General features: G+C 57.4%; 38 protein-coding genes (1 of these 38 cut by a window edge). 15 read left to right on the top strand and 23 right to left on the bottom strand.

Annotated features, from left to right (window positions below; genetic code table 11):
- Window position 1: 1 nt before the first annotated feature.
- From ABLX76_RS15260 to speD, 3 genes are all read left to right on the top strand, one after another.
- Window positions 2-1192: an FKBP-type peptidyl-prolyl cis-trans isomerase N-terminal domain-containing protein gene (locus ABLX76_RS15260; protein ID WP_243806043.1), complete on the top strand. Its 1191-nt coding sequence runs from the start codon at window positions 2-4 to the stop codon at window positions 1190-1192.
- Between the two features lie 147 nt (window positions 1193-1339).
- Entirely contained in the window at window positions 1340-2200 is an 861-nt protein-coding gene (gene speE / locus ABLX76_RS15255) for a polyamine aminopropyltransferase (RefSeq protein WP_004204376.1), read from the top strand.
- Between the two features lie 24 nt (window positions 2201-2224).
- A complete protein-coding gene (gene speD, locus ABLX76_RS15250; protein ID WP_004204375.1) occupies window positions 2225-3019 on the top strand; it encodes an adenosylmethionine decarboxylase in 795 nt (264 codons plus the stop codon).
- A 155-nt stretch (window positions 3020-3174) separates the two neighbouring features.
- On the opposite strand, the gene yacL is transcribed toward speD, so the two are convergent.
- Together yacL and acnB are read right to left on the bottom strand one after the other, a co-directional pair.
- Complete coding sequence (gene yacL, locus ABLX76_RS15245) at window positions 3175-3537, bottom strand: protein YacL (RefSeq protein WP_004204373.1); 363 nt, start codon at window positions 3535-3537, stop codon at window positions 3175-3177.
- A gap of 187 nt (window positions 3538-3724) precedes the next feature.
- On the bottom strand, window positions 3725-6322 hold the full coding sequence (gene acnB / locus ABLX76_RS15240; RefSeq protein WP_004204372.1) for a bifunctional aconitate hydratase 2/2-methylisocitrate dehydratase: 2598 nt from the start codon (window positions 6320-6322) through the stop codon (window positions 3725-3727).
- 431 nt (window positions 6323-6753) lie between these two features.
- On the opposite strand from acnB, the gene ABLX76_RS15235 reads away from it, so the two are divergent.
- Both ABLX76_RS15235 and ABLX76_RS15230 read left to right on the top strand, forming a co-directional pair.
- A complete protein-coding gene (locus tag ABLX76_RS15235; RefSeq protein ID WP_348874772.1) occupies window positions 6754-8388 on the top strand; it encodes a DUF3300 domain-containing protein in 1635 nt (544 codons plus the stop codon).
- An 11-nt stretch (window positions 8389-8399) separates the two neighbouring features.
- Window positions 8400-9206 (top strand): DUF2950 domain-containing protein, encoded by an 807-nt coding sequence (locus tag ABLX76_RS15230; protein ID WP_262962715.1) that lies wholly within the window; start codon window positions 8400-8402, stop codon window positions 9204-9206.
- A 44-nt stretch (window positions 9207-9250) separates the two neighbouring features.
- On the opposite strand, the gene ABLX76_RS15225 is transcribed toward ABLX76_RS15230, so the two are convergent.
- The 5 genes from ABLX76_RS15225 to pdhR all read right to left on the bottom strand — a co-directional run bounded on the left by ABLX76_RS15225 (window position 9251) and on the right by pdhR (window position 16824).
- Window positions 9251-9535, bottom strand: coding sequence for a hypothetical protein (locus tag ABLX76_RS15225; protein WP_044521032.1), 285 nt, complete (start codon window positions 9533-9535; stop codon window positions 9251-9253).
- Between the two features lie 164 nt (window positions 9536-9699).
- Window positions 9700-11124, bottom strand: coding sequence for a dihydrolipoyl dehydrogenase (lpdA, locus tag ABLX76_RS15220; protein ID WP_002888731.1), 1425 nt, complete (start codon window positions 11122-11124; stop codon window positions 9700-9702).
- Window positions 11125-11330: 206 nt separating this feature from the next.
- Window positions 11331-13229, bottom strand: a complete 1899-nt coding sequence (gene aceF / locus ABLX76_RS15215) for a pyruvate dehydrogenase complex dihydrolipoyllysine-residue acetyltransferase (protein WP_023291997.1) — start codon at window positions 13227-13229, stop codon at window positions 11331-11333.
- A 14-nt stretch (window positions 13230-13243) separates the two neighbouring features.
- Complete coding sequence (gene aceE, locus ABLX76_RS15210; RefSeq protein ID WP_023291996.1) at window positions 13244-15907, bottom strand: pyruvate dehydrogenase (acetyl-transferring), homodimeric type; 2664 nt, start codon at window positions 15905-15907, stop codon at window positions 13244-13246.
- A 137-nt stretch (window positions 15908-16044) separates the two neighbouring features.
- Entirely contained in the window at window positions 16045-16824 is a 780-nt protein-coding gene (gene pdhR / locus ABLX76_RS15205) for a pyruvate dehydrogenase complex transcriptional repressor PdhR (protein WP_002888699.1), read from the bottom strand.
- Window positions 16825-17468: 644 nt separating this feature from the next.
- Between pdhR and aroP the strand changes: the two genes are divergently transcribed.
- From aroP to ABLX76_RS15190, 3 genes are all read left to right on the top strand, one after another.
- Window positions 17469-18839, top strand: coding sequence for an aromatic amino acid transporter AroP (gene aroP, locus ABLX76_RS15200; RefSeq protein ID WP_023291995.1), 1371 nt, complete (start codon window positions 17469-17471; stop codon window positions 18837-18839).
- A gap of 183 nt (window positions 18840-19022) precedes the next feature.
- Complete coding sequence (locus tag ABLX76_RS15195) at window positions 19023-20429, top strand: MFS transporter (protein WP_017901173.1); 1407 nt, start codon at window positions 19023-19025, stop codon at window positions 20427-20429.
- The gene (locus ABLX76_RS15190; protein ID WP_087849886.1) at window positions 20429-21379 is read left to right on the top strand and encodes a family 43 glycosylhydrolase; all 951 of its coding nucleotides are present in this window, start codon (window positions 20429-20431) and stop codon (window positions 21377-21379) included. The genes ABLX76_RS15195 and ABLX76_RS15190 overlap by 1 nt, the downstream gene beginning before the upstream one ends.
- A gap of 221 nt (window positions 21380-21600) precedes the next feature.
- On the opposite strand, the gene ampE is transcribed toward ABLX76_RS15190, so the two are convergent.
- Both ampE and ampD read right to left on the bottom strand, forming a co-directional pair.
- Entirely contained in the window at window positions 21601-22455 is an 855-nt protein-coding gene (gene ampE, locus ABLX76_RS15185) for a beta-lactamase regulator AmpE (RefSeq protein ID WP_032453846.1), read from the bottom strand.
- Window positions 22452-23015, bottom strand: a complete 564-nt coding sequence (ampD, locus tag ABLX76_RS15180) for a 1,6-anhydro-N-acetylmuramyl-L-alanine amidase AmpD (RefSeq protein WP_023291992.1) — start codon at window positions 23013-23015, stop codon at window positions 22452-22454. Before ampD ends, ampE begins: the two co-directional genes overlap by 4 nt.
- Before the next feature lie 133 nt (window positions 23016-23148).
- Between ampD and nadC the strand changes: the two genes are divergently transcribed.
- The 4 genes from nadC to hofC all read left to right on the top strand — a co-directional run bounded on the left by nadC (window position 23149) and on the right by hofC (window position 27246).
- Window positions 23149-24042: a carboxylating nicotinate-nucleotide diphosphorylase gene (gene nadC, locus ABLX76_RS15175; RefSeq protein ID WP_023291991.1), complete on the top strand. Its 894-nt coding sequence runs from the start codon at window positions 23149-23151 to the stop codon at window positions 24040-24042.
- 181 nt (window positions 24043-24223) lie between these two features.
- Window positions 24224-24655, top strand: a complete 432-nt coding sequence (gene ppdD, locus ABLX76_RS15170) for a prepilin peptidase-dependent pilin (RefSeq protein ID WP_004204358.1) — start codon at window positions 24224-24226, stop codon at window positions 24653-24655.
- A gap of 10 nt (window positions 24656-24665) precedes the next feature.
- Entirely contained in the window at window positions 24666-26051 is a 1386-nt protein-coding gene (gene gspE / locus ABLX76_RS15165; protein ID WP_064158203.1) for a type II secretion system protein GspE, read from the top strand.
- Complete coding sequence (gene hofC / locus ABLX76_RS15160) at window positions 26041-27246, top strand: protein transport protein HofC (protein ID WP_087849885.1); 1206 nt, start codon at window positions 26041-26043, stop codon at window positions 27244-27246. Before gspE ends, hofC begins: the two co-directional genes overlap by 11 nt.
- A 36-nt stretch (window positions 27247-27282) precedes the next feature.
- On the opposite strand, the gene ABLX76_RS15155 is transcribed toward hofC, so the two are convergent.
- Window positions 27283-28326, bottom strand: coding sequence for a GMP reductase (locus ABLX76_RS15155; RefSeq protein ID WP_348874770.1), 1044 nt, complete (start codon window positions 28324-28326; stop codon window positions 27283-27285).
- A gap of 344 nt (window positions 28327-28670) precedes the next feature.
- Here ABLX76_RS15155 and coaE point away from each other — a divergent pair, with 344 nt between their 5' ends.
- Genes coaE through yacG form a run of 3 tightly spaced genes read left to right on the top strand, consistent with a single transcriptional unit; the run spans window position 28671 to window position 30238 of the window.
- Complete coding sequence (gene coaE, locus ABLX76_RS15150) at window positions 28671-29291, top strand: dephospho-CoA kinase (RefSeq protein ID WP_086075031.1); 621 nt, start codon at window positions 28671-28673, stop codon at window positions 29289-29291.
- The gene (gene zapD, locus ABLX76_RS15145; protein WP_017901182.1) at window positions 29291-30034 is read left to right on the top strand and encodes a cell division protein ZapD; all 744 of its coding nucleotides are present in this window, start codon (window positions 29291-29293) and stop codon (window positions 30032-30034) included. Before coaE ends, zapD begins: the two co-directional genes overlap by 1 nt.
- A gap of 9 nt (window positions 30035-30043) precedes the next feature.
- A complete protein-coding gene (gene yacG, locus ABLX76_RS15140) occupies window positions 30044-30238 on the top strand; it encodes a DNA gyrase inhibitor YacG (protein ID WP_004204348.1) in 195 nt (64 codons plus the stop codon).
- Window positions 30239-30290: 52 nt separating this feature from the next.
- Here the strand turns inward: yacG and mutT are convergent, their stop codons facing one another.
- The 13 genes from mutT to mraY form a co-directional block, all read right to left on the bottom strand.
- A complete protein-coding gene (mutT, locus tag ABLX76_RS15135; protein WP_004204347.1) occupies window positions 30291-30683 on the bottom strand; it encodes an 8-oxo-dGTP diphosphatase MutT in 393 nt (130 codons plus the stop codon).
- Window positions 30684-30740: 57 nt separating this feature from the next.
- The gene (gene secA / locus ABLX76_RS15130; RefSeq protein ID WP_023291985.1) at window positions 30741-33446 is read right to left on the bottom strand and encodes a preprotein translocase subunit SecA; all 2706 of its coding nucleotides are present in this window, start codon (window positions 33444-33446) and stop codon (window positions 30741-30743) included.
- 62 nt (window positions 33447-33508) lie between these two features.
- On the bottom strand, window positions 33509-34006 hold the full coding sequence (gene secM, locus ABLX76_RS15125; protein WP_196531386.1) for a secA translation cis-regulator SecM: 498 nt from the start codon (window positions 34004-34006) through the stop codon (window positions 33509-33511).
- Window positions 34007-34329: 323 nt separating this feature from the next.
- Window positions 34330-35247: a UDP-3-O-acyl-N-acetylglucosamine deacetylase gene (lpxC, locus tag ABLX76_RS15120; RefSeq protein WP_002888632.1), complete on the bottom strand. Its 918-nt coding sequence runs from the start codon at window positions 35245-35247 to the stop codon at window positions 34330-34332.
- Window positions 35248-35347: 100 nt separating this feature from the next.
- Window positions 35348-36499, bottom strand: a complete 1152-nt coding sequence (gene ftsZ / locus ABLX76_RS15115) for a cell division protein FtsZ (protein WP_002888628.1) — start codon at window positions 36497-36499, stop codon at window positions 35348-35350.
- A 62-nt stretch (window positions 36500-36561) separates the two neighbouring features.
- Window positions 36562-37824, bottom strand: coding sequence for a cell division protein FtsA (gene ftsA, locus ABLX76_RS15110; protein ID WP_004204343.1), 1263 nt, complete (start codon window positions 37822-37824; stop codon window positions 36562-36564).
- Entirely contained in the window at window positions 37821-38651 is an 831-nt protein-coding gene (ftsQ, locus tag ABLX76_RS15105; RefSeq protein WP_004204342.1) for a cell division protein FtsQ, read from the bottom strand. The genes ftsA and ftsQ overlap by 4 nt, the downstream gene beginning before the upstream one ends.
- A 1-nt stretch (window position 38652) precedes the next feature.
- Window positions 38653-39573: a D-alanine--D-alanine ligase gene (locus tag ABLX76_RS15100; RefSeq protein ID WP_065882757.1), complete on the bottom strand. Its 921-nt coding sequence runs from the start codon at window positions 39571-39573 to the stop codon at window positions 38653-38655.
- Window positions 39566-41041, bottom strand: a complete 1476-nt coding sequence (murC, locus tag ABLX76_RS15095; RefSeq protein WP_023291982.1) for a UDP-N-acetylmuramate--L-alanine ligase — start codon at window positions 41039-41041, stop codon at window positions 39566-39568. The genes ABLX76_RS15100 and murC overlap by 8 nt, the downstream gene beginning before the upstream one ends.
- A gap of 47 nt (window positions 41042-41088) precedes the next feature.
- The gene (murG, locus tag ABLX76_RS15090; RefSeq protein WP_032429099.1) at window positions 41089-42159 is read right to left on the bottom strand and encodes an undecaprenyldiphospho-muramoylpentapeptide beta-N-acetylglucosaminyltransferase; all 1071 of its coding nucleotides are present in this window, start codon (window positions 42157-42159) and stop codon (window positions 41089-41091) included.
- Window positions 42156-43430, bottom strand: coding sequence for a cell division protein FtsW (gene ftsW, locus ABLX76_RS15085; protein ID WP_004204337.1), 1275 nt, complete (start codon window positions 43428-43430; stop codon window positions 42156-42158). The genes murG and ftsW overlap by 4 nt, the downstream gene beginning before the upstream one ends.
- Window positions 43430-44746 carry a UDP-N-acetylmuramoyl-L-alanine--D-glutamate ligase gene (murD, locus tag ABLX76_RS15080; RefSeq protein WP_348874767.1) on the bottom strand — a complete coding sequence of 439 codons (1317 nt, stop codon included), beginning with the start codon at window positions 44744-44746 and terminating at the stop codon, window positions 43430-43432. The genes ftsW and murD overlap by 1 nt, the downstream gene beginning before the upstream one ends.
- A 2-nt stretch (window positions 44747-44748) precedes the next feature.
- Window positions 44749-45246: the 3' portion of a phospho-N-acetylmuramoyl-pentapeptide-transferase gene (gene mraY, locus ABLX76_RS15075; RefSeq protein WP_004204335.1), read on the bottom strand. The gene runs 585 nt beyond the window's last position; only the last 498 of its 1083 coding nucleotides appear in the window; its start codon lies beyond the right edge, outside the window — the gene reads right to left on this strand; it ends in the stop codon at window positions 44749-44751.

Raw genomic sequence — 45246 nt, 5'->3', positions numbered from 1 at the left:
GTTGGTCAACCGGCTGGCGGCGGCGGAAAAAGAGAAGCAGACCGCCCTCGACCAGGTCAAAACCCTTAACGCCGATAAGCAGTCTCTGGCTAACCGGCTGGCGGCGGCGGAAAAAGAGAAGCAGGCTGCTCTCGACCAGGTCAAAACCCTTAACGCTGATAAACAGCCGCTGGTCAACCGGCTGACGGCGGCCGAAAAAGAGAAACAGGCCGCCCTCGACCAGGTCAAAGCCCTTAACGCCGACAAACAGCCGTTGGTCAACCGGCTGGCGGCGGCGGAAAAAGAGAAGCAGACCGCCCTCGACCAGATCAAAGCCCTTAACGCCGATAAGCAGTCGCTGGCTAACCGGCTCGCCGCGGCGGAGAAAGCGCCATCGAGCCGCGCCGATGCCGCCGTGGCGGCAAAAGATGAGCCCCCCGAGATGGCGGCCATAGTGGCGGCCTATCGCCTGCAGGCGGACAAAGATAACGCCCAGCTGCGGATGAAAGAGGATGAAATCCAGCTGCTGCGGACGCAGCTGACGGTCCCGCCGAGAAATACCACCGGCAAAACCGCCGCCAAACTCAGCGCGCCAGGTGAACAGCAGGCTTACGCCATCGGCGCCTCGATGGGTACAGAGGCGCTTAACGTCCTCACGACTCGTCGCACTCAGGGAGTTAACGTCGACGCTGGCCTGGTGCTGCAGGGCATCGAAGATGCTTTCAGCGGCCAGCTTCGCCTCGGCGAACAGGAGCGTAACAAAGCGCTGTTTGACATTTCACAGCAGGTTTTCCAGAACCTGAATAAAATCGAGCAGAAAAACATCAGCGCCGGTCAGAAATACCAGCAGGCGTTTGCGCGCAAAAAAGGTGTGGTCTTCAAAGAGGGCGTCTACAGCCGTATCGATTACCCGGGTAAAGGAAAGATTAGCGGCAACGATCTGGTGACCGTGGTGATCAAAGAGATGCTGACGGACGGAAAGGTGATCAATGATATGGAGACGAAAGATCAGGCGCTTACCCAGAAACTGGATGCCTATCCCCCGGTATTTCGCGGGCCGCTGAAGCGCCTGCAGAACCACGGCTCCGTGACGCTGGTCGTCCCGCCCGACAAAGCCTATGGCAGTAAAGGGTTGCCACCGAAGATCCCCCCAGGCGCGACCATGGTCTATTCCGTGCGAATAGTGGATAGCCAACCCGCGCCGGCAAAATAGCCCTGACTCCCCACCGCCCTCTCCGGGCGGTGCTGTTATTCCTGCCGCATTGCTGCAATAACCGCCGTGCATCCTCATCTATAGTTGTCTATGATGTTGCACTCGTTTTACGGGTGTAACAGATGTTAACGAAGGAGGAGCCTCACCGTGGCCGATAATCCACTGTGGCATGAAACGCTGCATGACCATTTTGGTCAGTACTTTAGCGTTGATAACGTGCTGTACCACGAAAAAACCGATCATCAGGATCTGATCATCTTTGACAACCGCGCCTTTGGCCGGGTGATGGCGCTGGATGGCGTCGTGCAAACCACCGAACGCGATGAGTTTATCTATCACGAAATGATGACCCACGTGCCGCTGCTGGCTCACGGCAATGCCAAGCATGTCCTGATCATCGGCGGCGGAGATGGCGCGATGCTGCGCGAAGTCTCTCGTCATCGCAGCATCGAAAGCATCACCATGGTGGAAATCGACGCCGGGGTGGTCTCATTCTGCCGCCAGTACCTGCCCAACCATAGCGCCGGCGCCTATGACGATCCGCGCTTTACGCTGGTGATTGATGATGGCGTCAATTTTGTTAACCAGACGACGCAAACGTTTGATGTGATCATTTCGGACTGTACCGACCCTATTGGCCCGGGGGAAAGCCTCTTCACCTCGGCTTTTTATGAAGGCTGCAAACGCTGCCTGAATCCGGGAGGGATTTTCGTTGCGCAGAACGGCGTCTGCTTCCTGCAGCAGGATGAAGCGGTCGGTAGCCATCGCAAACTGAGCCACTATTTTCGCGACGTCAGCTTCTACCAGGCGGCGATTCCGACCTATTACGGCGGGATAATGACCTTTGCCTGGGCGAGCGACAACGAGGCGCTGCGCCATCTTTCCAGCGAAATCATTCAGGCGCGCTTTCACAAAGCCAACCTGACCTGCCGTTACTACAATCCGGCAATCCATACGGCGGCCTTCGCCTTACCACAATATCTGCATGATGCTCTGTCCGCACCGTGAAGCGAAATAAGGGGGTGAACTAAATTGAAAAAATTGAAGCTGCACGGCTTTAACAACCTGACCAAAAGCCTGAGTTTTTGTATCTACGATATTTGTTACGCCAAAACGGCAGAAGAGCGCGACGGCTACATCGCCTATATCGACGAACTTTATAATGCCAATCGCCTGACAGAGATCCTGAGCGAAACCTGCTCTATTATTGGCGCTAATATCCTGAATATCGCCCGCCAGGATTATGAACCCCAGGGCGCCAGCGTGACCATTCTGGTAAGCGAAGAGCCCGTCGACCCGCGGCTTATCGACCAGACCGAACACCCCGGCCCGCTGCCTGAAACCGTGGTCGCCCATCTCGATAAAAGCCATATCTGCGTGCATACCTATCCGGAGAGCCACCCGGAAGGCGGCCTGTGCACCTTCCGCGCCGATATCGAAGTCTCTACCTGCGGGGTTATTTCACCGCTCAAAGCGCTGAACTATCTGATCCACCAGCTGGAATCGGACATTGTGACCATTGACTACCGCGTGCGCGGCTTTACCCGCGACATCAATGGGATGAAGCATTTTATCGATCATGAAATCAACTCAATTCAGAACTTTATGTCTGACGATATGAAGTCGCTGTATGACATGGTCGACGTCAACGTTTATCAGGAAAATATCTTCCATACCAAAATGTTGCTTAAGGAGTTCGACCTTAAGCATTACATGTTCCATACCCGACCGGAAGAGTTGACCGCTGAAGAGCGCAAGGTCATTACCGACCTGCTGTGGAAAGAGATGCGCGAGATTTACTACGGCCGCAATATTCCTGCCGTGTAATGCCTCAAATGCCCGGCGGCGATTTTGCGCGCCGGGCCTGGGTTCTGCGCCGGCGGGTAGCGGGGGAAAGGTACTCGTCGCGACCGGAGATGTGCCCTGCGCACGCGACGCTTAGCCGGGCTACGGTTTTCCGCAGCCCGGCGCAAAACGAGTCATCAACGCTGCTGCATAAACTCACGATAGGCGGCAACCACCTGCAGGAAATCCTCAACACCGCACAGAGAGAGGCTTTCTTCGTCGTAGTAGCTCATCCCCTCTTCGATTTCGTCGCCGGAAAATTCCAGCTGATTGGCGCGGATCATCACCTCTTCGCCATCCAGCCACAGCGTATATTCATGTCCGGCACGCTGCCAGGAACGTTCACTGCCTTTCACGGTGCGCGCAGCCTGCTCCACTTCGTCAAGCAGAGCAAGATTGTCTTTCACCTCCTCGTTGAACCAGTGGCCAATCGCCTCGTGATCCATCGACATTCGCACCTTTACCACTCCGGTAATATCGCGCAGAAATTCGTAGTCCATCGTCTTTTCCTCTGCAAGGGCAATGCGTCACCGCTGCACTGTACCCATGGAGTAATTATCGCAGCAGACCGAAAGAAAAAAAGCGTAACAGGCAGGAGGTTTGGAAATAAAAATGCCCGGTGATGCAATGTTCACCGGGCATTGGGGAGTTTGTAGCCAAACGGTCAGCCAGGCTGACCGACTGGTTTTACACCGCGGTCTGGAAGATCACGCCGTCAGCTTTTTCAGTGTACTGATCCAGCTGGTTGAAGTTCAGATAGCGATAGGTATCTTCCGCTGTCTTATCCACCTGCGCCACGAAGGTCTGGTACTCTTCCGGCGTCGGCAGTTTACCGAGCAGAGAAGCCACCGCTGCCAGCTCGGCAGAGGCCAGATAGACGTTAGCGCCGGTACCTAAACGGTTCGGGAAGTTACGGGTAGAGGTGGAAACCACCGTCGCACCGTCGGCGACGCGCGCCTGGTTACCCATACACAGGGAACAGCCAGGGATTTCGATACGCGCCCCGCTCTTACCAAATACGCTGTAGTAACCTTCTTCGGTCAGCTGCGCGGCGTCCATACGGGTTGGCGGCGCCACCCACAGGCGAGTCGGCAACTGGCCTTTGTGGCTGTCCAGCAGCTTACCGGCGGCACGGAAATGGCCGATGTTGGTCATGCAGGAGCCGATGAACACTTCGTCGATTTTCTCGCCCTGTACGTCAGACAGCAGGCGGGCATCGTCCGGATCGTTCGGCGCGCACAGAATCGGCTCTTTGATATCCGCCAGATCGATGTCGATCACTGCCGCGTATTCCGCGTCAGCATCGGCTTCCAGCAGCTGCGGATCCGCCAGCCATTTCTCCATGCCCTGGATACGACGCTCCAGGGTACGGCGGTCGCCGTAGCCTTCGGCGATCATCCACTTCAGCAGGACGATGTTGGAGTTCAGATACTCAACGATCGGCTCTTTGTTCAGCTTGATGGTGCAACCTGCAGCAGAACGTTCAGCGGAGGCATCGGTCAGCTCGAACGCCTGCTCCACTTTAAGATCCGGCAGACCTTCAATCTCAAGGATGCGGCCAGAGAAGATGTTTTTCTTACCTTTCTTCTCAACGGTCAGCAGGCCCTGCTTGATGGCGTACAGCGGGATCGCGTGGACCAGGTCGCGCAGCGTAATGCCCGGCTGCATTTTACCTTTGAAACGCACCAGCACCGATTCCGGCATATCCAGCGGCATCACGCCGGTCGCGGCGGCGAAGGCCACCAGACCAGAGCCCGCCGGGAAGGAGATACCGATGGGGAAACGGGTGTGGGAGTCGCCGCCGGTGCCCACGGTATCCGGCAGCAGCATGCGGTTCAGCCAGGAGTGGATCACGCCATCGCCCGGACGCAGCGAGACGCCGCCGCGGTTCATAATGAAGTCCGGCAGAGTATGATGCGTGGTGACGTCAACCGGCTTCGGATAGGCCGCAGTGTGGCAGAAGGACTGCATCACCAGGTCAGCGGAGAAGCCCAGGCACGCCAGGTCTTTCAGTTCATCACGGGTCATTGGACCGGTGGTGTCCTGAGAACCGACGGAGGTCATTTTCGGCTCGCAGTAGGCGCCCGGGCGGATACCGGCAACGCCGCAGGCGCGGCCAACCATTTTCTGCGCCAGCGAGAAGCCGCGGGTGCTTTCCGCTACGTCTTTCGCCTGACGGAAGACATCGCTGTGCGGCAGACCCAGCGCTTCACGTGCTTTGGTGGTCAGGCCGCGACCGATGATCAGCGGGATACGGCCGCCGGCACGAACTTCGTCGATCAGCACATCGGTTTTCAGCTCGAAGCTGGCCAGCAGTTCGTTGGTCTCGTGATTACGCACTTCGCCTTTGAACGGGTAAACGTCGATGACGTCGCCCATGTTCAGGTTTGACACATCCACTTCGATAGGCAGCGCGCCCGCATCTTCCATGGTGTTGAAGAAGATTGGCGCGATTTTGCCGCCCAGGCACAGACCGCCGCCGCGCTTGTTCGGCACGTTCGGGATATCGTCGCCCATAAACCACAGCACCGAGTTGGTGGCCGATTTACGTGAAGAGCCGGTCCCGACCACATCGCCGACGTAGGCCAGCGGGTAGCCTTTCTGCTGCAGGGCTTCGATCTGTTTGATCGGGCCAACCACGCCCGGCTGATCCGGTTCAATGCCTTCGCGGGCGTTTTTCAGCATCGCCAGGGCGTGCAGTGGGATATCCGGACGCGACCAGGCATCCGGCGCCGGAGACAGGTCATCGGTGTTCGTTTCGCCAGTGACCTTGAAAACGGTAACGGTGATTTTCTCTGCCAGCTGCGGGCGGTTCAGGAACCACTCAGCGTCGGCCCAGGATTGCATAACCTGTTTAGCGTGCTCGTTACCCGCTTTCGCTTTCTCTTCCACGTCGTAGAAGTTATCGAACATCAGCAGAGTATGGGACAGCGCTTTCGCGGCAATCGGCGCCAGTTTCGCGTCGTCCAGGGCATCGATCAGCGGGTGGATATTGTAACCGCCCTGCATGGTGCCCAGCAGTTCAACGGCTTTTTCAGGGGTAACCAGGGGGGAGGTCGTTTCGCCTTTGGCGATCGCGGCAAGGAATCCAGCTTTAACATAGGCGGCTTCGTCGACGCCCGGCGGTACACGGTTAATCAGCAGGTCTAACAGGAATTCTTCTTCGCCCGCAGGCGGGTTTTTCAGCAGTTCTACCAGCGCGGCCATTTGGGTTGCATCTAAGGGTTTGGCAACAATCCCCATGGCGGCACGCTCAGCTACGTGCTTACGGTATTCTTCTAGCACGACGGTTCTCCTCGCTTCTCATTGTCATAATGCGGCCTACACCTCTTCAATCAATCTGCTTCGGTATTGGCAGTTTGCCGCCTTGACGCATCTTGAAGGATTTAGTGGCTGGGCGATTTTCTTCACGCTCCTGTGAGACAGCAGTTTGTAGGGTAAATGCCCGATACCGCGTCGGCAGCATAGCAGGATTTTTGAAAGGTGTTAATCTGTTTACAAAAAAGCAACATTAAAATTTAGCTGAATCGTTAAGGGCAGGATATTGCAGGCTTTCTGTTCAAATCCCGCGACAAAAATTCCTTTCCGCGTACAACGCCATGGGCCGATCCCAACAATCATCAATAAAAAGCCATACCGCTTACTTATACTCTGCAAACGCGCCGTTTTCGCCGATACTTTAGCGAGATGGGTTACTTTTTGGGTCAGGAGCTTCTATGTCACTGCCGTTCAAACCCCATATTATCGCCCTGCTCTGTAGCGCTGGCTTACTCGCGGCGGCGGGAACACTCTATGTGCAAAGCCGTACTCCAGAGACGGTCACTCAGCCGACGGCGCAGCCTGCGCCAGCGCCAACGCCAGCCGCACCCGCCGCCGCGCAGCCGGTGGCCGCCACCTACACCCAGGCGCAGATTGACCAGTGGGTTGCCCCCATCGCGCTCTACCCGGACAGACTGCTGTCGCAGGTGCTGATGGCTTCCACCTACCCGGACAACGTCATGCAGGCGGTGCAGTGGTCCCAGGATAACCCCACCATGAAAGGGGATCCCGCCGTTCAGGCAGTTGCCAGCCAGCCATGGGATCCCAGCGTCAAATCGCTTGTCGCTTTCCCTGCCCTGCTGGCGATGATGGGCGAGAATCCGCCTTGGGTGGAAAATCTGGGTAATGCGTTTTTGGCCCAGCCGCATGATGTGATGGACTCGGTGCAGCGCCTGCGTGCCATCGCCCAGGAGACAGGGACGCTGAAATCCACGCCGCAGCAAAAAGTGATTGTCGCCGCAGCGGCGCCTGTGCCGGCCACCACTTCGAAAAGTAGCACCGTATCAACGTCAAGCACTACCGCGGCGGCGCCTGCGCCGACCCAGGTCATAAAAATAGAACCGACCGACCCGCAGGTGGTCTATGTTCCCAACTACAACCCCTCCACCGTCTATGGTACCTGGCCGAACAGCGCCTATCCTCCGGTCTATCTGCCGCCCCCTCCCGGGGAGCAGTTTACCGATAGCTTCGTCAAAGGCTTCGGTTACAGCCTGGGCGTGGCGACCACCTGGGCGCTGTTCAGCAGCATCGACTGGGATGATGATGATGACTACCACCATCACGATGACGACTACCACCGCGGGGATTACTCGCATAATGGCGATAACATCAATATCAATGTGAATAATTTTAACCGCATTACCGGACAAAACCTGCCGGGCGACCACGTAAACTGGCAGCACAATCCCGCCTATCGCGGTCACGTGCCATACCCCGATAATACCGTCGCCCAGCGCTTTCATCAGACCAACGTATCCGGCGGACTGAGCGCGACCCAGCATGCGCCGGTCGATCGTGAGGCGCAGCGCCAGGCGGCAATGACCCAGCTTCAGCAGCGCAGCGCGTCGACCGCCACGGCAGGCAACCTGGCGGCAAACACTCCCTCGCGCGATGCCCAGCGTCAGGCGGCCTCGGCGCAGTTGAAACAAGCCACCCAGCGCAGCAACTACCGCGGTTACGACAGCGCGCCGACATCAACCCAGCAGCGTCGAGACGCGGCGAAAGCGCAGTTGAAAAACCCGACGCCGCAGCAACAGCAGCGTAGGGAAACCATTAAGAACCACGAGCAGAATGCTACACCGCAGCAGCAACAGCGCCGGCAGCAGCTCCATTCCGCCACGCCCGCCCAGCGTCAGCAGACGGTCAATCATCTGCGCGCCAGCGCCCTTAGCGGCAACGAAAGCCGCGCCCCCTCCTGGCAAGCGCAGCAGGAACGGGGACGACAGAGTCGTCAGTTTTCCAGCGTAAACCGCGAGCAGCGCGACGGCGCCAGAGAGCGTCTTTCTGAACACCATGAACTACGCCGCCGCTGAGGATGAGCAGAATGAGAAACCCATTACCTATTGCCCTGTTCACGTTAATGCTGTCACCGCTTGCCGCCTTCGCCCAGCAGCAATATGCCACCCCCGAGCAGGCCGCGAGCGCGCTGGCCGAGGCGATCGGCCAGCAAAATGACGCGGCGCTGAGCGAGGTGCTTGGCGATAACTGGCAGCATTTTTTACCCCCCGACGGGATCGACCCCACTGCCGTCGACCGCTTCCAGCGCGACTGGCAGGTGAAACATGTGATTGTGCAGCAGGGTGATAACGCCTGGCTCGACGTTGGTAGCGAAGCATGGCGCCTGCCCATCCCCATCGTCAAATCATCCCAGGGCTGGCGCTTTGATATGGCCGCTGGCGAAGAGGAGATCCTCACCCGCGCTATCGGCCGTAATGAACTGTCGGCAATAGCCGCCATGCACGCCTACGTTGACGCCCAGCAGGATTACTATCAACTGAACCACCGCTGGGCGCAGAAAATCATCAGTAGCGAAGGCAAAAAAGATGGTCTGTACTGGCCCACCTCGCCGGGCGAAGCGCCAAGTCCGCTTGGGCCCGCCTTTAGCCCGACGGTACCCGGCAGCGGCTACCATGGCTACCGCTTCCGCATTATCACCGGTAAAGATGAGCAGAGCGTCGCCTTGCTGGCATGGCCGGTGGCGTGGGGGGAAACCGGCGTGATGAGCTTTATGATCGATCAGCACGATACGGTTTATCAGGCCAATCTCGGTGAAGAGAGTGCGGCAAAGGCCCAGGCGATAACGCGCTTTGCCCCCGACGCTGACGCCGGCTGGCAGGTGGTCAAGCCATAAAAAAACGCCCGGTTACGTATACGCAACCGGGCGTTTTCATTCACTTAGCCCTGGTGGGGCATCAGAGACGGATCGCCGGCAAAGGCTGGTTTCGTACTGGACAATGCCGCTTCGTCAGCGCTGATGCTGCCGGAATTCGCCGCCCATACCCCTTCACTGGTCTTCGTCACCTGCTGATGCTGGGCATTCAGATCCTGGCCCATCGCCGCGATATGGGTCGTTTCCGTGCCGCCGCTGTTATCCGCCCATGGAATCGTGGCGTCAGCCGCGCAGGCTACACCGGATAAGCACGTTGCTGCGACCAGCGCACTGGTTAAAAAGCGTTTCATCACACACCTCATCGATATCGTTAACTACCTATAAGTTTACTGAGTGACTATTTACAAAGTATGTATGAGGTGTAGCGGTTTATGAATAGCGACATAGTTCTAAACATCAGGCATAAAAAAAGCGGCTCCGGGAGCCGCTTATGCTTTTTGCCTGAAAGAAAAAGTTACTTTTTCTTCGCTTTGGCGTTCGGCAGGTCGGTGATGCTGCCTTCGAAGACTTCTGCCGCCAGGCCAACAGACTCGTGCAGAGTCGGGTGAGCGTGGATAGTCAGCGCGATGTCTTCAGCGTCGCAGCCCATTTCGATAGCCAGGCCGATCTCACCCAGCAGCTCGCCGCCGTTGGTGCCGACAATCGCGCCGCCGATAACACGGTGGGTCTCTTTGTCGAAGATCAGTTTGGTCATACCGTCTGCGCAGTCGGAAGCGATAGCGCGGCCGGAAGCCGCCCACGGGAAGGTGGCGGTTTCGTAGCTGATGCCTTTCTCTTTCGCTTCTTTCTCAGTCAGGCCGACCCATGCCACTTCTGGCTCGGTGTAGGCGATGGACGGGATCACTTTCGGATCGAAGTAGTGTTTCAGGCCGGAGATAACTTCAGCGGCAACGTGACCTTCGTGGACGCCTTTGTGCGCCAGCATCGGCTGACCGACGATATCGCCGATAGCAAAGATGTGCGGCACGTTGGTGCGCATTTGTTTGTCAACGCGGATGAAGCCACGATCGTCCACTTCCACGCCCGCTTTGCCTGCGTCGAGGTTTTTACCGTTCGGTACGCGACCGATAGCCACCAGTACGGCGTCGTAACGCTGTGCTTCCGCTGGCGCTTTTTTGCCTTCCATGGAAACGTAAATACCGTCTTCTTTCGCTTCAACGGCAGTCACTTTGGTTTCCAGCATCAGGTTGAATTTCTTGCTGATGCGTTTAGTGAAGACTTTCACCACGTCTTTATCGGCCGCCGGGATAACCTGGTCGAACATTTCAACCACGTCAATCTCTGAACCCAGCGCATGGTATACGGTACCCATTTCCAGACCGATGATACCGCCGCCCATGACCAGCATGCGTTTCGGTACGGATTTCAGCTCCAGGGCGTCGGTGGAGTCCCATACGCGCGGATCTTCATGCGGGATAAATGGCAGTTGAATCGGACGGGAACCCGCCGCGATGATGGCGTTGTCGAAGTTGATCACGGTTTTGCCGTTTTCGCCTTCCACTTCCAGGGTGTTAGCGCCGGTGAATTTACCCAGACCGTTAACCACCTTCACTTTACGCCCTTTGGCCATGCCAGCCAGACCACCGGTCAGCTGAGTGATGACTTTTTCTTTCCAGGTGCGGATCTTGTCAATGTCAGTTTTCGGTTCGCCGAAAACGATGCCGTGTTCGGCCAGCGCTTTCGCTTCTTCGATAACTTTTGCCACGTGCAGCAGCGCTTTAGAAGGGATACAACCCACGTTCAGGCACACCCCACCGAGGGTGCTGTAACGTTCTACGATGACGGTTTCCAGACCTAAATCAGCGCAACGGAAAGCTGCAGAGTAGCCTGCAGGACCTGCCCCAAGTACCACGACCTGAGTTTTGATTTCAGTACTCATCATGACCTCTGTAATTTATATCCGGCGGGTCTGACGCTATTATTCTTACGCCCAAGTCCACCGGGACGTTCTATCCGCGTGTATTTTACAAAATTGTTAACAATTTTTAAACAACAAACGGCAAACGATTTTGTCCTTTGTTGCTGATAATCCCAAACAGCCTGAGGTTATCAGAAAAAAGCCGGCCGTCAGGCCGGCTTTTTCGATTACATCACCAGGCGGCGAATGTCGCTCAGGGTGTTGTTGATGATGGTAATGAAGCGGGCACCATCAGCACCGTCGATCACGCGGTGGTCGAAGGACAGAGAGATCGGCAGCATCAGACGCGGCACGAACTCTTTACCATTCCATACCGGCTCCATCGCGGACTTAGACACGCCGAGGATGGCCACTTCCGGCGCGTTAACAATCGGCGCGAAGTGGGTCGTACCCAGGCCGCCGATGCTGGAGATGGTGAAGCAACCGCCCTGCATTTCTCCCGCCGTCAGTTTGCCATCGCGCGCTTTCTTCGAGATGGTGGTCAGCTCACGAGACAGCTCGGTGATGCTCTTCTTGTTCACGTCTTTAAAGACCGGAACCACCAGACCGTTCGGGGTATCAACCGCCACACCGATGTTGATGTATTTCTTCAGCGTCAGGCGCTGACCATCTTCGGAGAGCGAGCTGTTGAAGCGCGGCATCTGCTCGAGCGCAGCGGCCACGGCTTTCATGATGAAGACAACCGGGGTGAATTTCACGTCCAGTTTACGCTTCTCAGCTTCGGCGTTCTGCTGCTTACGGAACGCTTCCAGATCGGTGATATCGGTTTTATCGAAATGGGTAACGTGCGGGATCATGACCCAGTTACGGCTCAGGTTAGCACCAGAGATTTTCTGGATACGGCCCAGCTCCACTTCTTCGATTTCGCCGAACTTGCTGAAGTCAACCTTCGGCCATGGCAGCATGCCCGGGATACCGCCGCCAGCGGCAGCCGCCGGTGCGGATTCAGCGCGTTTAACGGCTTCTTTCACGTAGGCCTGAACGTCTTCGCGCAGGATACGACCTTTACGGCCGGTGCCTTTCACTTTCGCCAGGTTAACGCCGAACTCGCGCGCCAGGCGGCGAATCAGCGGAGTCGCGTGAACGTAAGCATCGTTTTCAGCGAATTCGGTTTTGCCTTCTGCTTTCGCAGCCGGTGCGGCGGCAGGCTTAGCGGCCTGAGCCGGTGCAGCAGCCGGTGCCGGTGCAGCAGCCTGAGCCGGAGCGGCGGCAGGCGCAGCGCCTTCCACTTCGAAGACCATGATCAGGGAGCCGGTTTTGACTTTATCGCCGGTGCTGATTTTGATCTCTTTGACGGTGCCCGCGAACGGCGCCGGCACTTCCATAGACGCTTTGTCGCCTTCGACGGTGATCAGGGACTGCTCTGCAGCCACTTTATCGCCGACTTTCACCATCACTTCGGTGACTTCAACTTCGTCGCCGCCGATGTCCGGGACGTTAACGTCTTTCGCGCCGGCAGCAGCAGCCGGTGCCGCGGCAGCCGGAGCGGCAGCCTGTGCCGGAGCGGCCGCAGGCGCAGCGCCCGCGACTTCGAAGATCATGATCAGGGAGCCGGTGGACACTTTATCGCCGGTGTTGATTTTGATCTCTTTCACGGTACCCGCGAACGGCGCTGGCACTTCCATAGAGGCCTTATCGCCTTCTACGGTGATCAGGGATTGCTCAGCGGCGATGGTGTCGCCCACTTTAACCATGATCTCGGTGACTTCAACTTCATCGCCGCCGATATCCGGGACGTGCACTTCTTTCGCTGCCGCGGCGGCGGCTGGCGCAGCAGCGGCCGGAGCGGCTTCTTTCTTCTCTTCCTGCGCAGGTGCAGCGGCTGCTGCACCCTCGGCGGAATCGAAAATCATAATCAGTTTGCCAGTCTCGGTTTTGTCGCCGACGGAGACTTTAATCTCTTTCACGACGCCAGCCTGCGGAGACGGGACTTCCATAGAGGCTTTATCGCCTTCTACGGTGATCAGCGACTGTTCAGCTTCTACTTTGTCGCCAACTTTGACCAGGATCTCGGTGATTTCAACTTCATCAGCCCCGATGTCCGGTACTTTGATTTCGATAGCCATTATTCTTTTACCTCTTACGCCAGACGCGGGTTAACTTTTTCTGCATCGATGTCGAATTTCGCGATCGCGTCAGCGACCACTTTCTTATCGATTTCACCACGTTTAGCCAGTTCGCCCAGCGCTGCAACGACCACATAGGAAGCATCAACTTCGAAGTGGTGACGCAGGTTTTCACGGCTGTCGGAACGACCGAAGCCATCGGTACCCAGTACGCGGTAATCGTCAGCCGGTACGTAGGTACGAACCTGCTCGGCGAACAGTTTCATATAGTCAGTGGATGCCACAGCCGGAGCGTCGTTCATCACCTGAGCGATGTACGGCACGCGCGGGGTTTCCAGGGGGTGCAGCATGTTCCAGCGTTCGCAATCCTGGCCATCACGCGCCAGTTCGGTGAAGGAGGTAACGCTGTACACGTCAGAGCCCACGCCGTAGTCTTTCGCCAGGATCTGCGCTGCTTCACGGACGTGACGCAGGATAGAACCGGAGCCCAGCAGCTGAACTTTACCTTTGCTACCTTCGATGGTTTCGAGTTTGTAGATACCTTTACGGATACCTTCCTCGGCGCCTTCCGGCATCGCCGGCATGTGGTAGTTTTCGTTCAGGGTCGTGATGTAGTAGTAAACGTTCTCTTGTTTCTCACCGTACATACGCTCCAGGCCGTCATGCATGATGACCGCCACTTCGTAGGCGTAGGACGGATCGTAAGAGATACAGTTCGGGATAGTCAGAGACTGAATATGGCTGTGGCCATCTTCGTGCTGCAGACCTTCGCCGTTCAGCGTCGTACGACCGGAAGTACCACCGATCAGGAAGCCGCGAGCCTGCTGGTCGCCTGCCTGCCAGCACAGGTCGCCGATACGCTGGAACCCGAACATCGAGTAGTAGATGTAGAACGGGATCATCGGCAGGTTGTTGGTGCTGTAAGAGGTCGCCGCAGCCAGCCAGGATGCGCCTGCGCCCAGCTCGTTGATCCCTTCCTGCAGGATCTGGCCTTTTTCGTCTTCTTTGTAGTAAGCAACCTGCTCACGGTCCTGCGGGGTGTACTGCTGACCGTTCGGGCTGTAGATACCGATCTGACGGAACAGACCTTCCATACCGAAAGTACGCGCTTCGTCGGCGATGATCGGCACGAGGCGGTCTTTGATGGATTTGTTCTTCAGCATCACGTTCAGGGCACGAACGAACGCGATAGTGGTAGAGATCTCTTTATTCTGCTCTTCCAGCAGCGGGCGGAAATCTTCCAGCGTCGGCAGCTCCAGCTTCTCAGTGAAGTTCGGCTGACGGCTCGGCAGATAGCCGTGCAGTTTCTGACGCTGAGCGTGCAGATAGGTGTGCTCTTCGGAACCTTCCGGGAAGGTTACGTACGGCAGTTTTTCCAGATCGGCATCGGCAACCGGCACGTTGAAACGATCGCGGACGTAGCGAACGCCGTCCATGTTCATTTTCTTAACCTGGTGAGCGATGTTCTTACCTTCAGCAGTATCACCCATGCCGTAACCTTTGATGGTATGGGCGAGGATGACGGTCGCTTTGCCTTTGGTTTCCTGCGCTTTCTTCAGTGCAGCGTAAACTTTCTTCGGATCGTGGCCGCCGCGGTTCAGAGCCCAAATCTGCTCGTCAGTCCAGTCGGCAACCAGCGCGGCGGTCTCCGGATATTTACCGAAGAAGTGCTCGCGCACATAAGCGCCGTCTTTGGATTTGAAGGTCTGGTAGTCACCGTCAACGGTTTCTTCCATCAGCTGAATCAGCTTACCGCTGGTGTCTTTACGCAGCAGCTCATCCCAACGACCGCCCCAGATAACCTTGATAACGTTCCAGCCAGCGCCCGCGAAGATGCCTTCCAGTTCGTTAATGATTTTGCCGTTACCGGTGACCGGGCCATCAAGACGCTGCAGGTTACAGTTGATAACGAAGACCAGGTTGTCCAGCTTCTCACGGGTCGCGATGGTGATCGCGCCTTTAGATTCCGGCTCGTCCATCTCACCGTCGCCCAGGAACGCGTAAACGGTTTGTTTGGAGGTGTCTTTCAGACCACGGTGTTCCAGATATTTCAGGAATTTAGCCTGATAAATCGCCCCGATTGGGCCCAGGCCCATAGAAACGGTCGGGAACTGCCAGAATTCCGGCATCAGTTTCGGGTGCGGATAAGAGGACAGACCTTTACCGTGAACTTCCTGACGGAAGTTGTTCATCTGCTCTTCAGTCAGACGACCTTCCAGGAAAGCACGCGCATAAACGCCCGGAGAGATGTGACCCTGGAAGTACACCAGGTCGCCGCCATCCTGCTCATTGCGTGCGCGGAAGAAGTGGTTGAAGCACACTTCGTAGAAGGTTGCGGAAGACTGGAAAGAAGCCATATGGCCGCCCAGTTCGAGATCTTTTTTCGATGCGCGCAGAACGGTCATGATGGCGTTCCAGCGGATCGCAGAACGGATACGACGTTCCAGATCCAGATTACCCGGATATTCCGGTTCATCTTCAACGGCAATAGTGTTTACGTAACCGCCGGTCGATGCGCCAGCAGCCACTTTCACCCCGCCTTTGCGGGCTTCAGAAAGGAGTTGGTCAATAAGATACTGAGCGCGCTCAACACCTTCTTCACGGATGACCGATTCGATCGCCTGTAGCCAGTCGCGAGTTTCGATCGGATCCACGTCATTTGGTAAACGTTCTGACATGGGGGGTATTCCTTATCTATCTAATCGTTGATTAATCTGGAACCTGTCCCATTGAACTCTTCGTTCTTCACCTTTGAACAACCAAAAATTCAATAAGACAGGTTCTGCGTTTAGTTGCCGCGCTCTAAAAATGGCGCTTAAGAACCGGAGTTCTCGTCCTTTCGTTGCTGTAAACGACGCAGCGAGCGTTCTCTACGACTCTGCTCACGGCTACGGTCCAGCAAAATTTCCTCAATGAACGCCAGGTGACGGTGCGACGCCTCACGCGCCTGCTCCGGCTCCCCGGCCATTATCGCCTCGAAAATGCGAGTGCGATGGTTGCTGACCAACGGGAGCATTTCCCGGCGGGCATACAGCAATTCAAAGTTCTGACGCACGTTTTGCGCCAGCATCGGCTCCATACACCTTAGCAGATGGAGCAAAACCACATTGTGTGCCGCCTCGGTGACGGCGATTTGGTACTGGACGACGGCGCCGGACTCGGCGTCCAGATCGCCCGACTGCTGAGCCCGCTCAATAGCCTGATGCAGCTCGCGGATACGGTCGCGATCTTCATCATTGCTGCGCAGCGCCGCGTAATAAGCCGCAATGCCTTCCAGCGCGTGACGGGTCTCAAGCAGATCGAATTGGGATTCAGGGTGATCGGACAGCAGCTCGACCAGCGGATCGCTGAAGCTCTGCCACAGGCGGCTCTGTACAAACGTTCCACCTCCCTGACGACGAAGCAACAGGCCCTTGGCTTCGAGGCGTTGAATCGCCTCACGCAGCGAGGGGCGGGAAACGTCGAACTGTTTAGCCAGTTCGCGTTCAGGCGGGAGTTTTTCACCGGGGCGCAAGGTCCCCTCAAGGATCAGAAACTCCAGCTGCTGCTCTATCACATCGGATAATTTTGGTTGGCGGATTTTGCTGTAGGCCATATTCCCTGTCTCTGCCATTAGCCCGGAGTCAATTGGTCTTACCAATTTAAAGTTCGTAGCGCTAAAGTAACAAAGTATTCACCTTCTGTCCATACAGGTTTTGATTGAAATCAGTAAACCACGGACATTTTAACAACCTTACAGAAATAACATTTCAGAAATGTAACCTTGCACAAATGTTACGTTTACTCATAAAGAGGTAGCATTAACTTAATGGAAACGAAAAATTACGCTATCTGAACCGATTCAACGACCAGATAAGTGAATATAAAGTCAGTAAATGCGAATAAATAACCAAATGAGAACAATGCGTCGGAATAATACTGAATGTGTCTATTGATGTCTTTTTAAACACATGGTCATCATCCCTTCATAAAGCAGGTGCATTCAAGCGCGCTTACCACTATTCTCCCTGAGACGAAAGGCCTTTTTCTGAATTACTGCACCGCCTTCCGTAAACAAAACAATACAGAAACGGAAGTCCAAAAATACACAAACACAACAATATGTGCGCGCCATCACTCAGGTAAAAAGTGGGCCACTTCGCCCAAATTTTCGCTGGCTATGCTTTCTGGCAGGGACAGCAGTGAAGCAGCAACCTGACGGATGACGTACACAAAAAATAACCACACACGAGGTTTCATATGGAAGGTCAACAGCACGGCGATCGGCTGAAGCGCGGCCTCAAAAACCGCCATATCCAGCTCATCGCGCTGGGCGGGGCTATCGGCACCGGCCTGTTTCTGGGGAGCGCGTCCGTCATTCAGTCCGCCGGCCCGGGTATCATTCTTGGTTATGCGATTGCCGGTTTTATCGCCTTTCTGATCATGCGTCAGCTGGGCGAAATGGTGGTGGAAGAGCCGGTAGCCGGTTCGTTTAGCCACTTTGCTTATAAATACTGGGGCGGCTTTGCCGGCTTCGCCTCCGGCTGGAACTACTGGGTGCTGTATGTCCTGGTAGCCATGGCGGAACTGACCGCCGTCGGCAAATATATCCAGTTCTGGTGGCCGGAAATCCCGACCTGGGCCTCAGCGGCGGTTTTCTTCATCGCCATCAACGCCATTAACCTGACCAACGTGAAAGTGTTCGGTGAAATGGAGTTCTGGTTTGCCATTATCAAAGTGGTCGCCGTCGTGGCGATGATTTTGTTCGGCGGCTGGCTGCTGTTCAGCGGCAACGGCGGCCCGCAGGCGACGGTACGTAACCTGTGGGATCAAGGCGGGTTCCTGCCGCACGGCTTTACCGGGCTGGTGATGATGATGGCGATCATCATGTTCTCCTTCGGCGGTCTCGAGCTGGTGGGTATCACCGCGGCGGAAGCGGATAACCCGGAGCAAAGCATTCCGAAAGCCACCAACCAGGTTATCTACCGTATCCTGATCTTCTATGTTGGTTCGCTGGCGGTCCTGCTCTCGCTGCTGCCGTGGACGCGCGTGACCGCGGACACCAGTCCGTTCGTCCTGATTTTCCATGAGCTTGGCGATACGCTGGTGGCAAACGCCCTCAACGTGGTGGTGCTGACGGCGGCCCTGTCGGTGTATAACAGCTGCGTCTACTGCAACAGCCGTATGCTGTTCGGCCTTGCCCAGCAGGGGAACGCGCCGAAAGCGCTGCTCAGCGTCGACAAACGCGGCGTGCCGGTCAATACCATTCTCGTCTCCGCCGTGGTCACCGCCCTGTGTGTGCTGATCAACTACCTGGCGCCGGAATCCGCATTTGGCCTGCTGATGGCGCTGGTGGTCTCCGCCCTGGTGATCAACTGGGCGATGATCAGCCTCGCGCATATCAAATTCCGTCGCGCCAAACAGCAGCAGGGCGTCACCACCCGCTTCCCCGCCCTCTTCTACCCGCTGGGTAACTGGGTGTGCCTGCTGTTTATGGCCGCGGTGCTGATCATTATGCTGATGACCCCGGGGATGGCGATTTCCGTTTGGCTGATCCCTGTATGGATCGCAGTGCTGGGCGTGGGTTATCTGTTTAAACAGAAAGCCGCCGCCACCGTAAAAGCACAATAATACATCTCATCAATAATTCTCTTTGCTCTGCGCCCTCCCTTAATAACGGGCGCAGAGCATTGTTATCTGCTTCACACTTTCCCTTCCATAGCTTATTTATCCATATCGTCAACGCGTTCCTGCAACGTAATTCTCTCGATAGCAGCCAATAATTCTCTCCATACTGCAACGGAGAGACCGCACATGGCAGACAATAGACTTTCAATAAAAGAAAAGATTGGTTATGGGATGGGGGATGCCGGATGCAATATCATCTTTGGCGCCATCATGCTGTTTGTTAACTATTTTTATACCGATATCTTCGGCCTGGCGCCGGCGCTGGTGGGCGTACTGCTGCTGTCGGTGCGCGTCATCGATGCGGTGACCGACCCGATCATGGGCGCCCTCGCCGACCGCACCCGCAGTAAATATGGTCGCTTTCGTCCATGGCTGCTGTGGATTGCCTTCCCCTACGCCCTGTTCAGCGTGCTGATGTTCACCACTCCTGAGTGGACCTATAACAGCAAAGTCATCTATGCGTTTGTTACCTACTTTCTGCTGTCGATTACCTATACCGCGATTAATATACCCTACTGCTCGCTGGGAACGGTGATGACCGCCGACCCGAAAGAACGTGTTGCCTGCCAGTCCTATCGTTTCGTGATGGTGGGTATCGCCACGCTGCTGCTGTCATTGACGCTGCTGCCCATGGCCGACTGGTTCGGCGGCGCCGATAAAGCGAAAGGCTATCAGATGGCGATGACCGTGCTGGCCTTTATCGGCATGTGTATGTTCCTGTTCTGCTTCGCCACCGTGCGCGAACGCATCCACCCGGCGGTGCAGACCAATGATGAACTGAAAAAAGATCTCAAAGACGTGTGGAAAAATGACCAGTGGGTACGCATCCTGCTGCTCACGCTATGCAACGTCTGTCCGGGCTTTATCCGCATGGCCGCCACCATGTACTACGTCACCTGGGTGATGGGGCAAAGCACCCATTTTGCCACGCTGTTTATCAGCCTCGGCGTGGTCGGGATGATGATTGGCAGCATGCTGGCAAAAGTCCTCACCGACCGCTGGTGCAAACTGCAGGTCTTCTTCTGGACAAACATCGTGCTGGCGATCTTCTCCTGCGCCTTCTATTTCTTTAACCCGCACGCCACCACGCTGATTATGGTGCTTTACTTCCTGCTCAATATCCTGCATCAGATCCCCTCCCCGCTGCACTGGTCGCTGATGTCCGATGTTGACGACTACGGCGAGTGGAAAACCGGCAAGCGCATCACCGGTATTAGCTTCTCCGGCAATCTGTTTTTCCTTAAAGTCGGCCTGGCGGTCGCCGGGGCGATGGTCGGATTCCTGCTGTCATGGTACGGCTACGACGCCGGCGCCAAAGCGCAAAGCGCCTCGGCCCTCAACGGCATCGTGCTGCTGTTCTCGGTCATCCCCGGCGTCGGCTACCTGATCACCGCCGGCGTGGTGCGCCTGCTTAAAGTTGACCGCACCCTGATGCGCCAGATTCAGAGCGATTTAGAGAAGCGCCGCAGCAACTACAGCGAGCTGAATGAATACCAGGAACTGAAAACCAGTGAACACGTAAGGAAAGCCTGATGAACAACTGGCCAAACCCCTTTATTGAGCAGCGCGCAGATCCCTTTATTCTGCGCCACCTGAATCATTACTACTTTATTGCCTCAGTGCCGGAATACGACCGGCTGGAGATCCGGCGCGCGGCAACCCTTGAGGGGTTGCGCGATGCTGAGCCGGTAGTGGTGTGGCGCGCACCGCAAAGCGGGCCGATGAGCCAGCTGATTTGGGCGCCGGAGCTACATGAGATAGACGGTAAGTGGTATATCTATTTTGCCGCCACCCATACCCACGATCTGGATGCGCTGGGCATGTTCCAGCATCGCATGTTCGTTATCGAGTGCGCCGACAGCGATCCGCTGACCGGCCGCTGGCAGGAAAAAGGCCAGGTGGAGACGCCTTTCGATACCTTCGCCCTCGATGCCACCACCTTTATCCATCAGGGCAAACGCTGGTACCTGTGGGCGCAAAAATCTCCGCATATCGCGGGCAACTCAAACCTGTATCTCGCTGAAATGGCCAACCCGTGGACGCTAAAAGGCGAGCCGGTCATGCTGAGCAAGCCGGAGTTCGACTGGGAGTGCCGGGGATTTAAGGTTAATGAAGGACCCGCGGTGCTGGTGCATGGCGATAAGCTTTTCATCAGCTATTCCGCCAGCGCCACCGATGAAAACTACTGCATGGGATTGCTCTGGATCGACCGGGAGGCCGATCCGCTGCAGCCGGAAAACTGGCATAAAGCCTCGCAGCCAGTGTTCCGGACCAGCTATGAAAACCGCCAGTATGGCCCGGGCCATAACAGTTTTACCCAAACGCCGGCGGGAGAAGATGTGCTGGTATATCACGCGCGGAATTACACCGAGATTGAAGGCGACCCGCTGTATGATCCCAATCGTCATACGCGGCTAAAACTCGTCGCCTGGAGAGAGGACGGCATGCCCGACTTCGGCATCCCGCCGGCGGATACGCTGTAGCGGTTCGGTATGCTGCCCGCGGGCGCGGGTTTTCCTGGCCGGGTCAGGCGAAGCCGCCCCCCCGGCAACATGACAAGCGCGGCGTCAGATATAGCGCCCGGCGGCGCTGTTGCTTGCCGGCCTGCGTGGTGTGAGCCCCAGGCCGGATAAGCGCAGCGCCATCCGGCAATCAAAGCCCCGCAGGTGGGGTATCCTGACAGATAGAGTACGGGCGCAGGCCGTTACACCAGGGTGCCGTAAATCGTCAGCAGCGCCATGATCACCACCACCACCAGCGAGGTTTTCTTGGCCATCGACACCGCGGCCTTTGGGGTCGCCACTTTATCCACGTGCGGTTCACGGGCCAGGGAATACTGCGCCAGGCGGGTCAATACCTGATACTGCGACGAATGGCGGTCGCCTAACGATGCAAACCACGCCGGAAGCGCTTTCTCTCCATGCCCCACCAGAGCATAGACAACCCCCACCAGACGCACCGGCAGCCAGTCGACAATATGCAGGATACCATCGATTCCAGACTGCAAACGATGATGCGGCGTCTGGTAGCGCGCCAGCCACGTCTGCCAGGCACGCAGAACGCAATAAGCGATAAGCGTCAGCGGCCCCCACGCCCCACCCACCACAAACCAAAAGAGTGGCGCCAGGTAGTAACGATAGTTAATCCATAACAGCGCATTTTGCAGTTCGCTAAGGTACTCGCGCTCATCACAGCCCGGCGGGACGCCATGGATCAACGTCAGCTCGCTGGCCATCGCATCGCAGGCGCGGCTGTCATTGCGCGACGCCGCTTTCAGATAGGCATGATAGTGCAGCCGAACCTTGCCGGCGCCGATGCACAGCAGACCCAGCAAGATCCAGAACACCAGCAGCGGTACGTTGAACAGCTGCCCCTGCAGCAAGCGCTGAATGAGGTAGACCACCGCGACGGCGACCAGGGTCATCAGCAGCGTTCCCGGCAACGAGAAATGTTTTATCCGGCGGAACACCACCTCCAGCCGATGATCAAGCTGCCAGTGTTCGCCCAGTTTAAACAGGCGTTCAGCGATAAGCACCAGCAGCGTAGTAAACAGCGTCATGAGGTCTCCTTTTCTGACGGCGCGCTGAGCAGCGCACGAAATTTTTTCCAGTCAAAGGCCGGTCCCGGGTCTGTCTTGCGCACGGGCGCGATATCGCTATGGCCCGTGATGTTTGTGGCGATGGCAGGATAAATCGTGATAAGCAGATCCGTCACCGCCGCCAGCTGCTGGTACTGCGCATCGGTATACGCCAGGGTATCCGTGCCTTCCAGCTCTATGCCGATGGAAAAGTCATTGCAGCGTTCGCGCCCCTGATAGCAGGAGACCCCCGCATGCCACGCACGCTTATCGAAAGGCACATACTGCACGATTTCACCATCACGGCGAATCAGACAATGCGCCGAAACGCGCAGATGAGCGATCTCGGCAAAGAAAGGATGCGCGTGCGGATCCAGGGTGCCGGTGAACAGCGCGTCAATCCATGGACCACCAAATTCACCTGGTGGCAGGCTAATGTTATGCACCACCAGTAAGGAAGGGGCTTCTTCATCCGGACGGCAGTCATGGTGCGGCGAGGGAACCCGACGCGCGCCGACCAGCCATCCCTCGTTCAACTGCATGCGGGATCTCCTTTCGCGAACTCATGCTTCCGGGCCACACGCCGGCCCAAAGGATGAAGTGTGTATGGTACTGAAACGTCGTTCAGGTTAGCATGTTTCCCACTTCTGAATCTTATCTATCTGGAGCTTTATCATGTCGCCTCGTCGTTACAACCCCGACCGCCGCCGTGACGTGCTGCTGGAACGAATTAATCTCGATATTACCGATGCTGTCGCACACTCCCTGCGGGAAGATTTGGGCGGCGAAGTCGACGCCAGCAACGATATTAGCGCACAATTATTGCCGCAGGATGCACGCTCCCATGCGGTGGTCATTACCCGCGAAGATGGCGTCTTCTGTGGTAAACGCTGGGTGGAAGAGGTCTTCATTCAGCTCGCCGGTGACGACGTGACTATCACCTGGCACGTCGCCGATGGCGACGCGGTCAAAGCCGATCAACCCCTGTTCGAGCTGGAAGGCCCATCGCGCATTCTGCTCACTGGCGAACGTACGGCGCTGAACTTTGTGCAAACCCTCTCCGGCGTCGCCAGCGTCGTCCGCCGCTATGTCGACCTGCTGGCCGGCACCAAAACCCAACTCCTGGATACGCGTAAAACGCTGCCAGGGCTGCGTACCGCGCTGAAATACGCGGTTCTCTGCGGCGGCGGCGCCAACCATCGTCTGGGGCTGTTCGACGCTTTCCTGATTAAAGAAAACCACATCATCGCCTCCGGCTCGATCCGTCAGGCGGTGGAGAAGGCGTTCTGGCTGCATCCTGATGTGCCGGTGGAAGTGGAAGTGGAAACGCTGGATGAGCTGGAGCAGGCGTTAAAAGCCGGGGCCGATATCATTATGCTCGATAACTTCACCACCGACCTGATGCGCGAGGCGGTGAAAATCACCGCTGGCCAGGCGGCGCTGGAGGTCTCCGGCAACGTCACCTTTGACACCATCCGCGAATTTGCCGAGACCGGGGTCGACTATATCTCCGTCGGGGCCCTGACCAAACATGTGCAGGCGCTCGACCTGTCGATGCGTTTCCGCTGAGGATTTGGCCTTCACGCTTCCGGGCGTGAAGGCCTGAATTTGCGACCCGACTCGCAGTCGCTCTTGCTCGCCATGCAATACCGGTAAAAACCCTGGAACCCGGTTTCCCGGATCGTTTTCGTCTCCTCGCCTGCCCCCCAGAATCCCGTCACAGTGCTCCTGTCACAACAAGGAGCGACTTATGGATAAACAACGAGGTTTTACCCTGATTGAACTGATGGTGGTCATCGGCATCATCGCCATTCTCAGCGCCATCGGCATCCCGGCCTACCAGAACTACCTGCGTAAAGCCGCCCTCACCGACCTGCTGCAGACCTTTGTCCCCTACCGGACGGCAATCGAACTTTGCGCGCTCGATCATGGCGGCCTGACGACATGCGACGGCGGCAGCAATGGCATCCCCTCGCCAACAACCACGCGCTACCTCTCCGCCATGAGCGTGGCCAAAGGCGTCGTTACCCTCACCGGCCAGGAAAGTCTCAACGGACTGGGCGTCACCCTGACCCCGACCTGGGATAACGCCGAAGGCGTCACCGGCTGGCAGCGGGTCTGCACTATCACCGACAACAGCGCACTTCAGCAGGCCTGCGAAGACGTCTTCCGGGTGAAGTGAGGGCGACAACATGAAAACAGAACAGCTGATCCCTCTCTGTCGTCGCCATCACGCCCTGCTGCTACACAGCGATGAGCAGACGATATCCATTGCGGTGGTCGATACCCCACCGACGGAGCTAATGGAGGCGCTGCGTTTCGCGACGCAAAAACGGATCGATATTGAATGCTGGAGCCAGGAGCAGATGGATAAGCGCCTGCAAGTCCAGGAAAAGCAGGCGCTGCTGGCGCAAAATGCAGGGCCGGAAAACATCGCCGAGCGGGTCAACCAGATCCTCGAGCAGGCCCTGCGTCAGCGGGCGTCCGATATTCATATCGAGCCCACGGAAGCGCACTTAAGGATCCGCCTGCGTGTCGATGGCGTGCTACACGCGCTGCCGCTGCTGGCGCCCGAGCTGGCCGCGCCGGTTATCGCACGACTCAAGGTGATGGCCAATCTCGATATCGCCGAGCATCGTTTGCCGCAGGATGGTCAGTTCGCGCTGAACCTCGCCGGACGGCCGCTCTCCTTTCGCATCGCCACCCTGCCCTGCCGCTATGGCGAGAAAATTGTCCTGCGCCTTCTGCATCAGGTTGACCAGGCGCTGGATCTGGAGGCTCTCGGCCTCTCATCCTCTCAGCTGGCGGCCTTTCGCCAGGCCCTGAATCAGCCGCAGGGGCTGCTGCTGGTCACTGGCCCAACCGGAAGCGGGAAAACGGTGACCCTCTACAGCGCCCTGCAGGCCCGAAACCGGGAGCAAGTGAACATCTGTAGCGTCGAGGATCCTCTGGAAATCCCTATCGCCGGGATGAACCAGACGCAAATCAATCCGCGCGCCGGGCTGACCTTTCACAGCGTCCTGCGCGCCCTGTTACGCCAGGACCCGGATATTGTGATGGTGGGTGAAATCCGCGATGCCGAAACCGCTGAAATCGCGCTGAAAGCCGCTCAAACGGGCCATCTGGTGCTCTCTACCCTGCACACCAATTCCACCAGCGAAACCCTCACTCGCCTGCAGCAAATGGGCATCGCCCGCTGGATGATCTCTTCTGCGCTCTCGCTGGTTATCGCCCAGCGTCTGGTCCGCAAGCTGTGCCCCCACTGCCGGCGCAATGCCGGCAGCGCCTCCGACCTGCCGCACAGTCTGTGGCCCCGCCCGCTGCCGCGCTGGCAGTCAGCAGGCTGCGAAAACTGTTATCACGGGTATCATGGCCGTCTGGCGCTGTTCGAGGTCTTGCCTGTCACCCCGGGGCTACGTCAGGGGATAGTCCAGGGACTCAACGCCCTTGAGATCGAATCTCTGGCGCGAGCCGCGGGCATGATGACGCTTTTTGAAAGCGGATGTCAGGCTATCGAACAGGGGTTGACGAGCCTCGAAGAGGTGGTGCGGGTGCTGGGGATCCCCCATGGCGACTAAGCGTCTCTGGCGCTGGCGAGGCGTCGATGCACAAGGCGCTCCTTGTCAGGGGATGCTATGGCAAGCCTGTCGTCCGGAGGTGCTGCATCACCTCCAGCAGCAGCGCATCATGCCGCTGGCTATACGCCGCTGTTCGGTGAAGCAAAGCCTGTGGCACCCGCGCTACAGCAGCGAAACCATCCGCCAGTTGGCAACCCTGCTGCAGGCCGGGCTACCGCTGGCGGAAGGGTTATCGCTGTTGGCGCAGCAGCAACCGCATGCGCAGTGGCAGGCGCTGCTTGAGGCGCTGGGCCGCGAACTGGCCCAGGGCGTAGCCTTCTCTGCCGCACTGGCGCAGTGGCCGCAGGCTTTTCCGCCACTGTATCTGGCGATGATTAGCACCGGCGAACTGACGGGCAAGCTCGATATTTGCTGCCAGCAGCTGGCCAAGCAGCAGCAGGAGCAGCAGCGGCTTGCCGGCAAGGTCAAAAAGGCGCTGCGCTACCCGCTAATCGTGCTCACTCTGGCGCTGCTGGTGGTGCTTGGAATGCTCTATTTTGTCCTTCCCGAATTCACCGCCATCTACCAGACGTTCAATACGCCGCTGCCGTTGTTGACGCGAATGGTTATTGCGGCAGGCGACATGCTGAGCCGCGGCTGGCCGTTGCTGTTGGCCTTTCTGCTGAGCCCGCTGCTGCTCAACCAGCTGGTCCGGCAGCGCGCCGACTGGCTGCTGCGTCGCCAGCAGCTGCTTAACGCGCTCCCTCTCGTCGGCCCCCTGATCGGCGGCCAACAGCTGAGCCTGATATTCACCGTTCTGGCGTTAACCCAAAGCGCTGGTATCAGCTTTCTGCAGGGGCTGCAAAGCGTTGAAGAGACCCTGTCGTGCCCGCTGTGGCGCCAGCGCCTGGCGCAGGCCCGCGCGCTGATCGTTCAGGGGGATCCGATCTGGCAGGCGTTAAGCCGCTGCGGCGGATTTACACCGCTGTGTCTGCAGCTCATCCGTACGGGGGAAAGCGCGGGGGCGCTGGATCAGATGCTGGAAAACCTGGCGCATCATCATCGTGAGCAGACCCATCAGCGAGCCGACAGTCTGGCTGCGCATCTGGAACCCCTGATGCTGGTAATAACCGGCTCGCTGGTTGGGATCCTGGTGGTGGCGATGTATTTGCCCGTTTTTCACCTGGGCGATGCCATTGGAGGGGCGGGAGGATGAGAAACGCTGGCACCGCGCAGGTGCCAGCGCAGCCGGTTACAGGCTGTTGAATACCCGGTTCTCTTGTTCCTGAACGCGGATAAAGGTGGTGCGTTTGGTCAGCTCTTTCAGTCGCGAGGCGCCAACGTAGGTGCAGGCTGAACGCAGGCCGCCGAGAATGTCGCGCGCGGTATTGTCCACCGGGCCACGCAGCGGCAGCTTCACGGTTTTCCCTTCCGCCGCGCGGTATTTCGCGACACCGCCTACATGGCGGGTCATCGCCGACTCGGAGCTCATACCGTAAAACAGCATGAATTTTTCACCTTTCTCTTCAACCACAGTACCGCCGCTCTCTTCGTGGCCCGCCAGCATACCGCCGAGCATCACGAAATCAGCGCCGCCGCCGAAGGCTTTCGCCACATCGCCCGGCATGGTGCAACCGCCATCGCTGATGATCTGGCCGCCAAGGCCGTGTGCGGCATCAGCACACTCGATCACGGCGGAGAGCTGCGGGTAGCCGACCCCTGTTTTGACACGGGTGGTGCAAACGGACCCCGGGCCAATGCCAACTTTGACGATATCGGCGCCGGAGAGGATCAGCTCTTCGCACATTTCACCGGTGACCACGTTCCCGGCGATAATGGTTTTTTGCGGCCAGGCTTCGCGCGCCTTCGCCACAAACTGAACGAAGTGTTCAGAGTAGCCATTGGCGACGTCAATGCACACAAAATTCAACTGTGGGTTCTCAGAGAGGATCTGTTGCGTTTTATCGAAATCCGCGTCGGAAGTACCGGTGGAAACCATCACATGCTTGAGAACGTCTGCGGATACGCTCTGGACAAACGCCTGCCATTCTTCTGCGGTGTAGTGCTTGTGTACTGCGGTAAGAATGCCAAAAGTGGCCAGCGCTTTCGCCATGCTGAAGGTGCCGACGGTATCCATGTTTGCCGCAATAATCGGCACGCCGGACCAGGTCAGGCCTGAATGTTTAAAGGTGAATTCACGTTCCAGCTCAACATCAGAACGGCTTTTGAGGGTAGAGCGTTTCGGGCGGATAAGAACGTCTTTGAAACCAAGCTTCAGATCTTCTTCAATACGCATGTGCGAATTCCTGGGGTTAATGGCATTAATGTGAGAGCACAACTCCAGTGACGTTATCATACGCACGAATCAGGCCCGCGCAAGACTGCGATTTTCACTTTTTTTACGCTACAATCGTATAAATTTACCTGGTGAATGGAGAAAAAAGCGCTTATGTCTCCACCCGCCAGCGCATTATTTTTAACCATTTGATTTGCTTGATTAAAATAAACAGAATAGCGGACGGCACTCCCGGCTGGCACGGGGCCATCACGACAAGATCGCTGTCGCCTCTCCGGCATACTGCCCGTCCTCGCTGTCTGAATACCAAAAAATACGAGCAATCCGTTTCAGGGTCAGAAGATATGGGGTACACAGTCGCGTTAACAGGCGGGATTGGCAGCGGTAAAAGTACGGTTGCCGACGCCTTCGCGCAGCTCGGGATTAACGTTATCGATGCCGATGTTATCGCCCGCCAGGTAGTCGAACCCGGCACCCCGGCGCTCCAGGCCATTGCCGGCCACTTCGGGCCACAGATGATCGCGCCCGACGGCACGCTAAACCGCCGTCTGCTGCGGGAAAAAATTTTTGCTCAGGTGGAGGAGAAAGCCTGGCTCAACGCGCTGTTGCATCCGCTAATTCAGCAGGAAACGCGCCGCCAGATGCAGGCCGCCACCTCCCCTTATCTCCTCTGGGTCGTACCTTTGCTGGTCGAAAACCGCCTGTTTAGCCAGGCCGATCGCGTCCTGGTCATCGATGTGCCAAAAGAGACGCAAATCGAACGCACCATGCTGCGCGATAAGGTCAGCCGCGAACATGCTGAACATATTCTTGCCGCCCAGGCCACGCGCGAGCAGCGCCTGGCCGTCGCGGACGATGTTATTGAAAACACTGGCACGCCGGATGCAGTGGCATCGGATGTTGCCCGCCTGCACGAAAAGTACTTAACGCTGGCATCGCAGGCCGCCTCACAGGAAAACTCGTAATGCATACCCCCGTTCTGTTTGAACATCCTCTTAATGAGAAAATGCGCACCTGGCTGCGCATCGAATTTCTGATCCAGCAGATGGCTTTCCATCCGATGATTGCCAGCCATGCCGATGCGCTCCATTTTTTCCGTAACGCCGGCGATCTGCTGGATGTCCTGGAGCGCGGCGAGGTGCGTACCGATCTGGTCAAAGAGCTGGAGCGCCAGCAGCGTAAGCTCCAGTCCTGGGCAGAAGTGCCGGGAGTCGATCAGGAGCGCATTAACGCGCTGCGCCAGCAGCTCAAGCAGTCTTCCAGCACCCTGATGGCCGCGCCGCGCATTGGTCAGTTTCTGCGTGAAGATCGCCTGATTGCGCTAGTGCGTCAGCGTCTGAGTATCCCAGGCGGCTGCTGCAGCTTCGATTTACCGACCCTGCATATCTGGCTCCATATGCCGCAGGCGCATCGTGACGAGCAGGTGGCCAGCTGGCTTGCCAGCCTCGATCCTTTGGTCCAGTCCCTGAGCCTGATCCTCGATCTGATCCGTAACTCCGGGCAGTTTCGCAAACAGACCAGCCTCAATGGCTTTTATCAGGATAATGGCGAAGATGCCGATCTGCTGCGCCTGCGTCTCGATCTGGCCCACCAGCTTTATCCGCAGATCTCCGGCCATAAGAGCCGTTTCGCCATCCGCTTCCTGCCGCTGGACAGTGAGTATGGGATCGTGCCGGAGCGCTTTGATTTTGAACTGGCCTGCTGTTAAGGAGATAACATGTCAGAAGAGACTATCGTCAATTGTCCGACCTGCGGCAAAAATGTGGTATGGGGTGAACAAAGCCCCTATCGTCCGTTCTGCAGCAAGCGCTGCCAGCTGATCGATTTGGGAGAATGGGCAGCAGAGGAGAAGCGCATCCCCAGCGCGGGCGATCTCTCCGATAGCGATGACTGGAGCGAACAGCAGCCCTGATTTGACGGCACGCTAACCCAACGCCTGTTGGGTTAGTCTCCCGACCCGGGGCTCAGCCCTGGGCGATAAGTTTGCGGATAACCGGTTCATTCGCCGGGGGAAACGCCGCCGGATCCAGCGCCTGCCGCGCCATCCACTGTCCCGGCTGCCCCTCTTTGCCCCAGGGCTCGCCTTCCCAGCTTTCCACGAGGAAAAACCACAGCGTAATGTGGCGATCGGGGAACTGATACTCCAGCTTATCAAATAGTGAAAACGTGGTGACCGTAATCCCCACCTCTTCCTGTAGCTCGCGGATCAATGCCTGCTCTGGCGTTTCAGCAGATTCAATCTTCCCGCCCGGGAACTCCAGTTTATTCGCCATATGGGCATCGGCGGCGCGCTGGGTAATAAAGATGTCGCCTTCTGGATTGCGAATTATCCCTACGGCGATTTGCAGTTTTTTCATTGAATCAGCTCCATAAAAAAGGCGCAGAACTCTGCGCCTTTGTTTTTTTATCAGCCCTTAGCTCAGACGGCCATGGCACTGTTTGTATTTTTTACCGGAACCGCACGGGCAGGGATCGTTACGCCCCACTTTACGTTCGCCGGTTTGCGCCGCCAGATCCTGTGCAGCGGCTTCATCATCGCTCTGATGGCTGAGCTGCTGCATCTGCGCCAGGCGCTCGGCCTCTTCACGACGCTGCTGCTCCATCGCCTCGACTTCTTCCGGCATCCGCACCTGCACTTTGCTCAGGGTGCTGATCACTTCATACTTCAGTGACTCCAGCATCGCGGCAAACATAGAGAACGATTCGCGCTTGTACTCCTGCTTCGGATCTTTCTGCGCATAGCCGCGCAGGTGGATACCCTGGCGCAGGTAGTCCATCGCCGCCAGGTGTTCTTTCCACAGCGAATCCAGGGTCTGCAGCATCACGCCTTTCTCGAAGTGGCGCATCATTTCGGCGCCGACCACTTCTTCTTTACGCTGGTAGGTCTCTACCGCGCTCTGCAGAATACGTTCGCGCAGGGTCTCTTCATGCAGCTCCGGCTCTTTATCCAGCCACTCTTTGATTGGCAGGTCGAGGTCGAAGTCGTTTTTCAGACGCTCCTGCAGGCCTTCGATATCCCACATTTCCTCCAGCGACTGCGGCGGAATATGGGCATCGATAGTCGCTTTAAACACGTCTTCGCGGATGCTGTTGATGGTTTCGCTGACATCAGACACGTCCAGCAGTTCGTTACGCTGGGTGTAAATTGCCCGGCGCTGGTCGTTGGCCACATCATCATATTCCAGCAGCTGCTTACGAATATCGAAGTTACGGCTTTCGACTTTACGCTGTGCGTTGGCGATAGCCTTGGTGACCCACGGGTGCTCAATGGCTTCGCCGGGTTTCATCCCCAGTTTACGCATCATGCCGGATACGCGATCGGAGGCGAAGATACGCATCAGGGCATCTTCCATCGACAGGTAGAAGCGGGAAGAACCGGCATCCCCCTGACGACCGGCACGGCCGCGCAGCTGGTTATCGATACGGCGTGATTCATGACGCTCGGTACCGATGATGTGCAGGCCGCCTGCGGCCAGTACCGCATCGTGGCGCACCTGCCAGTCGGCTTTGATTTGTTCAATCTGCTCAGGCGTTGGGTTTTCCAGCGCCGCGACTTCCGCCTGCCAGCTACCGCCGAGCATAATATCGGTACCACGGCCCGCCATGTTGGTAGCGATGGTCACCGCGGAAGGATAGCCTGCCTGGGCGACGATGTCCGCTTCGCTGGCGTGGAATTTGGCGTTCAGAACGTTGTGCTTAATGCCGGCTTTGGTCAGCTCACGGGAAACCACTTCCGATTTCTCGATCGAGATTGTCCCCACCAACACCGGCTGACCGGCTGCGGTACGGGTTTTAATATCTTCGATAATCGCCTGAATTTTTTCCGCTTCGGTCATATAGACCAGATCCGCCATGTCTTTACGGATCATCGGACGGTTGGTCGGGACGACCACGGTATCCAGCTTGTAGATGGAGCTGAATTCAAAGGCTTCAGTATCGGCGGTACCGGTCATCCCCGCCAGTTTCTCATACAGACGGAAATAGTTCTGGAAGGTGATAGAGGCCAGGGTCTGGTTCTCGTTCTGGATCTCCACGCCCTCTTTGGCCTCAACGGCCTGGTGCAGGCCATCGGACCAGCGGCGGCCCTGCATCGTACGGCCAGTGTGCTCATCAACGATGATAACTTCACCATCTTTAACGATGTAGTCAACGTCGCGGGTGAACAGCGCATGGGCGCGCAGCGCGGCGGTAACGTGGTGCATCAGCATAATGTTGGTCGGGGAGTACAGGGACTCACCTTCATCCATAATGCCTTCCTGTACCAGCAGCTCTTCAATCAGTACCAGACCGCGTTCGGTCAGGTTAACCTGACGCGCTTTTTCATCCACCGAGAAGTGGCCTTCGCCGGTGAAGGTGTCCGAATCCTCTTTTTCCTGACGGATCAGGTGTGGAATGATCTTGTTGACCTTGCGGTACATTTCAGAGCTGTCTTCCGCCGGGCCGGAAATGATCAGCGGGGTACGCGCCTCATCGATCAGGATGGAGTCCACCTCATCCACCAGCGCATAGTGCAGTTTACGCTGAACGCGCTCTTCCGGGCTGAAGGCCATGTTGTCGCGCAGGTAATCGAAGCCGTATTCGTTGTTGGTGCCATAGGTGATATCGGCAGCGTAGGCTTCACGCTTCGCCGGCGCCGGCAGGCCGGACATGTTGATGCCAACGGTCATGCCGAGGAATTCGAACAGCGGGCGGTTATTTTCGGCGTCACGCTGGGCCAGATAATCGTTGACGGTCACCACGTGAACGCCTTTGCCGGTCAGCGCGTTGAGGTAGGCCGGCAGGGTCGCGGTCAGGGTTTTACCTTCACCGGTACGCATCTCTGCGATGCAGCGATCGTTGAGCACCATACCGCCCAGCAGCTGGACGTCGAAGTGACGCATGCCGAACACGCGCTTACTGGCTTCGCGAACGACGGCGAAAGCTTCAGGGATCAGGTTTTCCAGCACTTCGCCTTTTTCCAGGCGCGCGCGGAATTCAGCGGTTTTCGCTTTCAGCTCGTCATCAGAGAGTTTTTCCATCGCCGGTTCCATACCGTTGATGATATTGACGACTTTGCGCATACGACGCAGCGTACGGTCGTTACGGCTGCCGAAAACCTTGGTTAACATTTTAATAAGCATAATAAAATCTCAAACGCCCCGCGGTGCGGAGTCACAAAAAATAGGATAGTCCGTGGTTATTTTCAGCTGAGACGTTGAGGCCCTGCGCGGATCCCCGCCACCTGGCTTATCCAGGCGCTGACGCGGAAGGCAGAATATGAGGAAGGGATATACGCCGCCTGGCGGAACACCACCGGCGGCGTGCTGTCCTGCGTCAGCAGCGCGCTGAGCGTGTCGAGCAGCGCCAGATGCTGCGCCTGCAGCGGGGACGCTTCTTCCGCCACCGGCAAGGCCTGCGGCGCCATGGCGAAAGAGAGATGACGAATAACGGTGCGAATGGCGTGCTGATGCCAGTAGTCGACGGTAAAGTTTGGCCGGCGATTCGTCTCCAGCAGCGCCAGCTGGGAGAAATTAACTTTGCTCGGATTATGGTTGCTGGCGGTCGCCTTCGCTGGCGTCGCGGTCTCATGGCCGTTGCTTAGCGCAGGCAGGCCGAGGCTGGCCGCGACCATCCCCAACAGGAGATGCGGCCAAAAATACCGTCTGCCAAACTGTCGCCAGCGCGTCAGCAATCCACTCACGTTCATTACCTTTCTTTGGTATACCCGTTGTCGCTCAGGCTGTCTCTTTATTAACGTTTTTCGCAGGACAACCTGATGTCCACGGGGTAAAGCAACCCGGAGAAATAATTTTGCGCTCAAATACTAACATTAATAGCGCGCTGAGGCAGCATGAATGAAGGCTGTTGCCCGGGGAAAACGCTTAATAAAGCAGCGAACGCGCGCTAATTATTACCCAGAAATCGCAGCGAAAAATAACGGGAAGAGGCTATAAAAGAAAAACGACTGGTTCCCTGGTCGGAGAGAGTACCAGGTTACCAGTCGAATTTACTGAATGGTCAGGCTTACGCCAAAACCATCGACGGTGCGCGGAACGCCATTGGCAGTTTTGCGTCGTCTTCGAAGGTCACATACTCCCAGGCTTCCTGTTTTGCCAGAACAGCCTGCAGCAGTTTGTTATTCAACGCGTGACCCGATTTGTACGCCGTGAATGCGCCGATAATGTTGTGACCACACATAAACAGGTCACCGATCGCATCCAGCATTTTGTGGCGAACAAATTCGTCTTCAAAGCGCAGACCGTCTTCGTTCAGTACGCGATAATCGTCAACAACGATGGCACAATCGAAGCTGCCGCCCAGGCACAGGCCGCGGGACTGCAGATATTCGATATCGCGCATGAAACCGAAGGTACGCGCACGACTAATCTGACGCATGAACGCATCGGCCGAGAAGTTCAGCGTATAGCGCTGGGTGCTGGCATCAATCGCCGGATGGTTAAAATCGATGGTAAAGTCCAGCGAAAAACCATTGTACGGTTTGAATTCAGCCCATTTGTCGCCATCTTCGACGCGAACCGTCTCTTTGATACGTACAAATTTCTTGGCGCAGTTCAGTTCATCGATGCCGGCGTCCAGCAACAAATAAACGAACGGAGCCGCACTGCCGTCCATAATCGGGATTTCCGGTGCATCGACTTCAACAATAATGTTGTCGATACCCAGGCCAGCCAATGCGGCGTTCAGGTGTTCAACCGTAGAAATCCGCACGTCATGCTCATTAACCAGGCAAGTACAGAGCATGGTATCACGCACAGATTTGGCATCAGCCGGAAAATCTACCGGTGGATTCAAGTCGGTGCGACGATAGATGACCCCGGTATTTGCCGGCGCAGGGCGTAACGTCAGTGTGACTTTCTTGCCGGTATGCAAACCGACACCAGTCGCCTGAACGATACGTTTAAGAGTCCTTTGTTTGATCATCGTATAATCTCGCCAATTTACCTATCCAACCGAAGTGTACACCACTATCGGGAGGCCAGTTTAGCACAAAGAGCGCAGATGCCCAACTTCCAGTCGATTCTTAATCGGCTTGCTTACGCAGGAAGGCTGGGATATCCAGATAATCCGGCTCTTTCGCGGTTTGCGGCGTATTGTCGTTCACCACTTTTGCCGCCGGCTTCTGCTCTTGCGTCAGCGGGGACATACCGTGCTGCTGGTAGCGATCCATCACCGGCTGCTGAACCTGTTTGTTGGTCACCAGGGTAATTTCCGGACGCTTGTCCATGCCGATACCGGTCGCCACTACGGTGACGCGCAGTTCGTCGTTCATATCCGGGTCCAGAGAGGTACCGATAACCACGGTAGCGTTATCCGAAGCAAATGCGCGGATGGTGTTACCCACGGTTTCGAACTCATCCAGACGCAGGTCGAAGCCCGCGGTGATGTTAACCAGCACGCCGCGCGCGCCGGACAGGTCGATATCTTCCAGCAGCGGAGAAGAGATAGCCATTTCAGCCGCTTCTTCCGCACGGTCTTCACCGCTCGCCACGCCGGAGCCCATCATCGCGTAGCCCATTTCTGACATCACGGTACGGACGTCCGCGAAGTCGACGTTCATCAGGCCCGGACGGGTGATCAGTTCGGCGATACCCTGCACCGCGCCTTTGAGGACGTCGTTTGCCGCGCCGAACGCGTCAAGCAGAGAAATGCCGCGGCCAAGTACTTTCAGCAGCTTGTCGTTCGGGATGGTGATCAGTGAGTCAACGTGCTTGGACAGCTCGGTGATCCCCTGCTCAGCAAACGCCATGCGCTTCTTGCCTTCAAAATTAAACGGCTTAGTGACCACCGCCACGGTGAGGATCCCCAGATCCTTAGCCACTTCGGCAACAACAGGCGCCGCGCCGGTACCGGTACCGCCGCCCATGCCTGCCGCGATGAACACCATGTCTGCGCCATCAAGGGCCGCACGCAGCGCTTCACGGTCTTCGTCCGCCGCATTACGGCCGACTTCCGGGTTCGCGCCAGCGCCCAGACCTTTGGTAATACCGCTACCGATCTGGATAGTCTGGCCAACAGCCGTTTTACGCAGCGCCTGCGCATCGGTGTTCACCGCGAAGAATTCAACACCCTCAATGCGCTCGCGCACCATGTGTTCAACGGCATTACCGCCGCCGCCACCGACGCCGATGACTTTAATCACCGCGTCGTTGGTCAGTTCCATAGGTTCAAACATAGTTTCTCTCCGTTTTGTGCCTGTCGCCTGAGAACGCTAATTGTCTGCGTTCTCTTAAAAAATTAAAACTCTTTTCGCAGCCAGCTGTTGAGTCGCTTAATCCACGAGCCCACCGACGCCGTCACGCGTTTTTCGACTTCCGCTTCACCACTCAGATGTGACTCTTTTCCGTAGTGCAGCAGCCCCACCGCCGTCGAATAATACGGCTCCTGGGCATAGTCCGTTAAACCGGTGATGTTCAGCGGCGCGCCAATGCGCACCTGAGTATGGAACACGCGCTGCGCACAGGCCGCCAGACCTTCAATTTGCGCCGCGCCACCGGTTAACACAATCCCCGCCGCCAGATGGTGTTTAACCCCCTGCTGGCGGAGCTGTTCCTGCAGCTGCAGGATCTCTTCATTGACCAGATTAAGCAGTTCGGTATAGCGCGGTTCAATCACCTCAGCCAGCGTCTGACGCTGCAGGCTACGCGGCGGCCGTCCGCCTACGCTCGGTACTTCGACGTTTTCGTCTTTACCGACGATGGAACCCAACGCGCAACCGTGACGAACCTTAATGGCTTCGGCGTCGCTCGGCGGCGTACCGAAGGCATAGGCGATATCGCTGGTCACCACGTTGCCCGCGTACGGGATCACTTTGGTGTGACGCAGCGCGCCGCCGGTATAGACGGCGATATCCATTGTACCACCGCCAATATCCACCACGCAGACGCCCAGCTCACGTTCGTCTTCTGTTAATACGGAATAACTGGCCGCTAAACCGGCGAAAATAAGTTGGTCAACTTTCAGACCACAACGTTCCACCGCTTTAACAATGTTTTTCGCCATATCGTTATGGCAGGTAATCAGATGTACCTTCGCCTGCATACGCACGCCGGACAGTCCTACCGGGTTTTTTATCCCTTCCTGGTAGTCAATGGCGTATTCCTGCGGAATCACGTGCAGGACGCGATGCTCATCGCGTACGCGAACTGACTTCGCGGTATGGACCACGTTCTCGACGTCGTCCAGCGTCACTTCTTCTTCCGAAATCGGTACCATCCCGATTTCATTCTGACAGCTTATATGTTTACCCGAAAGAGCCAAATAAACTGATGAAATCTGGCAATCCGCCATCAGTTCGGCCTGGTCGATGGCGCGCTGTACGCATTTCACCACCGACTCGAGGTCGTTCACACCGCCTTTATCCATACCACGCGATGGGCAACTGCCCACGCCGATGATATTAATCATGCCGTCGGGCAGAACTTCCCCTACTAAAGCGGCCACCTTGGCGGTGCCAATCTCCAGTCCAACTACCAGTTTTCTGTCCGTCGCCTTGATCATTGTTGTTCTGCCTGTGCCTGATTCTGTTGTTGATTAGTTTCCTCTGCGGGAGCAGGTACCCAGCCCACTGCCGCACCCGAGTCATAACGCAAATCAACGTAGCTAATCCGTTTGCCGTCGGTCTGCGCCTGCTGCTGAAGAACCGGGTAGAGTTCCATAAAGCGCTGAAGCCGTTTCATGGTGTCGCCACGGCCAAGGTTGAGCTTAATGTCATTATTAAGCGTCAACTGCCAGGAACGACGGGCGGTCATTGCCGCCACTTTCAACGTGAATTTATCCTTTGCCAGCACCTGCCCCATGTCACGGTACCCTTGCAGCACTTCGTTCTCGCTGCCTTCCGGGCCATATAACATCGGTAAATTCTGTTTGCTGGTGCGATCCGCCGGCACGCTGAAGGCATTTCCTTCTGCATCCACCATATGTTGATCATTCCAGCGTGCAATCGGCACATATTCAACCAGATGAATCTTCAATTCATCGGGCCACTGCTTTCGGACGCTCGCCTGCTTAATCCATGGCAGACGTTCAATCTGACTCTGAATGATGTTCACATCCTGAGTCATAAAGGTGCCCGGCGAACCCAGCGCCAGGATCGCCTGGCGGATGTCATCATTGCGCGTATAGTGACGCTCGCCGGTCACCACCATCTTCGACAGCGGTAAACGCTGCGCGTCTTCCATCCAGCCAAGAACCATCCACCCGCTGACCAGCACGGTAAACAGCACCGCCAGCAGGAAAACGATCCCTGCCAGCCGCGTTCCATTACTCCGACGCGAAGAAGAAACGTCCTCTTCATGGTTCCGCGTATTCAGCGCAGCCTGCGACATATCACCCCGCCAGGTCCAGAATTCGTACAACAAGCTGGGAGAAGCTCATTCCTGCCTGACGCGCCGCCATCGGTACAAGGCTATGGCTGGTCATGCCCGGGGAAGTATTCGCTTCCAGCAGATAAAACTGGCCATCGCTGTCCAGCATGACGTCAATACGGCCCCAGCCTTTGCAACCCAGAACATTCCAGGCTTTAAGCACCAGGCTCTGAATGGCTGACTCACGCGCTGGATCTTCCAATCCTGGGCAGAAATATTGCGTCTCATCAGAGAGATACTTCGCCTCATAATCATAGAAGGTTCCAGCCGCCTGGATACGTATTGACGGTAAAATTTCTTCACCGACGATGGCGACGGTAAATTCCGGCCCACTGAGCCATTTTTCGACCAAAACTTCATCATCATGCTGAAAAGCCAGCGCGAGTGCACTCGCTAAATCACAGCTTTCGCTGACTTTCGACATCCCAACGCTGGAGCCTTCGCGGCTGGGCTTGATGATGAGCGGCAGACCCAGCTCCGCAATCTGCTGTTCGACATCAGCAGATAATCCGGCGCTAAACTGGGCGCGGGTCAGCGCCACCCACGGCGCGACCGGTAATCCGGCCCCCTGCCACAGCCATTTGCTGCGCAGTTTATCCATTGAAATCGCCGAAGCCATCACGCCGCTGCCGGTATAAGGCAGCTGGATCAGATCCAACAGCCCCTGCAGCGTGCCATCTTCCCCGCCGCGGCCGTGGAGTGCAATAAACGCTTTCTTAAAGCCCAGCTTTTTCAACTGGGTAATATCGACATCGCGCGGGTCAACCGGATGGGCATCCACCCCGGCTTCACGCAGCCCGGCCAGCACCGCGGCGCCTGAATTCAGCGACACTTCACGTTCAGCGGAGGTTCCACCGAAAAGCACCGCGATTTTATCAGCCATGGCGCTCCTCCTCCGTTTTTTGCGGGATCAGTTTGATTTCAGCCAGGTGACGGGCGATTTTTCCAATGTTTCCGGCACCTTGCACCAGCACTAAATCGTTGCCGGTCAGCACCGACGCCAGCATCGCCGCGGCCTGCGCCGGGTCGGACACCAGAATCGGGTCGACTTTACCGCGACCGCGGATCGTACGGCACAGCGAGCGGCTGTCGGCGCCCGGGATCGGCGCTTCGCCTGCCGGGTAGACATCGAGCATCAGCAGCGCATCGACCTGGGTCAGCACGTTGGCGAAATCATCGTACAGATCGCGAGTACGGGTATAACGGTGCGGCTGGAATACCATCACCAGATTTTTATCCGGCCAGCCGGCACGCGCCGCTTTGATAGTGGCGTCGACTTCCGTCGGGTGGTGACCGTAGTCATCGATCAGCATCGCACTGCCCGCTTTGCCGTTGACTTCCGTCAGCGGATATTCGCCAAGAAAGTCGAAGCGACGACCGGTACCCTGGAAGCTTTCCAGCGCGCGCAGGATCGCCTGATCGTCAATCCCCTCTTCCGTCGCCACGGCGACCGCCGCCGCCGCGTTCAGCGCGTTATGGCGTCCCGGGGCATTGAGCGTCACCTGCAGCAGTTCTTTATCCTGACGCACCAGGCGGAAATGCCCCTGCGCCCCAACCTGACGGTAGTCTTCTACGCGAACGTCGGCGTCGTCGCTGAAACCGTAGGTGGTGATCTGCCGGCCAACGCGCGGCAGCAGTTCACGAATAACCGGATCGTCCACGCACATTACCGCGCGTCCGTAGAACGGCAGGTTGTGCAGGAAATTAATAAAGGTCTGCTTCAGATTTTCGAAGTCGCCATGGTAGGTATCCATATGGTCGGCTTCGATGTTGGTCACAATCGCGACCATCGGCTGCAGATGCAGGAACGACGCATCGCTCTCATCCGCTTCCGCAATCAGGTAACGGCTATGGCCGAGACGCGCATGAACGCCCGCCGCTTTCACCAACCCGCCGTTGACGAAGGTCGGATCCAGCCCGGCTTCGGCGTAAATACTGGACACCATCGCGGTGGTAGTGGTTTTGCCGTGAGTTCCGGCAATCGCGATCCCGTGACGGAAGCGCATCAGCTCCGCCAGCATTTCCGCACGACGGATCACCGGGATACGCGCCTCGTGCGCGGCGACGATTTCCGGGTTATCCGCAGAAATCGCGCTGGAAACGACCACAACGCTGGCATCGCGCACGTTTTCCGGGCGATGGTTGAAATAAATGGTGGCGCCAAGCTGCGACAGCTGCTGGGTTACCGGATTCGGCGCCAGGTCGGAGCCGCTGATCTGATAACCTTCGTTAGCCAACACTTCGGCAATACCGCCCATACCGGCACCGCCGATGCCGACAAAGTGAATGTGCCGGACGCGACGCATCTCGGGCACTATGGAACGCAGTTTTGCCAAATCTTGTGTATTCATTCTTTACGCCATCAACTTCTGTATTCGGGCGGTGAAAATCACCGCAATTAGCGCGCCAAAGCTACGGCGCTGACCTCTTCTGCTACCCGCTCGGTAGCGTCCGGAATCGAAGCGCCACGCGCTCGTTCCGCCATGTCCAGCAAGGTTTCCCGATCCCAGCTCGCCAGAGTAGAGGCTACCGCCTCTACCGTGAACGCCGGCTGTTCGAGAATTTTCGCCGCGCCGGCTTTCTCCAGCGGCAGCGCATTCCAGTACTGCTGACGATCTTTGTGCTGGAACGGTACAAACAGCGCCGGTAAGCCCGCGGCCGCGATTTCGCTAACCGTCAGCGCGCCGGAACGGCAAACCACGACATCTGCCCAGGCATACGCCGCGGCCATATCATCAATAAATTCCGTCACTTTATGCTGCGGCTGCCCCGCGGCGGCATAGGCCTGCTGCACGGTTTGCTGGCCGCCTTTACCGCTCTGATGCCAGATGGTCACCGTATCGCCGAGCTTCGCCGCCACCTGCGGCATGGTCTGGTTCAGGACGCGCGCGCCCTGAGAGCCACCGACCACCAGCACGCGAATCGGCCCCTGACGGCCCACCAGACGCTGCCCCGGCAGCGGCAGCGCCAGCACATCGGTGCGCACCGGATTGCCGACCACGTCCGCATGCGGAAAGGCGCCGGGAAACGCCTGCATCACTTTCTTCGCAATCTTCGCCAGCCACTTGTTGGTCAGACCGGCAATGCCATTTTGCTCGTGGAGGACCACCGGGATCCCCAGCGACCACGCCGCCAGACCGCCAGGCCCGGACACATAGCCGCCCATGCCCAGCACCACGTCCGGCTGGAAACGCTTCATGATCGCCCGCGCCTGACGCCAGGCGTTGAAGATCCGCACCGGCGCCAGCAGCTGTGCTTTAATCCCTTTGCCACGCAGGCCGGAGATACGGATAAAATCAATCTCGATGCCGTTTTTCGGCACTAAATCCGCTTCCATACGATCGGCGGTACCCAGCCAGCGAACCTGCCAGCCCTGGTCCATTAGATGGTGCGCGACCGCCAGTCCCGGGAACACATGCCCGCCGGTACCGCCCGCCATCACCATCAACCGCTTTTCCTGACCGCTCATCGAACACCCCGTGTAAACGCCTGGGCTTTTTCCAGACGCGTTTCATAATCAATTCGCAACAACAACATGATGGCCGTCGACATAATCAGCAGACTGGAACCACCATAACTGATCAGCGGCAGCGTCAGACCTTTCGTCGGCAGCATCCCCGCCGCCGCCCCGACGTTAACTAACGCCTGGAAGCTAAACCAGATACCAATCGCACAGGCGAGGAAGCCGGAGAAGCGATGATCGATCTCCAGCGCTTTTCGGCCAATCGACATGGCGCGGAAAGCGACGAAGAATACCATTAAAAGCGCCAGTACCACACCGATATAACCGAGTTCTTCGCCGATGATGGCGAAGATAAAGTCAGTGTGCGCTTCCGGCAAATACTCCAGTTTTTGCACCGAGTTACCGAGTCCCTGCCCCCACATCTCGCCGCGGCCAAAGGCCATCAGCGACTGGGTCAGCTGGTAGCCGCTGCCGAACGGGTCTTCCCACGGGTTCCAGAAGGAGGTCACGCGGCGAATACGGTACGGTTCGGCGAGGATCAACAGGACCACCGCCGAGATGCCCATGCCGATAATGGCGATGAACTGCCACAGCTTGGCGCCGGCGAGGAACAGCATCGCCAGCGTGGTGACGAACAGCACCACCACCGTACCGAGGTCAGGCTGCGCCAGCAGCAGGATCGCCAGCACGAAAATCACGCCCATCGGTTTTAAGAAGCCGCGCAGGTTGTTGCGCACTTCATCAGCTTTACGCACCAGATAGTTGGCGATGTAGCAGAACAGCGACAGCTTGGTGAACTCCGCCGGCTGAATGCGCAGCGGACCGAGGGCGATCCAGCGCGATGCACCGTTTACCGAGCTACCCACCACCAGCACGATCAGCAGCATGACGATCGAGGCGATCAGCATCGCGGTACTGTGGCGCTGCCAGAAATCCATCGGCAGTCGCAGCGTCACCAGCGCGAGGACAAAGGCCAGCACAATGTACAGGCCGTCACGCTTGGCGAAGAGGAAAGGATCGTTCGCCAGACGCTGCCCCACCGGCATTGACGCCGAGGTCACCATAATAAAGCCGATCGCCGCCAGGCCGAAGGTCAGCCACAGCAGCATCCGGTCATACATCACCAGACTGTCGTTATCTTTTGGGCGCGAGCCCATCACCCAGCCTTTCAGCGCGGCGAACAGCCAGGCGAAGATAAACATCCCCGGCAGTCGCGGCAGTCTCAACCGAGGCAAGCTCAGTTGCGGCATTCTCAGGCGTGGGAGAGAGAAACGCATCAACCTAACTCCTTCGCCAGGCGGGCAAACATCTCGCCCCGTTGTTCAAAGTTCTTAAACTGATCCAGGCTGGCGCAGGCCGGCGACAGGAGAACCATGTCGCCCGCTTTCACCAGGGGCGCAATCTGACGCATCGCCTGTTCCATGGTTTCAGTTTGTACCGCCACCTCAGGACGCAGCTCGGCGAGCTCGGCGCCGTCGCGACCAAAGCAGTACAGGCGGATACGATCGCCGCCAAGGTAGCGCTTCAGCGGGGTGAAATCAGCGGACTTGCCGTCGCCGCCCAGCAGCAGATACAGCGTGCCATCAAGCTGCAGGCCGTTCAGCGCCGCCTCGGTACTGCCGACGTTGGTTGCCTTCGAGTCGTTAATCCAGCGCACGCCGTTGTGATCCAGCACCAGCTGGAAGCGATGCGCCAGGCCGGTAAAGGTGGTCAGCGCCTTCAGGCTGCTGGCACGCGGCAGGCCCGCGGCATCGGCCAGCGCCAGCGCCGCCAGGGCGTTGCTGTAGTTATGCTGACCCGTGATAGACATCTCTTTTACATTGAGGACTTTCTCACCTTTAACGCGCAGCCAGGTCTCGCCCTGCTGACGGTTAAGGTGGTAGTCACCGACATCGACGCCAAAGCTGATGCAGCGATCGTCCGCGCCGCGTACCGGCATGGTGAGCGCATCGTCCGCGTTGACCACGCAGGTCTTCGCATTCTCGTAAATCCGCAGCTTCGCCGCGCGATACTGCTGCAGCCCCAGCGGGTAGCGGTCCATATGGTCCTCAGTCACGTTGAGGATGGTTGCCGCCACCGCCTGCAGGCTGGAGGTGGTTTCCAGCTGGAAGCTGGAGAGCTCCAGGACATACAGCTCACGATCGGTATCCAGCAGCATCAGCGCCGGCAGGCCGATATTGCCGCCCACGCCGACGTTAACCCCGGCCGCTTTCGCCATCTCGCCCACCAGGGTGGTGACGGTGCTTTTGCCATTCGAGCCGGTAATGGCGATGATCGGCGCCTGCGCTTCGCGGCAGAACAGTTCGATATCGCCAACGATCTCTACGCCAGCTTCCGCCGCCGCGCTCAACGAAGGATGAGCCAGCGCGATGCCGGGACTGGCGACAATCAGATCCGCCGCCAGCAGCCAGGTATCATTGAGGCCGCCGACATGGCATTCGACCGATTCAGGCAATTTATCCAGCCCGGGAGGCGCGACGCGGGTGTCCATCACGCGCGGGGTTACGCCGCGCGCCATGAAAAAGTCCACGCATGACAGGCCGGTCATGCCCAGCCCAATAATGACGACTTTTTTACCCTGATAATCTGCCATGATTAACGTACCTTCAGCGTCGCCAGGCCAATCAGCACCAGCATCAGCGAAATAATCCAGAAGCGCACGATAACGCGCGGCTCCGGCCAGCCTTTCAGTTCATAGTGGTGGTGGATCGGCGCCATGCGGAAGATACGCTGACCGCGCAGCTTAAAGGAGCCGACCTGCAGGATCACCGACAGGGTCTCCACCACGAAAACGCCGCCCATAATCACCAGCAGGAATTCCTGACGCAGCAGCACGGCGATAATGCCCAGCGCGCCGCCGAGCGCCAGCGAACCGACGTCGCCCATAAAGACCTGCGCCGGATAGGTGTTAAACCACAGAAAGCCCAGCCCCGCGCCGACGATCGCCGTACAGACGATCACCAGTTCGCCGGCGTGGCGCAGATAGGGGATGTGCAGGTAGTTGGCGAAATTCATGTTACCGGTCGCCCACGCCACCAGCGCAAAACCCGCCGCGACGAAGACGGTGGGCATGATCGCCAGGCCGTCGAGACC

It is taken from the genome of Klebsiella sp. JB_Kp004 (assembly GCF_040065795.1).
Classification (GTDB): Bacteria; Pseudomonadota; Gammaproteobacteria; order Enterobacterales; family Enterobacteriaceae; genus Klebsiella; species Klebsiella quasipneumoniae.
Note: the sequence above shows the minus strand (reverse complement) of the source record. Positions and strands in the feature narration are given on the sequence as shown.

Bases quoted from the DNA above. Each gene is read 5' to 3' on its own strand.
- lpxC (WP_002888632.1), bottom strand. From the start codon at position 35,247: ATGATCAAACAAAGGACTCTTAAACGTATCGTTCAGGCGACTGGTGTC.
- aroP (WP_023291995.1), top strand. From the start codon at position 17,469: ATGGAAGGTCAACAGCACGGCGATCGGCTGAAGCGCGGCCTCAAAAAC.
- pdhR (WP_002888699.1), bottom strand. From the start codon at position 16,824: ATGGCCTACAGCAAAATCCGCCAACCAAAATTATCCGATGTGATAGAG.
- ftsZ (WP_002888628.1), bottom strand. From the start codon at position 36,499: ATGTTTGAACCTATGGAACTGACCAACGACGCGGTGATTAAAGTCATC.
- ftsA (WP_004204343.1), bottom strand. From the start codon at position 37,824: ATGATCAAGGCGACGGACAGAAAACTGGTAGTTGGACTGGAGATTGGC.
- ABLX76_RS15190 (WP_087849886.1), top strand. From the start codon at position 20,429: ATGAACAACTGGCCAAACCCCTTTATTGAGCAGCGCGCAGATCCCTTT.
- lpdA (WP_002888731.1), bottom strand. From the start codon at position 11,124: ATGAGTACTGAAATCAAAACTCAGGTCGTGGTACTTGGGGCAGGTCCT.
- ABLX76_RS15195 (WP_017901173.1), top strand. From the start codon at position 19,023: ATGGCAGACAATAGACTTTCAATAAAAGAAAAGATTGGTTATGGGATG.
- ABLX76_RS15155 (WP_348874770.1), bottom strand. From the start codon at position 28,326: ATGCGTATTGAAGAAGATCTGAAGCTTGGTTTCAAAGACGTTCTTATC.
- mutT (WP_004204347.1), bottom strand. From the start codon at position 30,683: ATGAAAAAACTGCAAATCGCCGTAGGGATAATTCGCAATCCAGAAGGC.
- ampE (WP_032453846.1), bottom strand. From the start codon at position 22,455: ATGACGCTGTTTACTACGCTGCTGGTGCTTATCGCTGAACGCCTGTTT.
- ppdD (WP_004204358.1), top strand. From the start codon at position 24,224: ATGGATAAACAACGAGGTTTTACCCTGATTGAACTGATGGTGGTCATC.
- yacG (WP_004204348.1), top strand. From the start codon at position 30,044: ATGTCAGAAGAGACTATCGTCAATTGTCCGACCTGCGGCAAAAATGTG.
- ftsQ (WP_004204342.1), bottom strand. From the start codon at position 38,651: ATGTCGCAGGCTGCGCTGAATACGCGGAACCATGAAGAGGACGTTTCT.
- ampD (WP_023291992.1), bottom strand. From the start codon at position 23,015: ATGCAGTTGAACGAGGGATGGCTGGTCGGCGCGCGTCGGGTTCCCTCG.
- ABLX76_RS15100 (WP_065882757.1), bottom strand. From the start codon at position 39,573: ATGGCTGATAAAATCGCGGTGCTTTTCGGTGGAACCTCCGCTGAACGT.
- zapD (WP_017901182.1), top strand. From the start codon at position 29,291: ATGCATACCCCCGTTCTGTTTGAACATCCTCTTAATGAGAAAATGCGC.
- murC (WP_023291982.1), bottom strand. From the start codon at position 41,041: ATGAATACACAAGATTTGGCAAAACTGCGTTCCATAGTGCCCGAGATG.
- secA (WP_023291985.1), bottom strand. From the start codon at position 33,446: ATGCTTATTAAAATGTTAACCAAGGTTTTCGGCAGCCGTAACGACCGT.
- coaE (WP_086075031.1), top strand. From the start codon at position 28,671: ATGGGGTACACAGTCGCGTTAACAGGCGGGATTGGCAGCGGTAAAAGT.
- gspE (WP_064158203.1), top strand. From the start codon at position 24,666: ATGAAAACAGAACAGCTGATCCCTCTCTGTCGTCGCCATCACGCCCTG.
- aceE (WP_023291996.1), bottom strand. From the start codon at position 15,907: ATGTCAGAACGTTTACCAAATGACGTGGATCCGATCGAAACTCGCGAC.
- nadC (WP_023291991.1), top strand. From the start codon at position 23,149: ATGTCGCCTCGTCGTTACAACCCCGACCGCCGCCGTGACGTGCTGCTG.
- hofC (WP_087849885.1), top strand. From the start codon at position 26,041: ATGGCGACTAAGCGTCTCTGGCGCTGGCGAGGCGTCGATGCACAAGGC.
- ABLX76_RS15235 (WP_348874772.1), top strand. From the start codon at position 6,754: ATGTCACTGCCGTTCAAACCCCATATTATCGCCCTGCTCTGTAGCGCT.
- yacL (WP_004204373.1), bottom strand. From the start codon at position 3,537: ATGGACTACGAATTTCTGCGCGATATTACCGGAGTGGTAAAGGTGCGA.
- ABLX76_RS15225 (WP_044521032.1), bottom strand. From the start codon at position 9,535: ATGAAACGCTTTTTAACCAGTGCGCTGGTCGCAGCAACGTGCTTATCC.
- aceF (WP_023291997.1), bottom strand. From the start codon at position 13,229: ATGGCTATCGAAATCAAAGTACCGGACATCGGGGCTGATGAAGTTGAA.
- murG (WP_032429099.1), bottom strand. From the start codon at position 42,159: ATGAGCGGTCAGGAAAAGCGGTTGATGGTGATGGCGGGCGGTACCGGC.
- murD (WP_348874767.1), bottom strand. From the start codon at position 44,746: ATGGCAGATTATCAGGGTAAAAAAGTCGTCATTATTGGGCTGGGCATG.
- ABLX76_RS15230 (WP_262962715.1), top strand. From the start codon at position 8,400: ATGAGAAACCCATTACCTATTGCCCTGTTCACGTTAATGCTGTCACCG.
- ftsW (WP_004204337.1), bottom strand. From the start codon at position 43,430: ATGCGTTTCTCTCTCCCACGCCTGAGAATGCCGCAACTGAGCTTGCCT.